50 protein-coding genes and 2 tRNA genes (1 of these 52 running past the window's edge) are annotated in these 57,671 nt (G+C 70.7%); 30 read left to right on the top strand and 22 right to left on the bottom strand.

The annotated features are described in order from the left end of the window. Window positions 1-222: the 5' portion of a GNAT family N-acetyltransferase gene (locus Air01nite_RS11775; protein WP_203702043.1), read on the bottom strand. 435 nt of this gene lie to the left of the window's left edge; the window shows 222 of its 657 coding nt (coding positions 1-222); its start codon is at window positions 220-222; the stop codon falls past the left edge of the window. Window positions 223-492: 270 nt separating this feature from the next. Here Air01nite_RS11775 and Air01nite_RS11770 point away from each other — a divergent pair, with 270 nt between their 5' ends. Together Air01nite_RS11770 and Air01nite_RS11765 are read left to right on the top strand one after the other, a co-directional pair. Beyond that, window positions 493-1,809 (top strand): aminotransferase-like domain-containing protein, encoded by a 1,317-nt coding sequence (locus tag Air01nite_RS11770; RefSeq protein WP_203702042.1) that lies wholly within the window; start codon window positions 493-495, stop codon window positions 1,807-1,809. Between the two features lie 8 nt (window positions 1,810-1,817). Next, the gene (locus Air01nite_RS11765; RefSeq protein WP_203702041.1) at window positions 1,818-2,774 is read left to right on the top strand and encodes a D-alanine--D-alanine ligase family protein; all 957 of its coding nucleotides are present in this window, start codon (window positions 1,818-1,820) and stop codon (window positions 2,772-2,774) included. On the opposite strand, the gene Air01nite_RS11760 is transcribed toward Air01nite_RS11765, so the two are convergent. The 10 genes from Air01nite_RS11760 to rpmH form a co-directional block, all read right to left on the bottom strand. Then, on the bottom strand, window positions 2,767-3,309 hold the full coding sequence (locus tag Air01nite_RS11760) for a GNAT family N-acetyltransferase (RefSeq protein ID WP_203702122.1): 543 nt from the start codon (window positions 3,307-3,309) through the stop codon (window positions 2,767-2,769). The two genes, Air01nite_RS11765 and Air01nite_RS11760, sit on opposite strands and share 8 nt — an antisense overlap. Window positions 3,310-8,289: 4,980 nt before the next feature. Further along, a complete protein-coding gene (locus Air01nite_RS11755; protein WP_203702121.1) occupies window positions 8,290-9,246 on the bottom strand; it encodes a hypothetical protein in 957 nt (318 codons plus the stop codon). Between the two features lie 237 nt (window positions 9,247-9,483). After that, on the bottom strand, window positions 9,484-10,593 hold the full coding sequence (locus Air01nite_RS11750; protein ID WP_203702040.1) for a ParB/RepB/Spo0J family partition protein: 1,110 nt from the start codon (window positions 10,591-10,593) through the stop codon (window positions 9,484-9,486). Then, the gene (locus Air01nite_RS11745) at window positions 10,590-11,642 is read right to left on the bottom strand and encodes a ParA family protein (protein ID WP_275408196.1); all 1,053 of its coding nucleotides are present in this window, start codon (window positions 11,640-11,642) and stop codon (window positions 10,590-10,592) included. Before Air01nite_RS11745 ends, Air01nite_RS11750 begins: the two co-directional genes overlap by 4 nt. 4,578 nt (window positions 11,643-16,220) lie before the next feature. Continuing rightward, window positions 16,221-16,952, bottom strand: coding sequence for a 16S rRNA (guanine(527)-N(7))-methyltransferase RsmG (gene rsmG, locus Air01nite_RS11740; RefSeq protein WP_239090656.1), 732 nt, complete (start codon window positions 16,950-16,952; stop codon window positions 16,221-16,223). A 64-nt stretch (window positions 16,953-17,016) separates the two neighbouring features. Beyond that, entirely contained in the window at window positions 17,017-17,580 is a 564-nt protein-coding gene (locus tag Air01nite_RS11735; protein ID WP_373310383.1) for a Jag family protein, read from the bottom strand. A 223-nt stretch (window positions 17,581-17,803) separates the two neighbouring features. Continuing rightward, window positions 17,804-18,922: a membrane protein insertase YidC gene (gene yidC / locus Air01nite_RS11730; RefSeq protein ID WP_203702113.1), complete on the bottom strand. Its 1,119-nt coding sequence runs from the start codon at window positions 18,920-18,922 to the stop codon at window positions 17,804-17,806. Window positions 18,923-18,940: 18 nt separating this feature from the next. Beyond that, on the bottom strand, window positions 18,941-19,231 hold the full coding sequence (gene yidD / locus Air01nite_RS11725; protein ID WP_203702112.1) for a membrane protein insertion efficiency factor YidD: 291 nt from the start codon (window positions 19,229-19,231) through the stop codon (window positions 18,941-18,943). Window positions 19,232-19,245: 14 nt separating this feature from the next. Next, on the bottom strand, window positions 19,246-19,656 hold the full coding sequence (gene rnpA, locus Air01nite_RS11720; RefSeq protein ID WP_203702037.1) for a ribonuclease P protein component: 411 nt from the start codon (window positions 19,654-19,656) through the stop codon (window positions 19,246-19,248). A gap of 36 nt (window positions 19,657-19,692) precedes the next feature. Then, window positions 19,693-19,830 carry a 50S ribosomal protein L34 gene (gene rpmH / locus Air01nite_RS11715; RefSeq protein WP_203702036.1) on the bottom strand — a complete coding sequence of 46 codons (138 nt, stop codon included), beginning with the start codon at window positions 19,828-19,830 and terminating at the stop codon, window positions 19,693-19,695. A 621-nt stretch (window positions 19,831-20,451) separates the two neighbouring features. On the opposite strand from rpmH, the gene dnaA reads away from it, so the two are divergent. The 5 genes from dnaA to Air01nite_RS11690 all read left to right on the top strand — a co-directional run bounded on the left by dnaA (window position 20,452) and on the right by Air01nite_RS11690 (window position 27,320). Next, window positions 20,452-22,476: a chromosomal replication initiator protein DnaA gene (gene dnaA / locus Air01nite_RS11710; protein WP_203702035.1), complete on the top strand. Its 2,025-nt coding sequence runs from the start codon at window positions 20,452-20,454 to the stop codon at window positions 22,474-22,476. Window positions 22,477-23,300: 824 nt separating this feature from the next. Next, window positions 23,301-24,434, top strand: coding sequence for a DNA polymerase III subunit beta (dnaN, locus tag Air01nite_RS11705; protein ID WP_203702034.1), 1,134 nt, complete (start codon window positions 23,301-23,303; stop codon window positions 24,432-24,434). A 53-nt stretch (window positions 24,435-24,487) separates the two neighbouring features. Continuing rightward, window positions 24,488-25,360, top strand: a complete 873-nt coding sequence (gene gnd, locus Air01nite_RS11700) for a phosphogluconate dehydrogenase (NAD(+)-dependent, decarboxylating) (protein WP_203702033.1) — start codon at window positions 24,488-24,490, stop codon at window positions 25,358-25,360. Window positions 25,361-25,363: 3 nt separating this feature from the next. Next, on the top strand, window positions 25,364-26,494 hold the full coding sequence (gene recF, locus Air01nite_RS11695) for a DNA replication/repair protein RecF (protein WP_203702032.1): 1,131 nt from the start codon (window positions 25,364-25,366) through the stop codon (window positions 26,492-26,494). Between the two features lie 226 nt (window positions 26,495-26,720). Next, window positions 26,721-27,320 (top strand): DciA family protein, encoded by a 600-nt coding sequence (locus Air01nite_RS11690; protein WP_239090655.1) that lies wholly within the window; start codon window positions 26,721-26,723, stop codon window positions 27,318-27,320. Window positions 27,321-28,041: 721 nt separating this feature from the next. Here the strand turns inward: Air01nite_RS11690 and Air01nite_RS11685 are convergent. Beyond that, window positions 28,042-28,596, bottom strand: coding sequence for a hypothetical protein (locus Air01nite_RS11685; protein WP_203702030.1), 555 nt, complete (start codon window positions 28,594-28,596; stop codon window positions 28,042-28,044). A 616-nt stretch (window positions 28,597-29,212) separates the two neighbouring features. Here Air01nite_RS11685 and gyrB point away from each other — a divergent pair. From gyrB to Air01nite_RS11660, 6 genes are all read left to right on the top strand, one after another. Beyond that, window positions 29,213-31,159, top strand: coding sequence for a DNA topoisomerase (ATP-hydrolyzing) subunit B (gyrB, locus tag Air01nite_RS11680; protein WP_203702029.1), 1,947 nt, complete (start codon window positions 29,213-29,215; stop codon window positions 31,157-31,159). 140 nt (window positions 31,160-31,299) lie between these two features. Beyond that, on the top strand, window positions 31,300-33,831 hold the full coding sequence (gyrA, locus tag Air01nite_RS11675; protein WP_203702028.1) for a DNA gyrase subunit A: 2,532 nt from the start codon (window positions 31,300-31,302) through the stop codon (window positions 33,829-33,831). A 3-nt stretch (window positions 33,832-33,834) separates the two neighbouring features. Next, window positions 33,835-34,725 carry a DUF3566 domain-containing protein gene (locus Air01nite_RS11670; protein ID WP_203702027.1) on the top strand — a complete coding sequence of 297 codons (891 nt, stop codon included), beginning with the start codon at window positions 33,835-33,837 and terminating at the stop codon, window positions 34,723-34,725. 94 nt (window positions 34,726-34,819) lie between these two features. Next, a tRNA-Ile gene (locus Air01nite_RS11665) sits at window positions 34,820-34,893 on the top strand. 36 nt (window positions 34,894-34,929) lie between these two features. Continuing rightward, window positions 34,930-35,058: a DLW-39 family protein gene (locus Air01nite_RS41080; RefSeq protein WP_211333954.1), complete on the top strand. Its 129-nt coding sequence runs from the start codon at window positions 34,930-34,932 to the stop codon at window positions 35,056-35,058. Window positions 35,059-35,092: 34 nt separating this feature from the next. Next, window positions 35,093-35,165 (top strand) — tRNA-Ala (locus Air01nite_RS11660). 200 nt (window positions 35,166-35,365) lie between these two features. Here the strand turns inward: Air01nite_RS11660 and Air01nite_RS11655 are convergent. Continuing rightward, window positions 35,366-36,193 (bottom strand): SDR family NAD(P)-dependent oxidoreductase, encoded by an 828-nt coding sequence (locus Air01nite_RS11655; RefSeq protein WP_203702026.1) that lies wholly within the window; start codon window positions 36,191-36,193, stop codon window positions 35,366-35,368. Continuing rightward, window positions 36,190-36,498 carry a nuclear transport factor 2 family protein gene (locus Air01nite_RS11650; RefSeq protein ID WP_203702025.1) on the bottom strand — a complete coding sequence of 103 codons (309 nt, stop codon included), beginning with the start codon at window positions 36,496-36,498 and terminating at the stop codon, window positions 36,190-36,192. Before Air01nite_RS11650 ends, Air01nite_RS11655 begins: the two co-directional genes overlap by 4 nt. A 48-nt stretch (window positions 36,499-36,546) precedes the next feature. Here Air01nite_RS11650 and Air01nite_RS11645 point away from each other — a divergent pair, with 48 nt between their 5' ends. Continuing rightward, window positions 36,547-37,371 (top strand): MerR family transcriptional regulator, encoded by an 825-nt coding sequence (locus Air01nite_RS11645; protein ID WP_203702024.1) that lies wholly within the window; start codon window positions 36,547-36,549, stop codon window positions 37,369-37,371. Here Air01nite_RS11645 and Air01nite_RS11640 read toward each other — a convergent pair. Continuing rightward, window positions 37,340-38,578, bottom strand: a complete 1,239-nt coding sequence (locus Air01nite_RS11640; RefSeq protein ID WP_203702023.1) for a sensor histidine kinase — start codon at window positions 38,576-38,578, stop codon at window positions 37,340-37,342. The two genes, Air01nite_RS11645 and Air01nite_RS11640, sit on opposite strands and share 32 nt — an antisense overlap. Continuing rightward, the gene (locus Air01nite_RS11635) at window positions 38,575-39,231 is read right to left on the bottom strand and encodes a response regulator transcription factor (protein ID WP_203702022.1); all 657 of its coding nucleotides are present in this window, start codon (window positions 39,229-39,231) and stop codon (window positions 38,575-38,577) included. Before Air01nite_RS11635 ends, Air01nite_RS11640 begins: the two co-directional genes overlap by 4 nt. 120 nt (window positions 39,232-39,351) lie before the next feature. On the opposite strand from Air01nite_RS11635, the gene Air01nite_RS11630 reads away from it, so the two are divergent. The 9 genes from Air01nite_RS11630 (at window position 39,352) to Air01nite_RS11590 (ending at window position 45,935) form a co-directional block, all read left to right on the top strand. Further along, entirely contained in the window at window positions 39,352-39,867 is a 516-nt protein-coding gene (locus tag Air01nite_RS11630) for a hypothetical protein (RefSeq protein ID WP_203702021.1), read from the top strand. Continuing rightward, window positions 39,864-40,898, top strand: a complete 1,035-nt coding sequence (locus Air01nite_RS11625) for a peptidoglycan-binding protein (RefSeq protein ID WP_239090654.1) — start codon at window positions 39,864-39,866, stop codon at window positions 40,896-40,898. The genes Air01nite_RS11630 and Air01nite_RS11625 overlap by 4 nt, the downstream gene beginning before the upstream one ends. Before the next feature lie 2 nt (window positions 40,899-40,900). Further along, a complete protein-coding gene (locus tag Air01nite_RS11620; RefSeq protein WP_373310381.1) occupies window positions 40,901-41,569 on the top strand; it encodes an ABC transporter ATP-binding protein in 669 nt (222 codons plus the stop codon). After that, window positions 41,559-42,752 (top strand): ABC transporter permease, encoded by a 1,194-nt coding sequence (locus Air01nite_RS11615; protein WP_203702019.1) that lies wholly within the window; start codon window positions 41,559-41,561, stop codon window positions 42,750-42,752. Before Air01nite_RS11620 ends, Air01nite_RS11615 begins: the two co-directional genes overlap by 11 nt. 41 nt (window positions 42,753-42,793) lie before the next feature. Continuing rightward, window positions 42,794-43,132 carry a PadR family transcriptional regulator gene (locus Air01nite_RS11610; RefSeq protein WP_203702018.1) on the top strand — a complete coding sequence of 113 codons (339 nt, stop codon included), beginning with the start codon at window positions 42,794-42,796 and terminating at the stop codon, window positions 43,130-43,132. After that, the gene (locus Air01nite_RS11605) at window positions 43,129-43,953 is read left to right on the top strand and encodes an ATP-binding cassette domain-containing protein (RefSeq protein ID WP_203702017.1); all 825 of its coding nucleotides are present in this window, start codon (window positions 43,129-43,131) and stop codon (window positions 43,951-43,953) included. The genes Air01nite_RS11610 and Air01nite_RS11605 overlap by 4 nt, the downstream gene beginning before the upstream one ends. Continuing rightward, window positions 43,950-44,633 carry a hypothetical protein gene (locus tag Air01nite_RS11600; RefSeq protein ID WP_203702016.1) on the top strand — a complete coding sequence of 228 codons (684 nt, stop codon included), beginning with the start codon at window positions 43,950-43,952 and terminating at the stop codon, window positions 44,631-44,633. Before Air01nite_RS11605 ends, Air01nite_RS11600 begins: the two co-directional genes overlap by 4 nt. A gap of 91 nt (window positions 44,634-44,724) precedes the next feature. Beyond that, window positions 44,725-45,594, top strand: coding sequence for a mechanosensitive ion channel family protein (locus Air01nite_RS11595; RefSeq protein ID WP_203702015.1), 870 nt, complete (start codon window positions 44,725-44,727; stop codon window positions 45,592-45,594). Continuing rightward, window positions 45,591-45,935: an Rv3103c transmembrane domain-containing protein gene (locus Air01nite_RS11590; protein ID WP_203702014.1), complete on the top strand. Its 345-nt coding sequence runs from the start codon at window positions 45,591-45,593 to the stop codon at window positions 45,933-45,935. Before Air01nite_RS11595 ends, Air01nite_RS11590 begins: the two co-directional genes overlap by 4 nt. Here Air01nite_RS11590 and Air01nite_RS11585 read toward each other — a convergent pair. Then, entirely contained in the window at window positions 45,932-46,375 is a 444-nt protein-coding gene (locus Air01nite_RS11585; protein WP_203702013.1) for a DinB family protein, read from the bottom strand. The two genes, Air01nite_RS11590 and Air01nite_RS11585, sit on opposite strands and share 4 nt — an antisense overlap. Before the next feature lie 64 nt (window positions 46,376-46,439). Between Air01nite_RS11585 and Air01nite_RS11580 the strand changes: the two genes are divergently transcribed. Next, window positions 46,440-47,132, top strand: coding sequence for an ArsR/SmtB family transcription factor (locus Air01nite_RS11580; RefSeq protein ID WP_203702012.1), 693 nt, complete (start codon window positions 46,440-46,442; stop codon window positions 47,130-47,132). On the opposite strand, the gene Air01nite_RS11575 is transcribed toward Air01nite_RS11580, so the two are convergent. Beyond that, on the bottom strand, window positions 47,129-47,575 hold the full coding sequence (locus Air01nite_RS11575; protein ID WP_203702011.1) for a hypothetical protein: 447 nt from the start codon (window positions 47,573-47,575) through the stop codon (window positions 47,129-47,131). The genes Air01nite_RS11580 and Air01nite_RS11575 overlap by 4 nt on opposite strands. A 1,738-nt stretch (window positions 47,576-49,313) precedes the next feature. Here Air01nite_RS11575 and Air01nite_RS11570 point away from each other — a divergent pair. Then, a complete protein-coding gene (locus Air01nite_RS11570; RefSeq protein ID WP_203702010.1) occupies window positions 49,314-49,856 on the top strand; it encodes a YbaK/EbsC family protein in 543 nt (180 codons plus the stop codon). 29 nt (window positions 49,857-49,885) lie between these two features. On the opposite strand, the gene Air01nite_RS11565 is transcribed toward Air01nite_RS11570, so the two are convergent. The 4 genes from Air01nite_RS11565 to Air01nite_RS11550 all read right to left on the bottom strand — a co-directional run bounded on the left by Air01nite_RS11565 (window position 49,886) and on the right by Air01nite_RS11550 (window position 53,628). Then, window positions 49,886-50,521, bottom strand: coding sequence for a DsbA family oxidoreductase (locus tag Air01nite_RS11565; RefSeq protein ID WP_203702009.1), 636 nt, complete (start codon window positions 50,519-50,521; stop codon window positions 49,886-49,888). A 480-nt stretch (window positions 50,522-51,001) separates the two neighbouring features. Next, window positions 51,002-51,421, bottom strand: coding sequence for a SufE family protein (locus Air01nite_RS11560; protein WP_373310376.1), 420 nt, complete (start codon window positions 51,419-51,421; stop codon window positions 51,002-51,004). A 10-nt stretch (window positions 51,422-51,431) separates the two neighbouring features. Beyond that, complete coding sequence (locus Air01nite_RS11555) at window positions 51,432-51,836, bottom strand: CBS domain-containing protein (RefSeq protein ID WP_203702008.1); 405 nt, start codon at window positions 51,834-51,836, stop codon at window positions 51,432-51,434. Window positions 51,837-51,867: 31 nt separating this feature from the next. After that, on the bottom strand, window positions 51,868-53,628 hold the full coding sequence (locus Air01nite_RS11550) for a proline--tRNA ligase (RefSeq protein WP_203702007.1): 1,761 nt from the start codon (window positions 53,626-53,628) through the stop codon (window positions 51,868-51,870). 119 nt (window positions 53,629-53,747) lie between these two features. Here Air01nite_RS11550 and Air01nite_RS11545 point away from each other — a divergent pair, with 119 nt between their 5' ends. From Air01nite_RS11545 to Air01nite_RS41555, 5 genes are all read left to right on the top strand, one after another. Continuing rightward, on the top strand, window positions 53,748-54,536 hold the full coding sequence (locus Air01nite_RS11545) for an SGNH/GDSL hydrolase family protein (RefSeq protein ID WP_203702006.1): 789 nt from the start codon (window positions 53,748-53,750) through the stop codon (window positions 54,534-54,536). Between the two features lie 35 nt (window positions 54,537-54,571). Continuing rightward, window positions 54,572-55,846, top strand: a complete 1,275-nt coding sequence (locus Air01nite_RS11540; protein ID WP_203702005.1) for an aminotransferase class V-fold PLP-dependent enzyme — start codon at window positions 54,572-54,574, stop codon at window positions 55,844-55,846. Window positions 55,847-55,870: 24 nt separating this feature from the next. After that, window positions 55,871-56,779, top strand: a complete 909-nt coding sequence (locus Air01nite_RS11535; RefSeq protein WP_203702004.1) for a sulfurtransferase — start codon at window positions 55,871-55,873, stop codon at window positions 56,777-56,779. Between the two features lie 112 nt (window positions 56,780-56,891). After that, window positions 56,892-57,521 carry a TetR/AcrR family transcriptional regulator gene (locus Air01nite_RS11530; RefSeq protein WP_203702003.1) on the top strand — a complete coding sequence of 210 codons (630 nt, stop codon included), beginning with the start codon at window positions 56,892-56,894 and terminating at the stop codon, window positions 57,519-57,521. Window positions 57,522-57,584: 63 nt separating this feature from the next. Beyond that, window positions 57,585-57,671: biotin carboxylase N-terminal domain-containing protein (locus Air01nite_RS41555; RefSeq protein ID WP_203702109.1), on the top strand; the 87-nt coding region annotated here is incomplete at its 3' end.

Genomic DNA, 57,671 nt, shown 5'->3' with positions numbered 1-57,671 from the left:
GACGAAACCCGCGGGCATGCCGTCGACGTAGATCAGCTTGCCGCACGAACCCCATTCGAGGAGGGTCTGCGAGACCCAGGCCTCCTTTTCCAGGCCCGGGTCACCGGCGGCGCACGCGCGCTCGGCCGAGACCGGGTCGAGTTCCCAGTAGACGCACTGCCTGCACGGGCGCGGCAGATCTTCCAGAGTGTCGAGAGTCAAGCTCACCAGACGACGTGACATCGCGGAACCTCGAAAACCGCTCGTTTGCCGGATCACGGTTATCGGAGCACGGTGGAGGTCGTGTGTGTCGCCCGCCTTGCCCCCAACCAGCGATCGTACGCCGGAACCGCGCAGGAGGGGAGAGGTCGGGCATCGCGCGTCCGGGGTCTGACCTGCCGGGGGACCCCAGGATTCCGCGATATGGACTGCGCTCGGGTAACCCGAAGGTGGTCTTCGACCCCGCGGTCTAACATCAACCAACCAGCGATGCGCCCGAAGGCGAGGTAGGGCATGACCGGGACGACGCTCGACGACTATACCGACCGCTACGCGCGGCGGGTTCGCGGCATGACGGCATCGGAGATTCGCGCTCTGTTCGCCGTCGCCAGCCGTCCCGAGGTCGTCTCGCTCGCCGGTGGTGCACCATACATCGCCGCTCTTCCGCTGGACGCCGTCGGGGAGATGCTCGGCAGCCTGGCCGCTGATCATGGGACGAGCACTCTGCAGTACGGCATCGGGCAGGGCACGCTCGAGCTGCGGGAGCGGATCTGCGAGGTGATGGCGCTCTCCGGCATTGACGCGGCCGCCGGCGCTTCGCCGGACGATGTCGTTGTCACCGTCGGGGGCCAGCAGGCCCTCGATCTCGTGTCCCGGCTCTTTCTCGACCCCGGCGACGTGGTGCTCGCCGAGGGTCCGACCTACGTGGGCGCGCTGGGCGCTTTCCAGTCGGCGCAGGCCCAGGTCGTGCACGTCGCGATGGACGACGACGGGCTGATCCCCGCCGCCCTTGAGGCGGCCATCGCCGAGGTCGCGCGGTCGGGGCGCCGGGCGAAGTTCCTCTACACGATCCCGACATATCAGAACCCGGCCGGCGTGACCATGACCGACGAGCGGCGTGACCAGGTGCTCGACATCTGCGAGCGGGCCGGGCTGCTGGTGGTCGAGGACGACCCGTACGGTCAGCTGTCCTTCGACGGCGAGGCGCCGCTGCCGTTGCGGGCGCGGCGCCGCGAGGGGGTCTTCTACCTCTCGACGTTCTCGAAGACGTTCGCGCCCGGTCTGCGCGTGGGGTGGATCCTCGCGCCGCACGCGGTTCGCGAGAAGCTGGTGATCGCGTCGGAGTCGCAAATTCTCTGCCCGAGCGCGTACGCACAGGCGGCGGTGACCACCTACCTGTCGACTATGCCGTGGCGGGAGCAGATAAAGACCTACCGCGAGGTCTACCGGGAGCGGCGGGATGCCCTGCTGGAGTCGCTCGCCGACCTCATGCCGGCCGGGACGACCTGGACCCGGCCCAGCGGCGGCCTGTTCGTCTGGGCGACGCTGCCGCCCGGGCTCGACTCGAAGGCGATGATGCCGCGGGCGATCGCGGCACGTGTTGCCTATGTGCCGGGGACCGGTTTCTACGCGGACGGCACCGGTGGCGGCAACATGCGGCTCAACTTCTCGTTCCCGTCGCCGGAGCGGATCCGCGAGGGCGTGCGGCGGCTCGCGGGTGTCATGGAGCAGGACCTCGCCATGCGGCAGGTGTTCGGCGCGATCAGCGCGGTCGCCAATCGCCGCCGTGGGCAGGCCGGATCCGACACTCCCGGTCCTGACTTGGCATGATCTGACCTATGAGTACGACCGATCTGCGCGTCCTTGTCCTCGCTGGCGGCCTGTCCTACGAGCGGGACGTGTCGCTCAAATCTGGCCGCCGGGTGATCGACGCGCTGCGTAGCGCCGGCATCGACGCACAACAGCGCGACGCCGACGTGTCGCTGCTGCCGGCGCTGCGGTCTGACCCGCCGGACGCGGTGGTGATCGCGCTGCACGGGGCGACCGGCGAGGACGGGTCGCTGCGGGGCGTGCTTGATCTTTGCGAGGTCCCGTACGTCGGGTGCGACGCGCGTTCCTCGCGGCTGGCCTGGGACAAGCCGTCGGCGAAGGCGGTGTTGCGCGAGCACGGGATTCCGACCCCCGATTGGGTGGCGTTGCCGCACGACCGGTTCTCCGAGCTGGGTGCGGTCGCGGTGCTCGAGCGGATCGCGTCGCGGCTGGGTCTGCCGTTGATGGTCAAGCCGGCGCAGGGCGGGTCCGGGCTCGGCGCCGCGGTGGTCCGGGACGAGAGCGCACTGCCGGCGGCGATGGTGGGTTGCTTCGCGTACGGGTCGACGGCGCTGGTGGAGCGGTACGTCACGGGGATGGACGTCGCGGTCACGGTGATCGACCTGGGCGACGGTCCGCAGGCGCTTCCGGCGGTGGAGATCGTGCCACGCAATGGGGTGTACGACTATGCGGCGCGGTATACGGCCGGTCTGACGACGTGGCACACACCGGCGCGCCTGTCTGATCCGGTGGCGCGGTCCGTCGCCTCGGCGGCCGTGGCGGCGCACAACGCGCTTGGTCTGCGGGACCTGTCGCGGGTCGATCTGATCGTCGACGAGTCTGGGGCGCCGCAGGTGCTGGAGGTCAACGTCGCGCCGGGGATGACCGAGACGTCGCTGATGCCGATGGCTATTCAGGCGGCTGGGTTGGACTTCGGCAAGGTGCTGGCGGAGATGGTCGCGCGGGCCGCAGGGCGGGTCAGCTGATCATCTGGCGGCGCATCGTGACGCGCGGCCAGCGGTCGAGGCCGTGGTCTGCTTCTCGGTTTCGGATCGCCGTGAGGTCTGGCGTCAGCTCGTAGTCGTCGAGCGTTCTGAAGCCGCAGCGTTCGTAGTAGCTGGCGTTCCATGGGACGTCGCGGAACGTGGTGAGCGTCAGGGCTGTGATCTCGTTCGTGCTGGCCGCTGCGGCGGCGTGGTCGATGAGTTGGCGGCCTATTCCTTTGCCCCCGTGGTTCGGGTGGACTGAGACCTGGTCGATGTGGAGGCCGGCGTCTATGTGGTCGGCGATGAGGTAGGCGACGGTCTCGTTGGTCTCGGTCGTGGCGACCCAGGCCGTTCCTTCTTGTTGGTGTCGCTCCAGGTCGGCCAGCGGCGGCGGGTCGTCGTCTGCGATCTCCGGCATGCCGATGGCGCGGAACATCTCGCCGGCTGCGCGCTCGATGTCCTGGAGCGTGGGGAGGTCTTCGGGTTGGGCCGCTCGGATCCGCACTCTGCCAATTCTGAGGGTGCTTCGTTTCACGTGAAACCAAGATTTGAGGGTCCGCGCTTCGTCGGGTTGGAGGCTGGCCGGTTCCACGTGAAACGGCCGCGCGGTCGGCGACGTCGCCGTGCTGCTTGGCTTCGGCCGCTCGTGGTGTTCCTTGACGGGCCGACGACTCGCCTACCGAGTCCTGGGCAGCGTCAGCGGGCCGAGGATGCGGTGCAGGAGAGCTGGTTGCGGCACGCCCGCCGAGGCACCGCTCGGGTCGGGGCACAGGCCGGGTGGAGGGTGCGGTCCTTCTCGAGGCTTGAGCTAGCAGGGACGCGGCCGTCGGTGGCCGGCGCGGGCGGCACCCTCGGTCGTCGCCGCGACGCACGTCCCGCTTCGGAACGGAGTATGAGGTGATCTCGCGACCGGCAGGGGCTCGCCGATCCTCGGGTTGGAACGAGCATGGGGCGCTCACGATCAGCTCGGCGGTCGGGGATGCTCACGGGTGCAACGTCGGGAGCCATGGGTGGGCACGCGGACGCGCGACGCTTCGCGTGCGGCGTCGACGCTGCCAGGGTCAATCGGGCCGGCTTAGCGGCTACGGCGCCATGGCCGCATTGTCCTATCCCGACCGGCGGGTCCGTCGACTTGTCCCAGTCGGGCGATTCCTGATCGATGCTCGGCACGTCGATGCCAGCCGCCATGGTTGCCGTTTCCAACCCGACGACCGCCTCGCTCCCGTGCCGACAGTGCCGGATTGAGGGTGCTGGCTCAGCGCCGGTGTGCCGTCACCGGCACCCGTTTCAGCGTGTCGTACGGACCCGTGACAGGCGGGGATCCAGATCGCTGCTCGGGAAGCTCGACGCGCCGGCGCGGCCGCCGCGGTCGTCCACCGAGTCGTCTACCGCGCACCGCTCCGCACGCAGCCCCACTGGATCTCGCCGCGCGATTCGGGCTCTGTCTGACGCAGAGGCGGCCGAATGCCGAGCCAGTGGAGCGGCCGCTGTGCAGGACACCGGCGGAGCGGACCCTCGCACCCTGTTCCTTAAGGTCGGTGCGGGTTACCGCTGACGCACCATCGATGATGGATCGTCGGCCCCGCGCTGCGACGCGCGCCGCGGCCGCCAGCAGGGGATGGGAAGAAGCAGAGCAGGACATGACCCGGCGTCCGTGCGACCATCAGCCCCCGTCGGACGCAGCGCGCGGCGATATGGCAACGACGAACGCAACGGGAACCACCCACCCTGACTCGACCAGAGTCGCTATCGGGAAGGCGATGGGACCGCCACCGATGCTGGACTTCGACGGCAGCCCGCGCACAGCCGCGGCGGATACGAGCGTCCGAAGGACGGTGACGTGCGTTGCCAGATCCGTCGTTCTGTGGCCGCCCGTCGGCGCGTCGTGGCCGCCAACGCGAGCAGCAAGCAGGCGGGAGGCCGGCAGGCGAGATCCGTTGGCCAAGCGACGACCCCAGCGTGTTGATGACCACCTGGACTAGGCGTTCGCGATTTGAACCCTAGCCCGCGAAGCGGCGGACCGTGGACAGGGACGGACACAGCTTGGCCAGCCAAAGCGCTCGATGTCCCTTCGCCCATCCAACTCGAGTTCGCAGCAGCGCGCGCAGACGACCCGGCGAAATCAACGGGCCGGACCCCTGCTTGACGCAACTGCCCGGCGCCGCCCGAACTGAGCCCCGAACCGTTGAGGCCGGGGCCGGGTTGGGTGCGTGCCGTGTGTTGCCCTCACAAACCAGCGCCGCAACGAGCGACCAACTTTGCGGCGCGAGGTCACGACACAAGCCGCGTGATGACGAGAGTGCCGTTGGCACCGGTGCCCAACGGACCGCCTCTCCAGGCGGACTTGGCCACGCGCCGGCACCATGACCCGCAGCCAGCGAAGCGAGCCAAGGTGTACAGCTCCGGCAACCAGTGGCTGCCGTCTCGAACGGCTCCCAGTCCTGCGCCTGCGACAGTTCCCACAGCCGGCGCCGAGCACGGAAACGGAGTTGCTGGCCCCGAGCCCGAACGAATTCGAGGGCACTGCCCGCAGGCAGATGCATCCGACGGCGGCAGGCGAAGACCGGCGCGCAATGCGCGCCTGCCCGCCATGCGCGCGTAGCCTCGTGATCGCGGGCGATAGGTTCGACTCTTAGGACGGCTCGACCCCCGCTCGCGCGAGCACTACCGACCGCTAGTGAAGGCTGGCCCCGCCTCGAACTCGTCGGCGCCTGCCGATCTGGCCGGCACGAGCCGCGACAAGAGAGGCGATCGGGCATTCCCCGAAGACGCAGCGGCGCGCGCTTCGCTGCCATCTGGCCGCGGACGGCACCCGTCCAGAGTTCGCCTGTCGAGTCTGGCGTTCTCGACCGCAATCCGGCTGTGCGACCGAACTCGACGAGCGCGGGCTGGTGTGGCCGTGGCGCGCGCCGCTGTTTCACGTGAAACATCGCGGATCGGCCCAGTAGCGCTGGGCTCCCAAAGGCCGGAGCGCGGCAACTGCCGCGACGAGCCGCATACGGGCCAGTTGGCGCCCACGTCGTCGGAGGCGCCCAAACGAATACCACCCGCGCCATCGGCGGGTCATCAGCCTGAGCAACGACACGCTCTCGTCGGCGCCGCCGACTGAGGAGGCCGCCCGCGGCCCCCCCATCCGTCGACCGGGACCACGCACGGGCCCGTCGGGCGACGACCAGGAGAGGGCGCCCCAGGCCCCCGTCCGTCGACCGCGACCGCGCACGGGCCCCTCCAGCCACGACCAGAAGACGCCGCCCCTCGGCCCCCGTCCGTCGACCGCGACCGCGCACGGGCCCTCCAGCCACGACCAGCAAAGGGCGCCCCAGGCCCCGTCCGTCGACCGCGCCAGGGCCCCCGTCCGGCCACGACCAGCAGAGGGCGCTCCAGGCCCCCCGTCCGTCGGCCGGGACGGCGCCCGGGCCCGTCCGTCGACCTCGTCGTCGGGACGGTCGTCGAGAGTGAAGAGAGCAACGGTGCGGCACGCGCCGAGTTGTCGTTTGCGGGTTACCCCGGGCCGCCACTTCCTCGGTGCCCGGGAGCCTGGAGGCGGGCCGGCCGCCGATGACCACGGTGCGCCGGCCCACTAGTTACGCGCTTCGGCTTTAGCCGGTCGAGCCACGGGCACCGCCGTGCGTCGTGGTCCACCGCATGCGTTGCTCACGTCGTGTCCGTGCGGTGGGCCGCCGACGAGCGCTTGCGGACTCGCGCCGCCAACCCATCTCCCCGCCGGCGACGGGTCGCCAGACAGTGGCGGCGGTCCGGTTAGCCACACGCACCGATAGGTCCGGCTAGCCGAACGACCCGCTGCCGGGCTCGGGCCGGTTCGACCGCGCTGCGCGATGTTTCACGTGAAACCACGTCGTTGGCGCCCACTGCGGCAGAGACCAATCCAGCGCGTTGGCGGCGGCGTGACTTTGGCGCCTTCCCGAGCGTCGACGGTTGCCTCGGCGTAGGCACGCCGCAGAAAGGCCAATGACCCGTCGACGCCCCCGGACACACGAACCACCAACGTCAACCACCCGGGCTGGGACCCGCCACGCAGTCGCCGCTGACGGTCCCACCCGACGTCCATTTCGTCGCCGACCACCCGCTCCTGCCGCAGGGGCAGACCTATTGACTCGATGGGTTGCAACGCGCCCGTGCCTCGGCAACGTTGCCCGGAAGACGTCGCTGCCGAGAGCCTGATGCACGGCGGGACCGGCCCATGCAGCAAAGCATCGCGCGCCGACATAGTCGGAGTAGTGAACTGACCCAACTTGCTCGATCTGGCCCAAGACGGCGACCGCAAGCCGATGGATCACCATTGGTCCACATAGGACAAACGCCGTCATGCGTGCGGATGAACGATGACATCGAGCCGAACGCTACGTTCAAGGCAAAGGCTGGGTTAGTTCGTGTCACGGGCGAGAAGGTCGGGCACAGCCGAGATCCGTCGTTCAGGATGGGCCGAGTCGGTGTCGTTCTCGGCGACGGTGCCCGGTATCGCGATCACGGGTCGCCCAGCCGCCAAGTGCTTGCCACGACCGGCGGGTTGCCACATCTCGTCGCTCGCGTCGCATGGACACCTCGTTTAGGGAGGAGCCTCACCAGACTTTGGTCGAGCCTCTCCGTTGTGACGCGCTGGCGCCGGGCTCTCACAACGCGGGCCTCGGGCGACGCTCCGGCCGCGGGATGATCTGCCGCACGGGCTCTCTGCTTGGCCACGGCTGGGTCGCGGTTCTTTCGTCGAGCTCCTAGCGGCCGGGACTGTTGGCCTGGCGGGCGTCGGGACGCAAGAGCGCGCCTCTCATCCCGCGCGGCGAATCTGCCCGCACGACACTCGACGAGTCCTGGCGATGGTCCAGTTTCCACTCGGTCAGCCAACCCGGCCGTCCCAGCCAGCAGCCGACACACGCGTCCTCCACAGGGTTCGTCGCGACGGCAGCACAGGTGGGCAGGGACCTGCCCGGCACCTCCCGCAACGTCTCGGGAGCCTCCGACCGGGCGGCAGCGTTTGGCCGATCGCGCTTGTGCTCGCCGGCCCTCTCGCAACCACCACTCGGAGCCCGGACGGAGGCGCCCACGGCGAATGCCTCTGGAATGCCAGCCTCCGCCCTCTGGACGCGCCGTCGCGGTGGGCGATTGCAAAGTCCGTAAGGCCTTCCGTCGGCGGCAGGGCAACCATCCACCCGGCACAAAACTCGCCAGTCGCCTGAGACGCCTCCGGTTTGAATCCTCGCCGCCACACCGAATACGGAATCGAGAGCCCCGACCTCATTGCGGAGCGTCGGCAGCCACCTCTACGGTCCGGGGCTGGACCGCGCCGAAACCTCAAGGGCAAGCCATCCATAGGGCCCGCGCCGGACAACAGGACGCTCGCCAACGACGCCGATGAGATCGAGAGCCGGCTGCAAACCTCGAGCCCTCGCGCAGCCCCGCCTGTCGAAGCGGCCGACCCGACCCCCCGCCCGACGATGTTTCACGGGAAACCAAAAGCGCACCGGGCCAAGGCCCAGTGCGCTTCGACGACCGAGAACCGCTACGACTTCGTGGGCTTCGACGAGCCCGCCACAACCGCCGGCGCCGGTCCGGGCTCAGCCGCGGGCGCCTCGATCACCGCGACCTTCTCCCCAGCGCCACCAGCCGCACCTTCGGCCCGCCCGCCAGCCGCCGCGGGCGCACCCGCGGCGGCCGCGCGAGCCTCGCTCTTCGCCCCGTTGACCGGCGCCACCCCAACAGCAACCGGTGCAGCCGCCACCTCAGCCTTGCCCACGGGCTTAGCCGGGCCAGCCGACGACACGGCATCCGGCACACCCTCCGGCGCCTCCGCGATCGCGACCGACAACGGCTCCGCGGAAGTTGCCGCAGCCGCCGCGGCAACCGTCGGTGTCGACTGTGGCGTCAGGCTCGACGGCGCCTGCCACTCGATGTGCGGCGGCTCGGCCAACGGCGTGCCGCCGAACTCCGCGAGCCACGCCGCCACCAACGCCAGGTTCTCGCGCCACACCGACTCGGCGATGGGCGGCAGGATGTCGTCCCACAGCGACAGGAACGTCCCGCGGAGCTGAAGCTGCCCGTACGGCCGCGCCAGGAACCACATGTGCAGGTGTGCCGAGCTGTCGCCCCACCGGTTCACGTGCACCCGGGCCACCCCGTCGAGCGACCGCACCGCGCGCTCCAGGCGGACGGTCATCACCCCGAGCTCGGCGGCCAGCAGGTTCGGGAGGTCGCCCAGGTCCAGATGCGACCGGGCTTCCAGGATGAGCACCATCGGCAGGCCGGTCGGCCGCTCCATAGCGCGTACGCGCCACCGCTCGCTCACCCAGATGTAGGCGTCGTCCGGGGTGTTGCAGGCGACGCAGTCCGCTGCGTCTTCGCCCTTTCGCCGGGGCTCGGCGTCGACGGGGTCGGCAAGCTTCTTGACGCGCAGATCGCCCTCGAACGGGAAGGAGGGCCACTTGGTGTATGCGGGGACCGAGTCGGCGGAGTGAGGCACGAGGGTGACCCTATCGGAGGATGCGGGCCTCCGTCCTTCCCCATTTCGGGCGGTCGAGGCCCCCTCTCCACTCGTTCATCCACAGGCCCACAACGCCTCCGACACGGGGTTTCGCTCTTTCAGAGGGGTGCCTGTGGACAACGCCTGTGTAAAACTTCTGGCCCTCAGTGGATCCGCGTTTCACGTGAAACGGCCGCGAACCCGAATGGGGCTCGCGGCCGTTCGACGTACGAGGGGTCATTCCGTAGGCGGCTCGTCACCCATCCCGATGATGCCGACGATCCGCTCGAGGTCGTCGACCGTCGCGAACTCGATCGAGATCTTGCCCTTGTTGCGGCCGAGCTCCACCTTGACCCGCGTGTCGAAGCGGTCCGACAGCCGGTCCGCCAGATCCGACAGCGCCGGCGCCACGGCCTTGACCCGACGCTTGGCCGGCGTCGCCGGCTTCGCCGGACCGTCAGCGAGCGCGAGCGTCACCAGCTCCTCGGTCGCCCGCACCGACAGACCCTCCGCGACAACCCGGTGCGCAAGCTCCTCCTGGGTCTGCGCGTCATCGAGCCCGAGCAGCGCACGCGCGTGCCCAGCCGACAACACCCCAGCAGCAACCCGCCGTTGTACGACCGCCGGCAGGTTGAGCAACCGAATCGTGTTGGAGATCTGCGGGCGGCTCCGCCCGATCCGACGCGCCAGTTCCTCGTGCGTCGCGCCGAACTCCTCCAACAGCTGCTGGTACGCGGCCGCCTCTTCCAGCGGGTTCAGGTTGGCCCGATGGATGTTCTCCAGCAGCGCATCCCGCAACATCGCGTCGTCCCGCGTGTCGCGGACGATCGCCGGGATCGTCGACCGCCCAACCGCCTGCGCGGCCCGCCACCGCCGCTCGCCCATGACGAGCTCGTAGCGCCCGGCCTCCTCGGTCTCGCGCACCACGATCGGCTGCAGGAAGCCGACCTCCTGGATGGAGATCTTGAGTTCGTCGAGCGCCTCGTCGTCGAAGACCGACCGCGGCTGGCGCGCGTTGGGCACGATCGCGTCGACGGGCAGCTCGGCGAACCGCGCGCCGGGGACGGGCGCCAGGTCCGGATCCGGGTCGCTCGCCGCCGGCTGAGGAGCCGCCTTCGCCGCTGGTTGAGCCTCATCCTGGGGTACGGGTGGCGGCGTCGGCGCCTCCGCCGGGGGAGCGGACACCTGCGCGGGCGGCGCGCTGGCAACGGGCGGCGCCTCCGGCTCCGTCTCGGTCTCCACCGGCGGCGGCGCGACGGCGACGGACGACGCCGGAGCCTGAGCCGGAGCGGTGGGGATCAGCGCACCCAGCCCGCGTCCAAGACCGCCCCTCGGACGGTTCTTCATGCCTTGCCTCCCTTGACGCCACGCTCAGCGATCTCCTGGGCCGCCTCGAAGTAGCTGGTGGCGCCACGCGACCCTGGATCGTAGGTCATGACCGACTGGCCATAACTCGGCGCCTCGGAGACCCGGACGTTGCGGGGGATGACCGCGCGCAGCACCTTGTCGCCGAAGTGGTTGCGCACGTCCTGTTCGACGGCGTCGGCGAGGCGGGTGCGGCGGTCGTACATGGTCAGCAAGATCGTCGAGACGTCGAGCGTCGGGTTGAGGTGCTGCCGTACCAGATTGATGTTGTTGATCAGCTGGTTGAGACCCTCCAGGGCGTAGTACTCGCACTGGATCGGGATCAGCACCTCCTGCGCCGCGACGAGCGCGTTGACGGTCAGGAGGCCGAGCGACGGTGGGCAGTCGATGAAGACGTAGTCGAAGGTGCCCGGATGCGCGGCGATCGCCCTTGACAGGCGGGACTCACGGGCGACCACGGACACAAGCTCGATCTCCGCACCAGCAAGATCAATTGTCGCGGGTACGCACCAGAGGTTCGGGATGCCCTCGACCGCCTGGGCGACGTCCGAGAGCGGCACGTTGTCGATCAGGCAGTCGTACACGTCCGGAATGCCAGCGTGATGGGGCACGTTCAGACCGGTCGACGCGTTGCCCTGCGGGTCGAGGTCGACCACCAGGACGCGGTTGCCGTGCAGAGCCAGGCCCACCGCCAGGTTGACGGTGGTCGTGGTCTTGCCCACACCGCCCTTCTGGTTGGCGACGCACATGATCCGAGTGTGGTCCGGGCGCGGCATGGTGATCTCGCCGCTCGGATTCAGGATCTGGACGGCGCGTAGAGCTTCCATCGCCAACGGCGGGTCGTCGTCTTCACGTGTAGGGGTTTCACGTGAAACGTACGCGTCGGTCACCGCTTCCTCCGGGGTCGCCTCGGGCGCAACGGTAGGCGTAGCGGACCGAGTTGGTGCGGGCCGGGGCGGAGCGACATCGACCCGATCCGTGGTAGGGGCTGGTTGCGGACGTGGGGCCGGCGCGGGAGAGCGCTCGGCCACATCGGGCCGACCCTGATAGCCGGCGCCGCCGCCGTTGTCTGGGCTAGAGAATGGTACGGCGAGGGGTACACGCGGCGCTGTCCCGGACCCGTCTGACGCGGTAGCTACCGGCTCTGTCTGTCCACTCGCGACGCGGGGGTGGGGCAGACCAGTGTCGGGGACCGCCGCGCGCCTACCGACCGCCCAACCATCGGGCCCGGTTTCACGTGAAACATGAGGCGCTGTCGCGCCGGGGTCCTGGTCGTCGTTGTCATGCACGGTGTCGTCCCTGTCCGCTCGGGGTGTATCGGCTTCGCCGAAGCTCGAGGTGATCGCGTGTGGCGGCGACGTCGCTCCGGCCGGCCCAGCCGAGGCGGTGCGCTGCTGGTCGGCCGCTGCGGGCGGGTGCGTCCCGGCCGCGTCTTCCGCACTGGTGCCGCGCGGCCAGCCTACGGCCGTTCTCCGTTCAAGGCCACGGCTGTTCGGGTCGTCGGTGCTTTCGGTACCCGAGTGTGGAGGGACAAACACCAGGAACCCGTCAACGAGCCGCAGGTAACCACCCCGCCGCGGCGTCGCGACCGGCGGCCAACCCGTCCCACCCACCGGTACGCGACGGGAACCTGACACGTTGCCACGCCGACTAGCGGCCTTGGCGCTCTGCTCCGATGCCTCCTCCGGGTCCGGCTCGGTACGTGGCGTCTTGTTGCTCGGCCTCACCGGCCGGACGCCGGCCTCGCCGGGCCCCTGATTCCCGGCCTTTCGCTTCATGTCCGACGAAGCGGACTGCCCTTCACGGCTTGCCCGCTGTTGCGCCGGTGTGGACCGTGCCGCCGCGGACCGGCGGGCCGAGTCCTCCTGATGAGTTTCGTTAGTCCGTTCCACGTAATTAGCAGCCTTACGACCAGCCCCGCCCGTTGTGTTCCGGCGATCGGACCCCGCCGGCTCACCGCCCCGCATAACCGAACCAGACACCGCAGAACCTCGACTCGAATCGCGCGATCCTCTGCCATTACTTGATCCACCCGATTCGCCCTTGGAGCAAGTCGGGCCGTCATCAGCGCCAGGCCGCTGACGCCGAACAACGCGGCGCTTCCCACTCACCGACGGTGGGGCCTCTGAACCAGACCCCGACGCGTCGCGCCCGGCGACCTCCCGGTCGTCGGCGTCTTGGGCGTCTGCCGCCAGGACAGCCGCACTCCGGCCGACCGCGTCCGCCTCGCTCGCGTCCCGCCGACGCACATCGCTCTCGACCGCGTCCCGACTGTCCACGCCGCGAACGGCTGCAGTCCGCGCGTCCTTGTCCTGCCCAGCCGTCTTCCGGCGACCGACGCTTCGCCTGGCTGCGTTCCGCGGGGCCTCGCCTTCACCAGCGTCGTCCTGGCTAGCCTTGTCCCGCCTGACCGCGTCCGGGCCGACCGCATCGAGCTCGACCTCCTCCTGGCTGCCGGCGTCTCGCAAGACAACATCCTTGGCGCCCGCATCTCGACTAGCTGCATTCCGCGGCGCCTTGGGCTGCCTAGCCGAATTCCGCCTGACCGAATCCCGCCCGCCGGCATCCCGCCCGACCGCGTCCCGCCCGCCGGCATCCCGCTCGACCGCGTCCCGACCGCCGGCGTCTCGTGCGATCACATCGCTCTCGCTCAAGTCTCGGCCGGCTGCATGCCGCAGGGCCGTGTGCTGCCGGGCCGTGTCACGCCCAGCCGCCTCGCTGCCGGACCCATTTCGACTGGCTGCACGCCGCGGCGCCTTGTGCTGGCCAGCCGGATCATGCTCAGGGTCCCTCCCGGCCGAGGAACCGTCGCGGTCGCGAGCCGAAGGCCTGCCTGTCTGGGGAGCGTCGACGAGCGCATCTGACACGAAGTCAGGTGCATCGTCCAGCGGACCAGCTACAGCTGCCACGACGCCCCGTCGGGTGCCAGGACGTGCGGGCTTGCTCTGGGCCGCGAGTTCGGTGGCCTGCCGTGCACGTGGCGAGCGCCCTCGCGGCGCGCCCGACGCCGTGGTTGGTTCTTCGATGCTCGGGGACCCGGGAGACCGGGACCGTAGGGGAGCGGCGATATCTGATTCGTCGGGGACAAGTCGAGGCTCGGAATGCCGAACAGCGGGCCGAACGCTTGAGCGGCTGGAGCCGGATCGCCCTGCTTCACTCTGATTTCCCACCGCGGACCTTTGGCGTGCAACGGTGGCGTTGGTATCGGCGTCCGCACCCAAGGCGCTCCGATTCGCGCGCTTGTCGTGGAGCCCTGAGCCCTCGACAGCGATCGGTTCCTGCGCCGAAGTCCGCCGTGCTGCGCGAGCCCGCTTCGCCGCGCCGGCCGCGGGGCTCGCATCGGAACCCAAATCGTGGACTACCGCTGAGCCGAGCGAGGACGGCGCGTTCGGTTCCACCTCGCCTACGGAATCGCGACGACGTCGCGAGGTCGCGACCGATGACCGGCCCTGGCTCTTGCTGGCCTTCGACAATGGTGGCGCGGCCGCCGGTGAAGCGGCATCACGGCCGCTGGGTTCGAGCGGTGCCGAATCGTCGGAGACTCCGGGCGGCCCTAGGCCACCGGCGGCGTCCCGGGCACCACGGCCGCGGGACGCAGACGACGCTGGCGTGGTCGGCGTCTTCGCCACGACGGCCTTCTTCGTCGCGGCTGAGGAGGCGGCCTTTGCCGCACGCCGGTGAGCCCCTTCCGAGGCGGACGATGCGGCAACTTCCTCGCCTGGGGTTGCGGCAACCTCGGTCCGACGCCGCGTTGCGGCAACTCCAGTCCTGCGCGGGGTCGCGGCAACGTCGGTCTCAGCCGTTGCCGCAACCCCCGTCGCGCGTGGGGTTGCCGCAACCTCGGTAAGACGCCGCGTTGCGGCAACTCCAGTCCTGCGCGGGGCTGCGGCAACGTCGGTCTCAAGCGTTGCCGCAACCCCCTTCGTGCGTCGGGTCGCCGCAACCTCGGTCCGAGGCCGCGTTGCGGCAACTGCGGTCCTGCGCGGGGTTGCGGCAACGTCGGCCTCAGGCGTTGCCGCAACCCCGGTCGTGCGTGGGGTTGCCGCAACCTTCGTCCGACGAGGGGTTGCCGCCACCTTGGTCTTTCGCGCTGACGTCGGCGTTGCGGCAACGCCGCGACCACTCCGCGGCGGCGACGCCTCTTTGCCGCTCGCGCCGTCCGTCACCGCGCCAGCACGAACTCGGCCTGGTGGCCGCTGCGGGGCAAGGTTTGACCCCGACTCGGAGGTCGTCCGCGGCCGAGCGACTCCGGCAGCCGCGCCATCCGACCCCGAGCTGGCAATGGCACGGCGAGGGGCCCGCTTCGAGGCGACGTTGGACTCCGACTCGCCGGTCGACCGCAGCCGAACTGCTCCCGCAGCCGCGCCCTCCAACCCCGAACCGGCAGTGGCACGGCGAGGAGCCCTCTTCGAGGCAGCGTCGGGCCGCGCGCCGACAGCCGACCGCACCCCGCTCGCCGCGGGTACACCATCGGAAATCGTGCCGCCACGACCTGCGCGGGGCGACCCCTTCGAGACGGCATCGGATTTTGCTCCGGAAGCCGACACGGCCGCCCGCGCAGACCCACCGTCCGAACCCGCGCCGCCACGGGATGCCGGCGTCGAATCGGCACCGAGCTTCGCGCCCGCAGCCGACGGCGCGTGAGCGCCTCCCGCGGGCGCGCCGCCCGAACGCCCGACACCACGACCAGTTCCGGCCGACTTCGAGGCGCTGTCCGGCGACGTCGCGGATACCAACCGGGCCCCGCGCGCTGTTGCAGGCGCGCTGTCCGCCTTCGCACCAACACGAGCACCGCGAGGCGACCTCTTCGAGACGCTGTCCGGCGACGTCGCCGAAACCGACAGGGCCCCACCCCCTGCCGCAGGCGCGCCGTCCGACTTCGCACCAACACGAGCACCGCGAGGCGACCTCTTCGAGACGCCGCCTCCCGCTGGCACGCCACCCGAAACCGCGACCCCACGACCAGCGCGAGGAGTGCTCTTCGAGGCGCCGTCCGGCGCCGCCGCAGAAACCGACCGCGGCACAGCAGCAGCCGCGCCGTCCGACTTCGCGTCACCGCGACCAGCGCGAGGCACCCGCTTCGAGACGCCCTTCGCGGACGCCACGGAAGCCGACCGCGCCACGGACGCAGGTGCAGCGTCCGAGGACTTGGCGCCACCACGACGCGCCCGGGGAGCGTCCAGGTCCGCAGTGGCAACCGGCCCTACGCGCGTGGCCCCCGCGACCGCGGCGCTCGAACCCGCGCCACCACGGCCAGCGCGAGGCGTCCGCTTCGTGACCCCGTCGCGGGAAGCCACGGAAACCGACTCCGCTCCGGACGCAGCCGCACTGTCAGAAGGCCGGGCGGCACCACGAGGTGACGGTTTCGCGGAAGCATCCCGGTCCGCGCCGCCGCTGCCAGAGCGAGGCGCTCGCTTCGAGACACCCTCCGGCGACTCCGCGGAGCCCGGCCCCTCGGCAGTCGGGCCGTCCGACGACTCGGCGTCAACACGACCACGGCGAGCCCCCCGCTCCGGGGAAGCGTCCGCATCGGCGCGATCACCCGGTGGATCAGCCAAAGACGGCGGGGAAGTGGATTCGAACCCAGGTGCTGGTCCCCGCCGACCCATCTAACCCCTCCGCGTTGTCCCGCGCCCTCCGCCGCTCTCCGATGAGGAGCGGCGCCGACCCCGGCCGGCCGGCCGGGGTGATGCCGGCTCGACTACGCGCTCGCGGACGATTTCCACGACGGTCGTCGGCGGGTCGACGAGGCCGACCCCGCACTGCCGGACGACCGGCGTGGCACCACCCAGTCGACCGATCGCGGTCTGGTGTTCCGCGATCTCGTCGGAGGCCGACGCGCCCTTCAGGGCGAGCAGCCGTCCGCCGGGTGCGGTGAGGGGGAGACACCAGCCGGCGAGTCGGTCGAGCGGCGCGACCGCCCGAGCGGTGACCACGTCGGCCGGGTCAACTGCGGCCCGTACCTCCTCCGCTCGGCCGCGGACGACTGTCACGACAGCGTCCAGGCCCAGCGCGGTCACCACTTCCGCCAGGAAGGCGGTCCGTCGTGCCAGTGGCTCGACCAGAACGACGGAAAGATCCGGTCGCGCCACCGCAAGCACGATACCGGGCAAACCGGCCCCAGACCCTACGTCAATCACCGAAGCGCCGGAAGGGATCAAATCGGTCATCACGGCACAGTTCAGAAGGTGCCGGTCCCAGAGACGCGGGGCCTCGCGGGGGCCGATCAGGCCGCGAACCACACCGTCCGTGGCCAGGAGGGAGGCATATCGAGCAGCCAGCGGCAGGCGGTCACCGAAGACCACCGAAGCTACGGCCGGAGGGACAGGGAGGTCGGTCACGAACGAACTCCAGACATGCAACGGCCCGGGCGGCGAACCACCCGGGCCGACAAGCTCAACAGCATCAGGGAGCCGGGCGCACGATGATCCGGCGGTGCGGCTCGACGCCCTCGGACTCGCTTTCGACACCCGCAAGAGCGTTGACCACATCGTGTACGCACTTGCGCTCGAACGCCGACATCGGCTCCAGGCGCACGGGCTCGCCGTACTCCTTGACCTTCTCGACCGCGTTCTTGGCCACCGCGGCCAGCTCCTTGCGGCGGTTGGCCCGGTAGCCACCGACGTCGAGCAGCAGGCGGCTCGGCGAGCCGGTCTCGCGGAAGACCGCCAGCCGGGTCAGCTCCTGCAGCGCCTCCAGCGTCGCGCCGCGCTGGCCGACCAGCGGCTGCAGCCGGCCGCCGACGACCTCGACCACCGGCCGGCCGCCGGACACCAACTCGTCGATGTCGCCGTCGTAGTCGAGGATGTCCAGCAGGCCTTCGACGTAGTCCGCGGCGATCTCGCTCTGCCGGAACAGGTCGTTGTCGCTGGTCTCCTTGGCCTCACCGGCGTCCGCGCCGTCGCCCGACGCCTCGTCGCCCTCGTCCGCCTCGTCAGCCTCATCCGCTTCGTCCGCTTCTTCGGCCAGCTCAGCGGCCTCGTCCGCACGCGCAGCAGCCTCGTCGTTCTCCTCGTCGAACGGCTTATCGGTGCGGGGGATGCTGGTGTCGGTCACGGTGTCATCTCCGTATGTCTGCTTGCCGGACCATCAGGTCCGCTGGTCAGCCCGGGCGGGTGAGCGGGTCACCCCGGCGCCGGGCACGTTTGTCGTCGCGAGGCGCGGCCGGCGGAGGAGGCGCCGGCCGCAGCGCTCACTTACGTTTCGCCGGTCTGCGGCCGCCGGCCTTCTTCGGGTTGACCGGTTTCGCGCCGGGCTTGGGCGCGAGGGCCTTGCCGTCGACCGCGCCCTTCGCCTCGGGTTGCTTGCCGTTGGACTTGGCCGCGTCACGAGACGAGGACTTGCCGACGGCCTTGGGCGCCGCGCCGGCCTGCGGGGCGGCGGCCGACTTGGCGGCCTCGGTGATGCGGCTGAGCAGTCCACCTGACTTCTGTTGCGGCTGGGACTCGCGCGCGGCCGCGGCGGCCCGCGCCTTCTCGCCGGCCTCCGAGTAGCGGTTGACCGTGGCGGCGGTGCTGACCTTCGGCGGCGGGAACTTGCGCAGCACCCACTGCTGCTGGCCGAGGGTGAACAGGTTGTTCGTGACCCAGTAGATGATCACACCGATCGGGAAGATGGCACCGGAGATCAGCAGCGAGGCCGGGATGCCGTAGAGCATGAGCCGCTGGAGCATCCGCTGCTGCGGGTCCTCGGCCCAGCCCGTCTTGAGGATCATCTGGCGGCTGGTCAGATATGTCGTGGCAATCATGACGACTACGAGGAGGGCCGCGATGATCTTGACGGTCGTGACGCTGGCGTCAAGGGCGGCGAGCTCGGTCGCGCTCGAGCCGAACCGGCCGGAGATGGGCGCGGTGAACAGGGTCGCGTGCGACGCGCTGTCGAACTGCTGCGCCGTCCAGCCGTACAACTCCTTGGCCTGGTTGTTGGGGTTGAGGCGTTTGAGGACGTGGAAGAGGCCGAGGAAGACCGGAATCTGCAGGAACATGGGCAGACAGCCCATGAGCGGGTTGGCCTTCTCGGTCCGGTACAGCTCCATGATCTCTTTTTGGAGCGTTTCCCGGTCGCCCTTGTGTTTCTCCTGCAACTCCTTGACCTTGGGTTGCAGGGACTGCATCGCGCGTTGCGACTTGATCTGTTTGACGAAGATGGGGAACAGAACCACGCGGACCGTGACGACCAGGAAGAAGATCGACAGGATCCAGGACCAGTTGGTGCCCAGCACCGCCTTGTCCGGCACGCCGATGGCATCCCACACCCCGTGCCAGCGCAGCAGGATCCACGAGATCGCCCAGTAGATCCAGTCAAGACTGATGTGCACCAAGGGCTCCCGTCACTCGGTCAGGGGGTCCGCCGCGCTGGCGGGGCGACGACGGCCCGGTTCCGGCACCGGGTCGTAGCCACCGGGGTGGAAGGGGTGGCAGCGCAGCAGCCGCCAGATCGCCAGACCGGTTCCACGGATCGCGCCGTGCCGCGACACCGCCTCGAGGGCGTATGCGCTGCACGACGGGTAGAACCGACAGCGGGCCGGCAGTGCCGGGCTTATCCAACGACGGTACGCGATGATGCAAAAAGCCAGTACGCGGGCGGGGATGCTGGGGCGTTTGGGTGTCGCGTTGCTGATGGTTTCCTGAGAACTCACGGCCCCTCCCGACCCTTCCGTGGGCTCCGCGCCGCCGAGATCGCCTTGTCGAGATCAAGACCGAGCCGCTGGTACGAGCTGTCGGCGGCCGCGGGCAGCGCCCTTACTACCAGCGTGGCGCCCTCCGGCAACGCCGCCAAGCGTTCCCGTGTGAGATGCCGCAACCGGCGCTTGACCTGGTTGCGCACCACGGCGCCACCGACGGCCTTCGACACGACGAAGCCGGCGCGCGCCGGTGGTGTGGCGTTGGCCGCACCAGTGGCGGACGCCGGCTGGTCGAGATCGTGCGGGAACGGGGACGGAAGCGTCAGATGGACGACCACCGCACCGCGACCGGCCCTGCGGCCGCCACGAAGAGCGGTGGTGAACTCGTCGCGGCGCCGAAGGCGCTGCGCGGGGGCCAGCATCGCTGCCCTACTTCCATCCTGGTGCCGGACTGACGATCAGGCCGACAGTTCCTTGCGACCCTTGGCCCGGCGGGCGGAGAGGATGGCACGGCCGGCGCGGGTGCGCATGCGCAGCCGGAAGCCGTGGGTCTTGGCACGCCGACGGTTGTTCGGCTGGAAGGTGCGCTTGCTCACGTCAGGCTCTCCGTCGTCGGGCGGCCCGAACAGGCGGGCCGGTCTTGGTTGATGCGCGGCGCGCCGCACGAGGCGTGCCTCGGCGCGTCGGCCGGCGTGCTCGAGATGCGAGACGCACCTACCCAGCAAACATCCGTCACCCTACCAGAGGGCGACGGAGCGGCCGCTCTAGCCTACGCACCGCCGCAATGACCGTCAAACACCGGCAAACGGCGCGTCGTCGCAGGCCGCGGCGGGTACGGCGCAGCCCAATCGTGCCCCCTTTTGCGTATACCGAGAAGGCAGTTCTGTGGACAACGGTTGTAGGGGTGTGGACAACGCTGTTAGCGTGCCGGGTTGCTGGTCGGCGATCTGGGGGGCTCACGGCTGCCATACGGGGCAAAACCGGGCGAGGTGGTCAATCGTTCGGCACGGTGAAGCCACACCACTGCCGAATCGGTCGAGTCCGGTTCGTCAGTTCGTATGGGTAAAGGGCCACGATCGGCCAGCACACAGGCTGTGGACAACTTGTGGACAGCGGTCAGGCCAGCCGCCCGTACGCGGGGGACTGTGCCCAGGTGGCAGCGGGTCTGAGCAGGCCCGTCGCGGCCGAGCACATGGATCGAGGGGGGTGGCGACAGGGTGTCCGAGACGATCGATCTCGCCGGCGTGTGGCTGGCGGCGACCGACGAGCTCGCGGACGAGATCGTCTCCGCCCAGCAGCGCGCCTACCTCCGGTTGACCCGGCTCCGCGCGATCGTCGAAGACACCGCCCTGCTGTCCGTGCCCGACGCGTTCACCCGGGACGTCATCGAGTCCCGGCTGCGGCCGGCGATCACCGAGGCGCTCTCCCGGCGGATGGGTCGCGCGATCCAGGTCGCGGTCACCGTCCGCCCCCCTGAGGACGGTCAACCACGGCCGGCCGGCTTTCCGCTCGGGCCCCCGGCACCCCCCACGCCGGACGAGGCCGGCGGGTTCGCCGCCAGCGCCTACCCGCCGCACCAGCGCACCACCCCGCCGGACACCACCGGCCAGGCCGAACCGCCCAAGCCGGCCGCCGCGCCGCCGCCGTCACCACCGGCTCCCGCCCCCCGCCAACCCGGCACGCCGCCGCAGCCCACCGCGCGCCCGAGCGCGGCAGCCACGAGCCCGGCACCCGCCGGGGAGCCGCGGCCGGCCGCCAAGCCGGACCAGATCAACGCCCTCAACGCCCCGACCGCGCTGCACAGCGTCATCCAGCCGAAGCCCAACCCACCGGTCGACCCGGCACCGACCAGCCCGGCCGCGCCGGCCCAGGGCGCCCGCCCGACCGGCACCGGAGCCGTCGGCAAGGCCCGCCCGCCGGTGCCAGCCGCGAACCCCACCCCGCGGGGCGCCGAACGCGACCGCCAGGACGCGCTGTTCAGCACCCCGTACCCGGCGTCGCCGCCCCAGGCCGTCCCCGGCTACTCCAGCGGCGGCACCACGTACGGCACGCCGTACCAGCCGCGCGAGGAACAGCGACCGGCCGCGCAGCAGGACCAGCCCGACAACCGCAGGCTGCCCTACGACGAGCCGCCCACGCAGGCGATGCGGCGCGAGGGTGGCGACAGCGGTCCGGGTCGCCGCGACGAACGGCGCGCGGGTGCCGACGGTGGCGGCAACCGCCTCAACCCGAAGTACATGTTCGAGACGTTCGTCATCGGCTCGTCCAACCGGTTCGCCCACGCGGCGTCCGTCGCGGTGGCCGAGTCGCCGGCGAAGGCGTACAACCCGCTGTTCATCTACGGCAGCTCCGGGTTGGGCAAGACGCACCTGCTGCACGCGATCGGCCACTACGCCACGACGCTGGGCAACGCACGGTCGGTGCGCTACGTCTCGACCGAAGAGTTCACCAACGACTTCATCAACTCGCTGCGCGACGACAAGACCAGCGCGTTCCAGCGCCGCTACCGCGACGTCGACATCCTGCTGATCGACGACATCCAGTTCCTGGAGAACCGCGAGCGCACGCAGGAAGAGTTCTTCCACACGTTCAATACCCTGCACAACGCCAACAAGCAGATCGTCATCACCTCCGACCGGTCGCCGAAGCAGTTGGCCACATTGGAGGATCGGCTGCGCACCCGGTTCGAGTGGGGGCTGCTGGCCGACATCCAGCCGCCGGACCTCGAGACGCGGATCGCGATCCTGCAGAAGAAGGCGGCGCAGGAGCGGTTGTACGCGCCGCCGGACGTGCTGGAGTTCATCGCGTCGCGGATCGCCAACTCGATCCGCGAGCTCGAGGGCGCGCTGATCCGGGTCACGGCGTTCGCCTCGCTGACCCGGTCGCCGGTCGAGCTCGCGATCGCCGAAGAGGTGCTGCGCGACTTCATCCCGGACGGGTCGGGCCCGGAGATCACCGCCGATCAGATCATGGTGTCGACGGCTGACTACTTCGGCGTCTCGCTCGAGGACCTCCGCGGCCATTCCCGTTCGCGGGTGCTCGTCAACGCCCGCCAGGTGGCCATGTATCTCTGCCGCGAGCTGACCGACCTGTCGCTGCCCCGGATCGGGCAGGCGTTCGGCGGCCGCGACCACACCACGGTGATGCACGCGGACCGGAAGATCCGCCAGCAGATGGCGGAACGGCGGTCGCTCTACAACCAGATCGCCGAGCTGACGAACCGGATCAAGCAGAGCTCGTAGCGTTGCGCTGAGCGCACGCGGTTATCCACACCGCTACACGCGTATCCACAGCCCGACATCAATCCACAGGATGTCGGGCTTTTCCACACCTGGTCCACACCCGTACCCCCAGAGGTATCCACACGTGGAAAAACCGTCGCTGCCAGCGTTTCCAGTATTGTCCGGATTAGGTTGTTTACTACGATCAGTCTGGATCAGTCTGCGTCCCCAGGTTTGTGCACACGTAAGGAGCGGTTATCCGCAGAACACACAGGTGACTCGCGTTCATCCACAGTTCCCACAGGCAATCCACAGCCGCTGTCCACCGTCGTGGACGGCGTCGCGGTCGTGCCCGTCGATGTCCACACAGGCTGTGGACGAAGGCTGGGGACAGTGCTGTGGACGCGGGTCCGGACGTCCACAGCTGCGCGCACCATGTGCGGAGTGTGTTGAAGGTTCTGGGGAAAGGCCGAAGATGATCTCTAACGGGGTGTGGAGAAACCGTGGGTAAACCCGGTGGACAACCGGTGGACAACTTGGCGTGGCTGTGTGCGAGCGGTCGGCTGTGGATCGGGGGCCGAGTTACACGCAGGCTCATCCACACGTTCGACACCGGTGGATAACATATCTGAGCAGCCAAAACAGCGACGATCCACAGTTCGCACAGGACCGATGAAGACGACTAGATATCTCTTTAGAGAGAAGAAAACCAATCATCACGTCTGGGGATTTGTGCATGCGCTCGTAACCTCGCCGAGAAGAGCGGGGTCGGGCGCACGTCACGGCACGCCTCGTCTTAAAGTTCGGTGGGGCACTACGCACCCGAGACGACCCGGAGGCATCGCATGAAGTTCCGTGTGGAGCGCGACGCGCTCGCCGACGCCGTGGCGTGGACGGCCAAGAGTCTGCCGAGTCGTCCGTCCGTCCCGGTGCTCGCCGGCGTGATGCTGCGGGTCTCCGACGGCAGCCTCGAGGTCTCCGGCTTCGACTACGAGGTCTCCAGCCAGGTGACCGTCGACATCCAGGGTGACGCCGACGGCGCCGCACTGGTCTCCGGCCGCCTGCTCGCCGAGATCACCAAGGCGCTGCCCGGCAAGCCGGTCGACATCGCCGCCGTCGGCGCCCACCTCGAGCTCGTCTGCGGCAGCGCCCGGTTCACCCTGCCGACCATGCCGGTCGAGGACTACCCGAGCCTGCCGGCGATGCCCGCCAGCGCCGGCACGATCGACGCCGCGACCTTCGCCACAGCGGTCGCCCAGGTCGCGATCGCCGCGGGCCGCGACGAGACGCTGCCGATGATGACCGGCGTGCGGCTCGAGCTCTCCGGCGGCAACATCGCTCTCCTGGCCACCGACCGCTACCGGCTCGCCATGCGCGAGCTGGAGTGGCGCCCGGAGGACCCGGAGATCAGCCTCAACGCGCTCGTGCCGGCCCGCACGCTCAACGACACGGCCAAGACCCTCGGCCCGCTCGGCGGCGACGTGACGATGGCGCTGGCACACGGCGGCGCCGGCGAGGGCATGATCGGCTTCTCGGCGGGCACCCGGCGCACCACCAGCCGGCTGCTCGACGGTGCCAACTACCCGCCGGTGCGGTCGCTCTTCCCGGCCAGCCACAACGCCGAGGCGCGGGTCTCCGTGCCGGCGCTGGTCGAGGTCGTCCGCCGCGTGGCCCTGGTGGCCGAGCGCACCACCCCGGTGCTGCTCAGCTTCGGCCCCGACGGCCTGGTCGTCGAGGCGGGCGGCAGCGAGGAGGCGCGGGCGAGCGAGGCGATGGAGGCCACCTTCACCGGTGAGCCGCTGACCATCGGCTTCAACCCGCAGTACCTCATCGACGGTCTGCAGAACCTCCTGGCACCGACGGCACTCCTCTCCTTCGTCGACGCCTTCAAGCCTGCCGTGATCTCGCCTGCCGGCGACGACGGCGAGATCGTCCCCGGCTACCGCTACCTGATCATGCCGATCCGGGTAACCCGCTGAGCCGCGGGTAACGCAGGGGCAACAGAGCACGTCACACGGGAGAGGAACCCGCTATGCAGCTGGGGCTCATCGGCCTGGGCCGGATGGGCGGCAACATGCGCGAACGTCTGCGCGCCGCCGGTCACGAGGTCGTCGGATTCGACCACAACCTAGAGATCTCCGACGCCAAGAGCCTGACGGAACTGGCCGCCAAGCTCACCGCGCCCCGCGCGGTCTGGGTGATGGTCCCGGCCGGTGTCACCGACAGCACGATCGACGAACTGGCCGCCGTGCTCAGCCCCGGCGACATCATCATCGACGGTGGCAACTCGCGGTTCAGCGCCGACGCACCGCGCGCGGAGCGGCTCGACGTCAAGAGCATCGGGTACGTCGACGTTGGCGTCTCTGGGGGCATCTGGGGCCGGGAGAACGGCTATGCGCTGATGGCCGGCGGCTCCGAGGAGCACATCAACCGGCTCATGCCGATCTTCGAGGCGCTCAAGCCCGCCGGTGAGTTCGGCTTCGTGCACGCCGGGCCGGTCGGCGCCGGGCACTACGCCAAGATGGTCCACAACGGCATCGAATACGGCCTGATGCACGCGTACGCGGAGGGTTACGAGCTGCTCGGCGCCTCCGAGCTCGTGCACAACGTGCCCGGCGTGATCAAGTCGTGGCGCGAGGGCACCGTGATCAAGTCGTGGCTGCTCGACCTGCTCGACCGGGCGCTCGAGCAGGACCCGGGGCTCGACGAGATCAAGGGCTACGCCGACGACACCGGCGAGGGCCGCTGGACCGTCGAGGAGGCGATCCGCCTGGCGGTGCCGATGCACGTCATCGCCGCCTCGCTGTTCGCTCGCTTCGAGTCCCGCGAGGAGGACTCGCCGGCGATGAAGGCGGTGGCCGCGCTGCGCAACCAGTTCGGTGGGCATCCGGTCAAAAAGAGCTGATTCGTGTACGTCCAGCGGCTCGAACTGGTCGACTTCCGCTCGTACGAGCGGGTGGCGGTCGACCTGTCCGCTGGGGCGAGCGTGCTGGTCGGCCCCAACGGGGTCGGCAAGACGAACCTGCTCGAAGCGCTCGGCTACGTGGCGACCCTGGACAGTCACCGGGTCGCCACGGACGCCCCTCTCGTCCGGGCCGGTGCCGCGGCGGCGGTGATCCGCTGCCTGGTCGTCCACGATGGACGCGAGCTGCAGGTCGAGCTGGAGATCGTGCCGGGCAAGGCCAACCGGGCGCGCCTGGGCCGGTCACCGGTCCGCCGCGCCCGGGACGTCCTCGGTGCGCTGCGGATGGTGCTGTTCGCGCCGGAGGACCTGGAGCTGGTCCGCGGCGACCCGGCCGAACGCCGGCGCTACCTGGACGACCTGTTGGTGGCGCGGCAACCCCGCTACGCCGGTGTCCGCGCCGACTACGACCGGGTGGTCAAGCAACGCAACGCGCTGCTCCGCACGTCCTACCTGGCCCGCAAGACCGGCGGCACCCGCGGCGGGGATCTGTCCACCCTGGACGTCTGGGACGCGCACCTGGCCCAGCACGGCGCGGAGCTGCTGGCCGGCCGGCTGGAGCTGGTGACGGCGCTGGCGCCCTTCGTGGCCAAGGCCTACGACGCGGTGGCGGCCGGGCGGACAGCCGCGGGCATCGCCTACCGGGCGTCGATCGAGGTGCCGCCGTCGCCCGATCGCGCCGCCCTCCAGGAGGCGCTGCTGGCCGCGCTGGCCGCGGGCCGTTCGTCCGAAGTGGAACGCGGCGTCACGCTGACGGGTCCGCACCGCGACGACCTGGTGCTGACGCTGGGCGAGCTGCCGGCGAAGGGTTACGCGAGCCACGGCGAGTCGTGGTCCTACGCGCTGGCCTTGCGCCTCGCGGCCTACGACCTGCTGCGGGCCGACGGGATCGAGCCGGTGCTGGCCCTGGACGACGTGTTCGCGGAACTGGACGCGGGCCGCCGCGAGCGGTTGGCCGAGCTGGTCGGCGGCGCCACCCAACTGCTGGTGACGTGCGCGGTGGCCGAGGACGTGCCAGCCTCGTTGCAGGGAGCACGGTTCGAGATCGCGGAAGGTGTGGTGCGTCGTGTCGAGTGACGAGCCGGCCGGTGGCGGATCGCCGCGCACGGGCAGCGGCCGGTCGACGGGCAGGTCCGCCCGCCGCGAGTTCGACCTGGGCTCGGACGGCCCGGACGGCCGAGATTCATCGCGGCTTGGGGAGCCGCCGCCCGGCCGAGGTTCGGCTCGGGCTACGGGGCCGGCGTCCGGCGGAGGCTCAGCTCGGGCTACCGGGCCGGCGTCCGGCGGAGGCTCGGACCAAGGCGTGGGTGGCTCGGCTGCGGCGGGTTCTGATCCCGGGGCGGCGGGGCGTGGCTCCAGTGCCGGCGGGTCCAAACCTGACCGGGCCGGGTCGACCGAAGGGTTGGCAGGTCCGGAGCTGGCGCGGGCAGCGCTGGACGCGGCGCTGGCCAAGCGGGGCGCGGCCGCCCAACGCCGCCGGCCGGCGGTCGGCTCCGGCGGCAGCCAGCGAGGGCGGTTGCGCGGCTATTCGGGGCCGGGCCCCGACCCGCGCGACCCACAACTCTTTGGCGCGGTGCTGGAGCGCCTGGTCAAGGCCCGCGGTTGGCAGAAGCCGGCCGCGGAGGCGACGGTCTTCGGCGCCTGGGAGAAGGTCGTCGGCCCGGACATCGCCGCGCACTGCCGCCCGATCAAGCTGGCCGACGGCGAGCTCACCGTCGAGGCCGAGTCGACGGCCTGGGCCACCCAACTCCGCCTGCTGGCCGCGAACCTGCTCAAACGCATCGCCGGCGAGGTGGGCCACAACGTCGTCAAGAAGCTGCACATCCACGGCCCAGCCGCACCGTCGTGGAACCGCGGCCCGCGCCGGGTGCAGGGCCGCGGCCCTCGCGACACCTACGGCTGACCGCCGCCGATCCATTCAGCCACCGCGCGCCGCGAGTGCGCGCCGGGGACGCACGCGCGCCGCGAGTGCGCGCCGGGGACGCACGCGCGACGCGAGGGCGCGCCAGGGGACGCCCCGCGCGATGATGATGTGCGGCTTGGCCGTCGCAGGTTTCGGTGGCGGCGCTACTTCATGATCGCGTGCGTTAGGTCCGCTTTGCGAGCGGCCCGTGTCGTGATCAGGTGCGCATGCGCTGTCAGATATGGCGCGGGTATTACAGGCGTGCCACACGTGATCATGGCGATGCGCCGCTGGTTCGTCGATTGGCTGCACTGGATCATGAGGTTGCGCGGAGCCCGACTGGACAAGCCGGGTTGCTCCGGTTCCGCAGGGATCAGGACCCCGACGCCCAAGCTGATGAGCCTTGCCGGTGGGAGCCAGGAGCGGCTGGCAGACCGCGTAGCGCTCGTGGAGATGTGGGTAATCGGTTGCTGCGCCGAGGACAACGAACTACCAACATCCGCGGATCGGCGCGGCTCCTGCTTCCGGCGACGGTCGCAAGAAGCCGCGGTCCCGGCTCGCGCCAAGGCGGCTGGGTCCCCGAAACGCAAGGTGCGGTGTCCGTAGGCGGCGGCGGCAGTTGGTCGCGGCGCGCGAACCTACCGAACCAGGCGGAGGCCCGCCGCGTCGCGCTGATCGGCCACCCAACCGATCGAGGCAGGCGCGGCCGGCCCCGGAACGACTAGTAGTCCGCGTAGACGGCGAAGCCGCGGTCCGCGCAGCGGCGGTAGAAGCGGGCCAGGACCGCGAGCTCGCTGCGGGCGAAGCTCCACTGCGGCGCGTCGCCCGACTCGTCCCGCAGGGCGTCCAGCCGCCCGTCGAGCCAGCGCAACTGCTGCTCCGCCAGCCGGCCGCCCGCCAGCGCGGTCCGCAGCACGGCACCGACCGTGTCGAAGGTGACCGTCTCGCCGTGCGACCGGTGCCCGTCGACGAAGCGCTCCAGACCGCCGGCGATCCAGGCGCAGCCGTCCGGGTCGATCACCGGGTCCTCGTCCTCCGCCGCCGCCTCTGTGGCGTAGAGCACACCCTGCAGACCGAGCAGCAGGTCGACCAGCTCCGTGTAGGCCGTTGCCCGGACCGTCCCGGTTTTCGCGATGTGGCCGGCGAGGGCCGCGGTGGGCGCGGCGACGTCGGGGGCGTCCGCCAGGTCGGCGAAGTCGACGAACTCGGCCGGTGCGACCGGGTCGTAGAAACGACCGGTGCGCGGCCACTGGACGGCGACGTTGTCCAGCCCCATCGGGCCACCCTTTCTCGGACAGCTGAGCAGCTTCCCGACACCGGTGAGGTAGGTGCGCGAGCGTATCCCACCGCCGGGTGCTTGCCCCGATCGGATCGCGGGGCAGAAACTACGGCACGGCGGCGGTTTCGCGCGACCCCCGGACGGTCACCTTTGAGATGGGGATCATGGACCTGATTTCCGATTTGCCCGGACCACTGATCCCGGCCGCCACACCGGCCACCGAAAGCGACTCATGATCGAGGGCCAAAACCGGCCGGCGCGCGGCTGGCTCGCGCCGGAGGGCCACACGCGTGGGGGGAGTCGCGGCTAGAGGGGTTCGGGCGCCTGTGGCGCTTCTAGCGCCGTTTTCGGGCCGCGCCGGATGGGTGTTCGAGGCTCCCGCCCGGTAAGATTGGTGGCAGACGAAGGACGACGCGCGGACGACCATATCGGGTCCTCCCCGGCCCGGGGCCGCCCGCGTGTCATGTCCAGCCGATCGTGACCGCGGGAAGGCGCGGCGAGCGGCGCGCCCACACCCCGGTCGCGCCGGTCGTTGGTGGCCGTCCCGCCATACCCGCGCCCGCGGGCCGAGCGTCTCCCGGACGCGCCGGAGCGGCGCGAGAAAGTGGCCAAGGTGGCAACGCAGAAAAAGCAGGAGTACGGCGCCGATTCGATCCAGGTGCTCGAAGGGCTCGAGGCTGTCCGCAAGCGCCCTGGCATGTACATCGGGTCGACCGGTGAACGTGGCCTGCATCACCTGGTCTGGGAGGTCGTCGACAACGCGGTCGACGAGGCACTCGCCGGCTACTGCGACACGATCGACGTCGTGCTGCTCGCCGACGGTGGCGTGCGGGTCGTCGACAACGGTCGTGGTTTCCCCGTCGACCTCCACCCGAAGCTGAAGAAGCCGGGCGTCGAGGTCGCCCTCACGGTCCTGCACGCCGGCGGCAAGTTCGACGGCAAAGCCTACGCAGTGTCCGGCGGTCTGCACGGCGTCGGTGTCTCCGTGGTCAACGCCCTGTCCACCCGGATGGAGGTGGTGATCGACAAGTCCGGCTACGTCTACCGGCAGAGCTACACCAACTCCAAGCCGGGGCCGCTGCAGAAGGGCGAGACCACCAACAAGACGGGCTCCTCGGTTTCCTTCTGGCCCGACCCGAAGATCTTCGAGACCACCGAGTTCGCCTTCGAGACGATCTACCGGCGGCTCCAGGAGTACGCGTTCCTCAACCGCGGTCTGACGATCCACTTCCGTGACGAGCGGCCGACCAGCGAAGAGGACGGCAAGCCGCGCGAGGTCACCTTCCTCTACAAGGGCGGCATCGCCGACTTCGTCCGGCACCTCAACAACACCAAGTCGCCGATCCACAAGTCCGTGGTCGAGTTCGGCGGCGAGGAGGAGGGCATGGCGGTCGAGATCGCCATGCAGTGGAACGAGTCGTACGGCGAGTCGGTCTACACGTTCGCCAACACGATCAACACCCACGAGGGCGGCACCCACGAGGAGGGCTTCCGCGCGGCGCTGACCGGTGTGGTCAACAAGTACGGCACCGAGAAGAAGATCCTCAAGGGTGACGAGAAGCTGACCGGTGAGGACATCCGCGAGGGTCTCGCGGCGATCGTCTCCGTCAAGCTGGCCAACCCGCAGTTCGAGGGCCAGACCAAGACCAAGCTGGGCAACACCCCGGTCAAGAGCTTCGTGCAGCGCGTCTGCAACGAGTGGCTCGCCGACTGGCTGGAGCGCAACCCCAGCGAGGCCAAGACGATCATCACGAAGGCGACCCAGGCCTCCCGGGCCCGGATCGCCGCGCAGCAGGCCCGCAAGCTGGCCCGCCGCAAGTCGCTGCTGGAGTCCGGCTCGATGCCGGGCAAGCTGGCCGACTGCCAGTCGACGGACCCGCGCGAGTCCGAGGTGTTCATCGTCGAGGGCGACTCCGCCGGCGGCTCGGCCAAGCAGGGCCGCGACCCGCGGGTGCAGGCGATCCTGCCGATCCGCGGCAAGATCCTCAACGTGGAGAAGGCACGGATCGACCGGGTGCTGAAGAACAACGAGGTCCAGGCGCTGATCACGGCGCTGGGCACCGGCATCCACGACGACTTCGACATCGAGAAGCTGCGCTACCACAAGATCGTGCTGATGGCCGACGCCGACGTCGACGGTCAGCACATCCAGACGCTGCTGCTGACCCTGCTGTTCCGGTTCATGCGGCCGCTGGTCGAGCTCGGCCACGTCTACCTGGCGTCGCCGCCGCTCTACAAGATCAAGTGGAACAAGAAGGGCGACGACGCGCAGTACGCGTACTCCGACCGCGAGCGTGACGGGCTGATCCGGCTCCGCCAGGAGACCAAGCCCAACGCCAAGCCGGACGACATCCAGCGGTTCAAGGGTCTGGGCGAGATGAACTACCCGGAGCTGTGGGAGACCACGATGAACCCGGCGACCCGCACCCTGCGCCAGGTGACGCTCGACGACGCGGCCACCGCGGACGAGCTGTTCAGCGTGCTGATGGGTGAGGACGTCGAGGCCCGGCGCTCGTTCATCCAGCGCAACGCCAAGGATGTGCGTTTCCTCGACATCTGACGCAACGTTTCGGGGGCCGGCGTGCGTCTTGCATGTCGGCCCCGACGGAAGCGAGCGCTGAAGTTATCCACAGACAGGTCGGTTTCCACAGCCGTTATCCACAGGACGAAAACGGCATTTAGGGCGAAAAAGGATTAATTGTGACGGATAACCCCGAGGCCTACGAGGGCGGCGAGCCGGATCTGGAGGCCGCGGCGGCCGCGGTCGGCCATCGCGACCGGATCGAACCGGTCGGGCTCGAGGTCGAGATGCAGCGCTCCTACCTCGACTACGCGATGAGCGTCATCGTCGGGCGTGCGCTGCCGGACGTCCGCGACGGTCTCAAGCCGGTTCACCGCAAGATCCTTTACGCGATGTACGACTCGGGCTACCGGCCCGACCGTGGCTACGTGAAGTGCTCCCGGGTCGTCGGCGACGTGATGGGTCAGTTCCACCCGCACGGCGACTCCGCGATCTACGACGCGCTCGTCCGGATGGCGCAGACCTGGTCGCTGCGCTACCCGCTGGTCGACGGCAACGGCAACTTCGGTTCGCCGGGCAACGACCCCGCGGCGGCCATGCGATACACCGAGTGCAAGCTCGACCCGCTGGCCATGGAGATGCTCCGGGACATCGACGAGGACACCGTCGACTTCCAGGACAACTACGACGGCCGGGCCAAGGAGCCGGTGATCCTGCCGTCGCGGATCCCCAACCTGCTGGTCAACGGCGCCGAGGGCATCGCGGTCGGCATGGCCACCAAGATCCCGCCGCACAACCTGCGCGAGATCGCCGACGCGGTCAAGTGGTGCCTGGACAACCCCGACGCCGACGAGCCCACCACGCTCGAGGCGCTGCTCGGCATCGTCAAGGGCCCCGACTTCCCGACGTACGGCCTGATCGTCGGCACCCAGGCGATCCAGGACGCGTACCGCACCGGCCGTGGCTCCATCCGCATGCGCGCCGTCGTGGAGGTCGAGGAGGACAAGAAGGGCCGCGCCTGCCTCGTCGTCAGCGAGCTGCCCTACCAGGTCAACCCCGACAACCTGGCCGAGCGCATCGCCGAGCTGATCCGCGAGGGCAAGATCGCCGGCATCGCCGACATCCGGGACGAGTCGTCCGGGCGCACGGGCATGCGGATCGTGATCGTGCTCCGCCGCGACGCGGTCGCCAAGGTCGTGCTGAACAACCTCTACAAGCACACCCAGCTCCAGGAGACCTTCGGCGCCAACATGCTGGCGCTGGTCGACGGCGTGCCGCGCACGCTCAACCTGGCGCAGTTCATCCGCTACTACGTCGAACACCAGATCGACGTCATCCAGCGCCGCACCGCGTACCGGTTGCGCAAGGCCGAGGAGCGCGCGCACATCCTGCGCGGTCTGGTCAAGGCGCTGGACGCGCTCGACGAGGTGATCGCCCTGATCCGGCGCTCGCCGACCGTCGAGGACGCCCGCGCGGGCCTGCGGGACCTGCTGGACATCGACGACATCCAGGCGACCGCGATCCTGGACATGCAGCTCCGCCGCCTGGCGGCCTTGGAGCGGCAGAAGATCATCGACGAGTTGGCGAAGATCGAGATCGACATCGCCGACCTCAAGGACATCCTCGCCAAGCCCGAGCGGCAGCGGAAGATCGTCTCCGACGAGCTCAGCACGATCGTGGAGAAGTGGGGCGACGACCGTCGCACCAAGATCATCCCGTTCGACGGCGAGGTCTCCATGGAGGACCTCATCGCGCGCGAGGACGTGGTGGTCACGATCACCCGCACCGGGTACGCGAAGCGCACCAAGGTCGACCTCTACCGCTCGCAGCGGCGGGGCGGCAAGGGCGTCAGTGGCGCCGGCCTGCGGCAGGACGACATCGTCAGCCACTTCTTCGTGTGCTCCACACACGACTGGATCCTGTTCTTCACGAACAAGGGCCGGGTCTACCGCGCCAAGGCGTACGAGCTGCCGGAGGCCAGCCGCACCGCCCGCGGCCAGCACGTGGCCAACCTGCTGGCGTTCCAGCCCGACGAGCACATCGCACAGGTGATCGAGATCGCCAACTACGGTGTGGCTCCCTACCTCGTGCTGGCCACCCGCAACGGCCTGGTCAAGAAGACCAAGCTGGAGGAGTTCGACTCCAACCGGTCGGGCGGCATCATCGCGGTCAACCTGCGCGACGAGGACGAGCTGGTCGGTGCGGCGCTCGCCGGCCCCGACGACGACCTGCTGCTGGTCTCGCGGATGGCGCAGGCGATCCGGTTCAACGCCACCGACGAGGCGCTGCGGCCGATGGGCCGGGCCACGTCCGGCGTGATCGGCATGCGCTTCACCGGCGCCGACGAGCTGCTGTCCATGGAGGTCGTCCGGGAGGGAATGGACGAACTGGACGTGCTCGTGGCCACGAACGGCGGCTACGCGAAGCGCACGCCGATCGGCGAGTACCCCGTCCAGGGGCGCGGCGGCAAGGGTGTGCTCACAGCTAAGCTCACCGAGCGTCGGGGCGGGCTCGTAGGGGCGGTGGTGATCAGTCCCGACGATGAGCTGTTTGCTATAACGAGCAATGGTGGTGTTATCCGGACTCCGGTGAAGCCTGTACGCCGAACGCGCGATCGGAACACAATGGGGGTCAAGCTCATGGACCTTCCGGACGGCGTAACCATCGTGGCCATCGCTCGCAATGCCGACGAGCCCGACGAACAGGACTAGTTGATGACGGAGACACAGGCGAAGTCGGGGGCTGCGGGGGCCTCGACCACCCCGGACGCGAACGACGCCGCTGCTGGTGGCGCCTCCGCGGCCGGCCGCGCGGCGGTAGGCCGGGCGGTAGTCCCCGCCGACGCACCGTCGCCAAAGTTCACCCGGGCACCGGGCATGCCACCGCCGCCGGACAAGCCCGGCGAGAGTGGCAACTCGTCCGAGGATCGCTCCGACTCGCCGAGCGCCGGCGCTAGCTCCGCCGGCGCGGCGCCCTCCGGCAAGCCGTCGGTCTCGGTGGGGGCATCGCTGGGTGGCGGCCTGTCCTCCTCCTCTCCCAACGGCCCGTCCGGCGCGCCGCCGACGATCACGCGTCCGGGCGCGGCGCGTCCGGACGCGGGCCCCCGTCCGGCCGCCACCGGCCCGGTGGCCGCGGCTCCCGTCAGCGGCGCGGCAGGCTCCGCGTCCGCGGTGGGTGCGGCCCGGGTCACCGAGGCGGTACGCACGGCCCGCACGGCGGTCTCGGGCGGTGCCCGCGGCCCGCGGCGGGCCCGGCTCAACGTCAAGCGGATCGACCCGTGGTCGGTCTTCAAGTTCTCGTTCGCCGTGTCGCTGGTCCTCTTCATCGTGGTCATCGTGGCGACGGCGGTGCTCTACCTCGCCCTCGACGCGATGGGCGTGTTCGAGAAGGTCAACACCAGCCTGGGCGACCTGATCAGCGCCAGCGGCGGCAGCGAGGGCAGCACGTTCAAGATCACGGCCAAGGGCGTGATCGGCACGTCGGCCCTGATCGGCGTGGTCAACGTCGTCCTGTTTACGGCGCTGGCCACCCTCGGCGCATTCATCTACAACGTCTGCGCCGACCTGGTCGGCGGCGTCGAACTCACCCTGGCCGAGCGCGACTGACCCCTTCGTGGTGATACCGGTGCGGCGCCCTGCGCCGTGCCGGTATCCAAGTTGGGGGAAGGGGAGCGGGTACGGTAACCTTGCCCGGTCGCACGGGGCTATAGCTCAGTCGGTTAGAGCGCAGAGCTGATAACTCTGAGGTCGCTGGTTCGATTCCAGCTAGCCCCACTTCAGACGGTCGAAGAGCGTGAGGGGTCTACCCCAATGTTGAAGAAGCTCCTGATCATCGTCGGAGTCGTGGGCGTCGCAGCCCTGGTGGTCAAAAAGGTCAAGGAGTCCAGCGACGAGCGGGCCCTGTGGCACGAGGCGACCACCGCGCCCGACCTCCGATAACTTACTTCCGACACCGGCGGCTCCACCCGCCGTCGGGGCCGTAGCTCAACTGGCAGAGCACTGCCTTTGCAAGGCAGGGGTTAGGGGTTCAAGTCCCCTCGGCTCCACCGAGCCTCTGCGCCTTCGGCGCGGCGGGGGGTTCCCACCCCGCACCCCCCATGGCCGCGCTGCGGCCACTTGCCGCGCCGTGGCGGCCGAGTCGACAGGCGCACGTCGCTGGCTCGAACCGGATCGGTCGACCGGTTAGTCTGCGCCCCGACCCCATAACCAGGTCTCGCCCTCCTGCGCCGGCTCAGCCGGCCTGCGGCTAGAAGTCGGCGCTGCGGCTCAAGGGTTCTGATCCGGCGATGTCGGCCAGCGCGTCCTCGAAGGTCCTGGTCACCGTGTCGAAGGCTGCGCTGCCCAGGACCAGGCGGTGGGGTGGTGGGTCCTGGGCCAGCGCGGCCAGGACCGCGCGGGCACCCCGCGCCGGGTCGCCGGGTTGGTTGCCGTTCTGGGCGACCATCGACGTCCGGATCCCGTCCAGGAGTGGCCGGTAGTCCTCGGGCTCGTCCACCGGCTCCTCGGCGAAGCCGGCATAGGCCCGCGTGCGGAACGCTCCCGGCTCCACCGCCAGCACCTTGATCCCGAACGGTGCCACCTCGGCGCGGAGCACCTCGGTGACCGCCTCCAGGGCGTGCTTCGCCGCCGAGTAGTAGCCGAACCCCGTCACACCGCGCAGCCCGGCCACCGACGACATGTTGACGATCCAGCCGCGGCGCCGGGCCCGCATGCCGGGCAGTACCTCCCGCAGCACCGTGAGCACCGAGAAGAAGTTCAGCTCCAACTGCCGCCGGACCGCGTCGTCGGAGGAGCCTTCCACCGAGCCGTACCAACCGCGCCCGGCGTTGTTGACCAGCACGTCGATCCCGCCGAAGCGCTCCTGCGCTGCTCGCACCGCCGCCGCCACCTGCGCTGGGTCGGTGACGTCCAGTGGCACGACCAGCGCCCGGCCCGCCTGCGCCCGTTCCCACTCCCGCAGCGGCGCGACCCGGCGCGCGGTCAGCACGACCTGGTCACCAGCCTCCAGCGCCGCCGAGGCGTACGCCATGCCGAACCCGCCCGTGCCACCACCCGTGATGAACCACGTCCTCATGGCTCGATCACCAACTCGCTCACCAGGTCACCACGGAGAGTGAACCGGTAGCGGAGATCCACGACCCCACCGGGGAAGTCGCCTTCGAGGTGTTGCCGCACCTCGTACCGCAAATCATCTAGCTTGATCGAACCGGTCGGCGTGGCCGTCCACGTGTACTCGCCGGACACCCGGCCCAGCCAGTCCCGGATCTCCTCCGTACCCCGATAGGTGTGCCCGTCGTCACGCACGACGGCGTCGGCGGTGAAGAATCTGGCGTCGGCCCCTGAGAGATAGCCCGCGATCGCGGGCGGCAGCGTGTTCATGTGTCCAACCGTGGCGTCTCCCCCCGGGAGAGGGTCCAGACTGGGCCGATGCACCCGGGATTGACCATCGGGGAGTTCGCCGCGCTCACCCACCTCAGCGTGCGGACCCTGCGCCGCTACCACGAGGCGGGCCTGCTCGAGCCGGCCCGCGTCGACCAGTTCACCGGCTACCGCTACTACACGGCCGAGCAGATCCCGCCCGCGCAGGTCATCCACCGCCTCCGCGAGCTGGACGTACCCCTCGCCGAGGTCAAGGCGATCCTCGCCACCGACGACACCCAGCGGCGCACCGAGCTGATCGCCGGGCACCTCCAGCGCCTGGAGAAGGAGCTGGACCGCACCCGGGCCGCGGTCGTCTCGCTGCGCCAACTGCTCCGGCCCGACCCGGCCGACCTCGATGTGGAGCTCCGCTCGGCTCCGGCCCGGACGGTCGCCGCCATCACCGACCGGGTCACCCTCCCGGACGTCATCACCTGGTACGCGGACGCGATGGCCGACCTCGACGCCGCCTACCCGGACCGCACGGGACCGCCGGGCGGCCGCTACGCCAACGAGCTGTTCACCGACGGCGCCGGCGTCGTCTCGGTGTGGCACCAGGTCGACGACCCCCAGGCGCGAGGCCGGATCGAGGCACTCGAACTGCCTCCGCGAGACCTGGCCGTCACCGTCCACCGGGGACCGCACGACGACATCGACGTCACCTACGGCCGCCTGGGCGCGTGGGTGGTCGACCACGCCCTGGCCGTCGACGGCCCGATCTACGAGACGTACCTGGTCGGCCCGCGCGACACCGCCGACTCGAACCGTTGGCGCACCGAGATCGGCTGGCCGGTCTTCCGCCTCACCCCGGACGAAGCGGCAGGGCGACGCTGACGACCAGCCCGCCGCCGTGCCGGGGGTGGGCGGTCACCTCGCCGCCGTGTGCGCGGGCGACCGAGCGGACGATCGACAGCCCGAGGCCGGTGCCGCGCGCCGAGCCCACGCGATCCGTCAGGCGGCGGAAGGGTTCGAACAGCCCGGGCACCTCGTACGCCGGAATGACAGGTCCGGTGTTGGCCACCGTCAGCACCGCCTGGTCGGCCGACGCCGCGGTGGTCACGGTCACCTCTCCACCGGACGCGACGTTGTGCCGGATCGCGTTCTCCACGAGGTTCTGCGCGAGCCGTTCGAGCAGCACCGGGTCGCCGGCCGTGGGTGCCGGAGCGCCGGCGCGGTCGAAGGACAACCCCACGCCGCGGGCCTCGCCGGCGAACTGTTCGTGCACCCGCTCCGCCACCGCGGCCAGGTCGACCGGCACCGGGTCCGACACCGCCTGCTCCGAACGCGCCAGCGTCAGCAGCCCGTCGATCAGCCGCTCGTGCCGGGCGTTGACCTCCAGCAGCGTCTCGCCGAGCCGCACCAGCTCCGGCGGCGCGCCCGGGCGGCCCATCGCCACCTCCAACACCGTGCGGTTCACGGCCAGCGGCGTACGCAGCTCGTGCGAGGCATTGGCCACGAACCGACGCTGGCCGTCGAACGACGCGTCCAGCCGGGCCAGCATGTCGTCGAACGTGTCGGCCAGTTCGCGCAGCTCGTCGCGCGGCCCCGACAGGCCGATCCGCTCGTGCAGGTTGCGGTCGGCGACGCGGCGGGCGGTCGCGGTGATCTGGGTGAGCGGGCGCAGCGTGCGGCCGGCCATCAACCAGCCCAGCCACAGCCCGACGACCGTGACGATCCCGACCGCGATGCCGCCGCGGGTCAGCAGCGAGTTGAGCGTGCGCTGGTTGAGATCGTCCTGCAGACGCTCGGCCAGCTCCAGGCTGCGCCTGATCTGGTCGCGCTGCTCAGAGGTCAACGGCCGGGCGTTGACCGCCCTGTTGATCACGTCCTTGTCGATCGCGAGGCCCGACAGGACCTCCTTGGCCGCCGCCGGCAACTGGGCTCCGGTCTTGCCGTCGAAGACCACCGAAGCGCTGATCTTCTGGCGGTCCAGCGTCGCGTCCATCAGCACGTAGGTCACCGCGAGCAGCGCGACACCCGCGACCAGGAAGACCAGCCCGTACGTCATGGTCAGCTTCGCGCGTACGGTCAACCGGCTCATCGGATCTGGTACCCCACTCCCGGCACGGTCAGCACCACCTGCGGCTCGCCCAGCTTCCGCCGCAGCGTCATGACGGTCACCCGCAGCACGTTGGTGAACGGGTCGATGTGCTCGTCCCAGGCTCGCTCGAGCAACTGCTCGGCGCTGACCACGGCACCGTCGGCGCGCAGCAACTCCTCCAGCACCGCGAACTCCTTGCGGGACAGACCCAGCGCGCGGCCGTCCCGGGTCACCGACCGGCGGCCGGGGTCGAGCACCAGCCCGGCCCGGGCCAGCAGCGGCGGCGCGGCCGGACGCGCCCGCCGGCCCAGCGCGCGCACCCGGGCCACCAGCTCGGCGAACGCGAACGGCTTCGGCAGGTAGTCGTCGGCACCCAACCCGAGGCCGGCGACCCGGTCGGCGACGTCGACCGCCGCGGTCAGCATCAGCACCCGGGTGTCCGCGCCTGAGGCCACCACCGCCCGGCACACGTCGTCGCCGTGCACGATCGGCAGGTCGCGGTCGAGGACCAGCACGTCGTAGTCGTTGACGCCGAGCCGTTCCAGCGCCGCGTCACCGTCGTACACGACGTCGACCGCCAGCGCCTCGCGGCGCAGCCCCTCGCCGACCGCGTCGGCCAGCAACCGTTCGTCCTCCACCACCAGCACGCGCACCCCGCCATGGTCGCCGAACAGGGAATAAGGCCGCCATAAGCGATCCGCGCCGCTTGATGCCGGCCTTATCCGCCGCGCGCTGGACTCCTCGGACGAGTCCGACTTAGGGAGGAGAAACCGATGCGACGGTCATTGGTCGTACCCCTGCTGGTGCTGGGTCTTGGCCTGGCCGCTTGTGACAGCGCCGGCGCGACACCCGGCGTGGCCACCGCCGGCGGCGGCACCCCGGCTGCCAGCGCGAGCGCCGCCGACGAAGACGACGGCCGGGAGTTCGCGGCCTGCATGCGCGAGCACGGCGTCGATATGCCCGACCCGCAGCCCGGCGGCGGCCTCGGCGTCGAGCTGGACAAGCTCGACAAGACCAAGGTGCTAGACGCGGTCGACGCCTGCCGGGACGTGATGCCGGGCGGCGGCAAGGACGTGAAGCTCAACCCTGACCAGCTCGAACGGCAGCGGGCGCTGGCGGAGTGCATGCGGGCCAACGGGGTGCCGGACTTCCCGGACCCGGATCCGGACGGTGGCGGAGCCGTCCGCGAGTACATCCTCGACAAGCACGACGACGACGTGCTCGCCGCGCTGGACAAGTGCCGCGACATCGTGCCCACGCCGAGCAGCCGGCCGGGGGTGGGCAAGTGAGGCGGGTCGTCCTCGCGGCCGGCATCGCGGTGGTCGCGGCCGGTGCCGCGGCCACCGCCGCGGTCGGTTTCGGCGGCGGCGACGGGGGTACGGCGCACGCCGGCGACCTGCCGCCCAAGAGCACGCCGGTGACCCGGCAGACCCTGGTCGCCACCGACACGGTCGACGGGCGATTGGGCTACGGCGCACCGGTCGCGTTGCGCGGCGCCGGCGGGATGGTCACCTGGCTGGCCGCCGAGGGCGCCACGGTGACCCGCGGCAAGCCGGTCTATCGGGCAGACGGCGATCCGGTGGTGCTGCTCTACGGTCCGCTGCCGGTCTACCGGCCGCTCGCACCGGGTGTCGGCGGCGCCGACGTGCGGCAGTTCGAGCAGAACCTGGCGGCGCTCGGGTACGACGGCTTCACCGTGGACGACGACTACACGGACGCGACGGCAGCGGCGGTACGGCACTGGCAGGACGATCTCGGCGTCGCCGCGACCGGCACGGTCACCGCGGCCCTCGTCGCCTACGCGCCCGGCCCGATCCGGATCGCCGGGCACAGCGCGGTGGTCGGCGCGCCGGCCGGCGGCCCGGTGCTCGACTACACGGGCACCCGGCGGTTGGTCACGATCGACCTGCCCGTGCCGGACCGCGACCTGGCCGTGGTCGGTGCGGCGGCCACGATCGAACTGCCCGACGGGAACACGGCGCAGGGCAAGGTGGCCACCGTCGGTGCGGTCGCGACCGCCGCTCAACCCGACGCCGAGCCCACCGTCGAGGTGACCGTCACGGTCGCCGACGTGAAGGCGCTCGGCGACCTGCGGGAGGCGCCGGTCGACGTCTCTCTGACCGCGGAGAGCCGGGAAGGGGTGTTGACCGTTCCGGTCGCCGCGCTGGTGGCGCTGGCCGAGGGCGGCTACGGCCTGCAGGTGATCGACGGTGCGAGCAGCCACTTCGTCGCGGTCGAGACCGGGTTGTTCGCCGACGGCCGGGTCGAGGTCAGCGGCGCCGGCGTGGCCGAGGGGATGACGGTGGGGATGCCGTCATGACGCTGGTTTCGCTGCGCGACGTGCGCAAGGAGTACGCGGGCGGGGTCGTCGCGGTCGACGGCATCTCGCTCTCCGTCGACGAGGGTGAGCTGGTCGCTGTCGTCGGACCGTCCGGGTCCGGCAAGTCGACCGTGCTGCACCTGGTCGGCACGCTCGACCGGCCGACGTCCGGGACCGTCGAGATCGCCGGCCACGACGTGGCCCGGCTGACGGACCGCCGGCTCAGCGCGCTGCGGGCGAGCCGGATCGGGTTCGTCTTCCAGCAGTTCCATCTCGCTGCGGGCGTGCCCGCGCTGGACGCGGTCGCGGACGGGCTGCTCTATGCGGGCGTACGCCGGTCGGCGCGGCTCGAACGGGCCGAGGAGGCGCTGACCACGGTCGGGCTCGCGCACCGGCTCCGGCACCGGCCCCACGAGCTGTCCGGTGGCGAGCGGCAGCGGGTCGCGATCGCGCGGGCCGTGGTCGGTGAGCCGGCGTTGTTGCTGGCCGACGAGCCGACCGGCAACCTCGACTCGGCGTCGGGGGCGGCGGTGCTCGACTTGTTGCGCGGGCTGAACGCGGCCGGCACCACGATCATCGTGATCACCCACGACCGGGAGATCGCCGCTCGGCTGCCGCGGCGGGTGGAGATCCGCGACGGCCGGATCGCGGAGGCTGCTCATGCGGCCTGAACTGACCAGCGCCCGGCTGCGCCTCGGTGACCTGGCCCGGCTCGGCGCCGCCGGGCTGCGCTCGCGACCGTCGCGGGCGGTGCTCGCCGCGCTGGGCATCGCGATCGGGATCGCGGCCATGACCGCGGTCGTCGGCGTCTCGGCCTCGTCGCAGGCCGAGTTCCAGCGCACTCTCGACCGGCTCGGCACCAACCTGCTCACCGTCGGCCCCGGCAGCAAGCTGTTCGCGGCCGAGCCCGCGACGTTGCCGGACGAGGCGGTCTCGATGGTCAGCCGGATCGGACCGGTGACCTCGGTCAGCGCGACCGGCCGGGTCGACGCGAAGGTGTACCGCACCGACCGGATCCCCGCCGCGGAGAGCGGGAGCATCTCGGTGGTCGCCAGCCATCTCGACCTGCCGGGGACGGTGGGTGCCACGATCTCGCGCGGCGTCTGGCTCAACGCGGCGACCGCGACGTATCCGGCGGTCGTGTTGGGCGGGGTGGCGGCGGACCGGCTGGGTGCGTCGACCGGGCAGCCGGTGTGGCTGGGCGGCGCCTGGTTCACCGTGGTCGGCGTGCTCGCCCCGGTGCCGCTCGCGCCCGAGTTGGACACGTCGGCGCTCGTCGGCTGGGCGGCCGCGGTGTCGTACCTCGGGTTCGACGGTCACCCGACGACCATCTACACCCGGGCCGAGGAGGCGTCGGTCGAGGCGGTGGCCGGCGTGCTGGCGAACACGGCCAACCCGGAGTCGCCGGCCGAGGTGGAGGTGTCGCGGCCGTCCGACGCGCTGGCCGCCGGGCGCGCGGCCGACGACGCCTTCACCGGGCTGCTGCTCGGCCTCGGCGCCGTGGCACTGCTCGTCGGCGGCGTCGGGGTGGCCAACACGATGGTCATCTCGGTGCTCGAGCGGCGGGGCGAGATCGGGCTGCGGCGGTCGCTCGGCGCCACCCGCGGGCAGGTCAGGGTCCAGTTCCTCGCCGAGTCGTTGCTGCTCTGCGCGCTCGGCGGGCTCGGCGGTGTGCTGCTCGGCATCGGCGTGACCACCGCGTACGCGATGACACAGGGTTGGCCCGCGGTGGTGCCGGCGTGGGCCTCGCTCGGTGCGGTCGCGGCAACACTGCTGATCGGCGCCGTCGCCGGGCTCTATCCGGCCGTCCGGGCGGCGCGGCTCGCACCGACCGAAGCGCTCGCCGCCAACTAGATGGTTCCGCTATCTAGATAGCCGTGCTAGCGTCCTCAACCGTGGATCAGGATCGCCGGGCGCAGTGGCTACGCGGCGTGCTCGACCTGTGCGTGCTCGGGCTGCTCGCCCGCGGCGATTCCTACGGCTATGAGCTGGCCCAGTCATTGCAGTCCGCCGGGCTCGGCGTGATCCAGGGCGGCACGCTCTATCCGGTGCTGTTGCGGCTGCAGCGCTCCGGCCTGGTGACCGTCTACTGGCGCGAGGGCGGCGGCGGTCCGGCCCGCAAGTACTACCAGGTCAGCCCCGCTGGCCGGACCGTGCTGGCCGAGGCGTCCGGGCAGTGGTCGGCGTTCGCCGGCGGGGTCGGCGCGATACTCCAGGAAAGGACGGCGCCGTGAGATACGAGATCTGGCTGGCCGCACTCACCGACGAGCTCCGGCGGCACGGTGTCGGGCCCGACCTGGCGGGGCACGTGGTCGCCGAGGCGGCCGCGCACCTGCGGGACAGCGGCGAGCCGCCGCTGCGGGCGTTCGGTCCGCCGTCGGCGTATGCCGCCGCGGTGGCCGACAGCATCGGCGGCCCGGCCCAACGGGCGCGCGGCGTCGTCGGCCCGGTGCGGTTGCGGGCGGTCGACATCACCAAGGGGTACGGGCGGCGCACGGTGCTCTCCGGCGTCTCGCTGACCGTGCACGCGGGCCAGGTCGCGGCGATCGTGGGCGCCAACGGCTCCGGCAAGTCGACCTTCCTGCGGATCTGCGCCGGGCTGACCGGTGCCGACGGCGGGCAGGTCGAGCTGCACGGCACGGTCGGCTACTGCCCGCAGGCCGGCGGCACCGCCGACTTCCTGCGGGCCGACGAGCACTTCGCGCTCGTGGGCGCCGGGCGGGGCATGCCGCGCGGAGCGGCCGTCCGGGCCGGCGGGCGGCAGGCGTCCGCGCTCGACTGGACGCCGGGCGGCGAGCAGGCCCGGCAGTTGTCCGGCGGCACACGGCAGAAGCTCAACCTGGTGCTCGCCGGGCTCGGCGACCCCGACATCCTGCTGCTCGACGAGCCCTACCAGGGCTTCGACCGGGGCACGTACCTCGACTTCTGGCACGAGGTGTGGCAGTGGCGCGATCGTGGCCGGGCGGTCGTGGTGGTCACCCACCTGCTCAACCAGCTCGACCGGGTCGACGTCGTGCTCGATCTGTCGGCCGGCGGCGCGGGGGTGGCGGCGTGACGCGCACCCTGACCGTCGCGGAGATGACGTTGCGCGAGACGGCGCGGCGGCGCGGCGTACTCGTGATGCTTCTCGTGCTGCCGCTGGCCTTCTATCTCGCCCGGCGCGGCGACCACCTGGGCCAGTCGATCCGGTTCGTCTGCCTGGGTTTGAGCTGGGCGCTGAGCACGGCGGCGCTGTTCGTGGGCTCGGCGGCGCGGTCGCTCGAACCCCGGCTGCGGCTGTCGGGCTATCGGACGCACCAGTTGTTCCTCGGCCGGCTGGTCGCGCTGTGGGGGCTCGGTGTCGCGCTGTCGGCGCCGTACTTCGTGTTGATCAGATTCGACCAGCACGACGTCCGGTACGGCGCGATCGCGGTGATCATGCTGCTCGGTGTGCTGGTGGCGCCGCTGTTCGGGCTCGCCGTCAGTGCGCTGCTGCCCCGCGACCTGGAAGGCATGCTGGTGCTGCTCACGGTCGTCGGGCTGCAGATGATCCTGGACCCGGCGGGCAACGCGGCCCGGGTGCTGCCGTTCTGGTACAGCCGGGAGATCGGCACCTATGCGATAGACCACACGTCGGTCGGCTATCTCGACCGCGGTCTGCTGCACGGTGCGGTGACCGCAGTGCTGCTGCTCATCGTGGTCGCGGTCGCGTTCGGCATCCGGTTGCGCCGGCGTCCACACGTACGAATGGTGTGATTCTTCCCGCGTCGGGATCTCGCTGACCGGTCCGCTCGGCTGGTGCGACGGCCGGGAGGCCGTGTCAGGATGGGTTGCCATGGTGGTGGCGATGGCTCCTCTCAACGACGTGACCGATTGGCTGCGCAGCAGCGGGTTGGAGATCGTCCTCTTCGTCACCGGCGCGATCCTGCTGTCCCGGTTGGCGCGCTGGGTCAGCGGCCGCATCTACCAGCGCATCGACGCGCGCCCGGTCGGCAACGAGCAGATAGCCGACGAGGCGGCCAAGCACCGCCACGTGGTTACGCAGGGCCTGACCTGGGTCGTCATCGTGGTGATCTACTCGATCGCCGCGGTGCTGGTGATCGCCCGCCTCGGTGTGCCGATCACCGGCCTGGTCGCCCCGGCCGCGGTGGTCGGTGTCGCGCTCGGCTTCGGCGCGCAGCGGATCGTGCAGGACATCCTGGCCGGGACGTTCATCATCTTCGAGCGGCAGTACGGGTTCGGCGACGTGATCCGGATCGGCACGCTGGGCTCGGAGGCCGGCGTGACGGGGACGGTCGAGGAGGTCACTCTGCGGATCACGCGCCTGCGTACGCTGCAGGGCGAGGTCGTGATGATCCCCAACGGCCAGATCGTCCAGGTCATCAACATGTCGCGGGACTGGGCCCGGGCCGTGATCGACGTGCCGGTGCCGGCGACGGTGGACCTGACCCGGGCGCGCGAGATCCTGCAGGAGGTCACCGCGGCCGCCGTCGAAGACCCGGGTCTGGGGCAAATGCTGCTGGACGCGCCGACGGTGCTCGGGGTGCAGAGCCTCGAGGTCGACTCGGTGCACCTGCGGATCGTGGCCCGGACGCTGCCGGGCAAGCAGTTCGACGTGGGGCGTGAGCTGCGGTCGCGGGTGGCGATCGCGTTCCAGCACGAGGGCATCCGGGTCGCCGCCGCGGTGGACACGGCCGAACCCATGGCGGCGTCGTGAGCCGGCTCCGGCTGGGCAAGGTCCGGCTGTCGACTCTCGTGCTCGTGGTGGTGTTTCTGGTCGCTTTCGTCAGCTACCTGCTCGTGCGACCTGGCCCGGCGGAGTCGACGGAGCGGCCGCCGGCTGCTGAGCAGGTCGACTCTCCGACCTCGTCTCCGACGACCTCGCCTCGGACATCGCACACCTCGCCGGCGCGCCCGACGCCGACTGTGACCAGGCCGCCGTCGCCGACGCCGCAGGTGACGACCACGCCGCCGGCGGTCGAGACCACGCCGCCGCCGTCGTCGTCGTCCGCTCCGCCGTCCCCGTCGCCGAGCGTTTCGGAGACACCTGGCGGCTAGCCGGCTTTCTCGAGCATGCGGGCGTAGTAAGTGACGTTCGCGACGTGCTCGACCACCTCGCGGAGCGACCAGGCGCCGTCGGCCGGCTTGTCGTCGAGGGCCTGCTCGTCGATGTGCTGGAGCCGGGCCCGATAGCAGGCCGCCAGCCGGGTGAGCCGGCTGCGCGCCTCGTCGAGGTCGATCTCGGTGAACCGGGCGAAGTCGGCGTGGGTGGTGACCGTGCGCCCGTGCCACTCGTCCGGGATGGTCGGCAGGCCGGCCAGCCGGCAGTCGATCTCGGCGAGATGGTCGAGCAGGTGATCGGCGACGCGGCGGATGGCCTTGTGCGGGGTCCAGACGTTGCCATCCCGGTTGACTGGAGCGCCGTCCCACCCGAGCCAGTCGGCGGCGGCCCGGTTCAACACGTCGTCGACCGCTCTTGGAATCAGCTCAGTGATCATCTCGCGACCGTAGGCGCGGGACGCTTCGGTGCGGCCCGAACTGTCGCGGGCCTACGGTTGTCGGATGACCACCGACGTAGACCTGGCGGCGGTCGCCCGGCTGATCGCGGAGCCGGCCCGGGCGGCGATGCTCGACGCGCTCCTCTCGGGTACGGCCTTGGCGGCGGGCGAGTTGGCGCGTTCCGCGCGGGTCCGGCCCTCGACGGCGAGCGGGCACCTGGCTCAGCTCGTCGATGGTGGTTTGGTCGAGGTCGCGGACAGCGGCCGCCACCGGTATTTCCGGCTGGCGTCGCCGGACGTCGCGCATGCGCTGGAAGCGTTGGGTGCGATCAGCCCGCCGCGCCCGGTCCGCTCGCTGCGCCAGTCCCGCACGGACGAGGCCATGACGTATGCCCGCACGTGCTACGACCACCTGGCCGGCGTGGTGGCGGTTGCCCTGGTCGACGCGTTCGTGTCCGACTCGGTGCTGACCGCGGGCGGCGACGGCTTCGTGCTGACCCCGTCGGGAGCCGAGGCCCTGGCGGATGCGGGGGTTGACGTGGCGGGCGCGCGGTCGAGCCGCCGGGCCTTCGCCCGGTCGTGCCTGGACTTCACGGAACGTCGACCACACCTGGCCGGGGCGCTGGGTGCGGCGGTGTGCGCGCACGCGCTGGCGGAGGGCTGGTTCGTGCGGCGGGCGCCGGGCCACCGCGCGCTCCGAATCACCGACGAGGGCCGACGCCAACTGGCCAAACGCTGGCGGATCGAGGCGCCTTAGCTGGGCTTGCTCAGCAGGCGGGCGACGGTCTCGAAGGAGGCCGCACCGAGATCGAGATCGGCGGCCGCCTCGCGGAGGGGTTGGCCAAGCTGCGGGTCGTAGCCCTCGAGACCGGTCTCCTCCTCGACAACCTGCCCAAGCAGAAACATCGTCCGGAGTACGGCGGTCGCACCCTCACCGGTGGCGCCGTATGGCACGTTCATCTCGGCGGAGTCGGCGTAGAGGAAGAGTTGAATGCCGGTGCGCTCGTGGCTGACCTCGCCACCGTCGTCGGTGAGCCGGGTAAAAGCGTCGCCGAGCAGCAGTTTCGCCCGCGCCACGACCCGCTGCCAGACCTGCTCGTCGGGCCCGGCCCCGAAGTCCTGGTAGTCCTCGGCGGCCTCGAGCGCCTCGCCCCAACTCTGCCCAGGCTGCCGCCGCATGAACATAAGGTCATAGCTCACGCGCGCAGCGTACCGGCGCAGCACATGGACATGGATGAGCGTGAAGAGCCGGGGATAGCTACCGTGCGGCCCGACCCGCCGCCCTTTAGACCGACCCACACTCAGCCACGCGGTCCATGCACCCCCGTTTCGGCCGACGAAGTGAGGGGCCGGGCTCCAGCCCAGGAGAAAGTTGGTCGCCCTGCAACCGACAAAGCAGGCTCTTGGTGAAGACCGCGCCGCCGCCGGAGCTCGGTGTGGTTTGTGCCTGGCCACAGGCGCACGTCGAGGACGATCCGATCGGGGTGCCAACGCCCGCCCGCGGCTCGTCTGCCCGTCGTTCCTCTCGATCAGCCAGGTCATCGGCCCCACCGGCCCCGACCGCGTTGCGCCAACCTGCCGCGCGTTGCCGCAACCGCAGACTGGCCGCGCTGCGGCTAGTGCCCAGCCCAGAACGTCGTTGCCGCAACCGAACTCCGCCGAAGACCGCCGGGTGTGCGCCCTTGTTGCAGCCCACACCTGCCGCGCGTTGCGGCAACGAGGGACTCGCCGCGTTGCGGTTTGCGCGGGGCCGGGTGTGCGCCGTTGTTGTAGCCCGCACCTGCCGCGTGTTGCGGCAACGAGGGACTCGCCGCGTTGCGGCTTGCGCGGGGCCGGGTGTGCGCTGTTGTTGTATCCCGCATCTGCCGCGTGTTGCGGCAACAAGGGACTCGCCGCGTTGCGGCTAGCGCCCCAGCCCACAAACGTTGTTGCGGCAACCGGACTCCGGCGGCGACGCACCGAGTATGGGGCGTCGCGGCATGCCTCACCTGCCGCTCGTTGCCGCGACAAGGGACTCGCCGCGTCGCGGCTGGCGCCCCAAGCCCGGACCGTTTTGCGGCAACCGCACTCCCTGCGACCCGCTGGTTGTGATCCCCGCACCTGTCGTGTTGCCGCAACTGCGGACTCGGCCGAGCGGCGTTGCGGCAACCGCACCGTCGGCTACCGCCCAGCCATGTGTGCGGCCTTGTGGCTGCGGTGCATTGCCGGGAGTGCGGACTCGCCGCGCGGCGCCCCGGCCCGGACCATGTTGCGGCAATCGGAACGCCGCGGGGCATTGCGGCAACCGCACCTGGCGATGACCAACAGGCTGTGAAACTGGCACCTGCCGTGCGTTGCCGCAACTGCGGATTCGCCGCGCCGCGGCTAGTGCCTGCAGCCCAGGACCGTCTGCGGCAACTGCGCGGCGGGAACCCGTTGCGGCAACGCGCTCACCACCGCGGGCCAACGCGGAAACGGGCGGCAAAGGTCGGCGCCAACTACAAAGCAACACGTCGCACGGCGGTCGAGTTGGCGCTTGCGCAGCATCCGCATGCGCACCTCGGGCCGGGTTGCGGCAACGGCGGGCTGGGTTGCGGCAACGGCGGCGGGCCGGGTTGCGGCAACGGCGGCGGGCCGGGTTGCGGCAACGGCAGTAGGCCGCGTTGCGGCGACGGCGGCGGGCCGGGTTGCGGCGGCGCCGGGCCGGGTTGCGGCGACGGCGCCGGGCCGGGTTGCGGCGACGGCACCAGGTCGGGTTGCGGCGACGGCACCAGGCCGGGTTGCGGCGACGGCACCAGGCCGGGTTGCGGCAACGGCACGTCTTGCAGCCGAGTGGGTAGAGATGCGCAGGGCAGCTGCCTGAAAGCGGACGGTTTCGCTCAATAGAGCGCCCACGGCGGTCGCCCCCGGAAGGATGGGGACGGCAAGAGCGCGGCAGCGTGGCAGGATCGCGTTTGTGATGGGAACGCTGAAGACTGAGCCGGCTGTTGGCCGGGCCGACCTGTTGGCGAAGCCGGTTGTCGAGGCGCTGGAGCAGTGGCCCAGCGACGCCGCCGTGCCTGTTGACGAGGTCCTGGTCGCGCCGATCGATGCGGAACTCGCGGATACCGCAGCTTTTTGCGAGGCCTATGACGTTGGGCTCAACGTCTCCGCCAACTGCGTCATCGTGGCCGGGAAGCGGGGCGGCGAGGTTCGCTACGCCGCTTGCATGGTGTTGGCGACCACTCGAGCCGACGTCAATGGGGTCGTGCGGAAGATGCTCGACGTCCGGAAGGCCAGCTTCGCGCCGATGGATGAGGCCGTCGCCTTGACGGGGATGGAGTACGGCGGGATCACGCCGATCGGGTTGCCGGCCGACTGGCCGATCTTGGTTGACTCCCGCGTCGCCGGCACGGCGCGGGTGATCATCGGGTCGGGGGTGCGGCACAGCAAGATCGAGCTGCCGGGGGCCGCTTTGGGGTTGCTACCCAATGCTCAGGTCGTGGAGGACCTCGCGCGGTGATCGCTCATGTTCCACGTGGAACATGAAGATCAACTAGCCTCCGCCTCGCGCTGCGACACCTCGTTCAGGACCTGGAGCAGCGTCGATGGTTCCTGGGCGCCGCTCACCCCGTATTTCCCGGCGAACACGAACATCGGCACCGCGGTGATGCCGAGGTCGCGCGCCTCGGCCAACCCCGCGCGTACCTCGTCGGCGCCCGAGTCCGACGCCAGATACGAGGCCGTCTCGGTCGGCGAAAGGCCGATCGTGCCGGCCAACCGCGCCAGCTCCGCGTGCGAGCCCACGTCCACACCGTCGGTGAAGTGCGCCTGATAGAGCGCCTCGACCATCTCACCCGACTTGCCGACCTGGTCGGCGAGCCGAACCACGCGGTGCGCGTCGAACGTGTTCGCCGTCAGCGACTTGGCGAAGTTGATCTCCAGGCCATCACGGGCGGCGGTCGCGGCCGTCTGCTCCGTGATCTGCCGGGCCCGGGCCGGACCCCCGAACTTGCGCGCCAGCGCCTCGATGGTCGGCTCCGGATGGGGTACGGGGGAGGGGTCGAGCTGGAACGGCCGGTACCGAACGGTCACGTCACCGCCATAAGACGCGAGCGCCTTCTCGAACCGGTGCTTGCCGATGTAGCACCAGGGGCACACGACATCGGCGTAGATTTCGATTTCCACGCCAACGGCAACCCCCGATTCAAGAAGTCTGTTCCCGGACGCTCCCCGCGAAGACCGCGCCGCATGCCTCATTCAGAGCGGGCGCTGACCACCCGCGAGGGTCGTGGACCGAGCCAAGTCCCGGATGCCGCCGATTTCTAGCCAACGGCAACACTTGCGCCGCGGGACGGTCGCGCCGCTGGCCTCCCATTCGTGTGGGCTGATCGTCGGCGCCTGGCCTTACGCTGAAGCACAGCGACGGACAGCACGTCGTCACACGTCGGCCCCAAGGCCGAATTGCCGAATCCGATGGGCCGACGACAACCCCACGGTTCGAAGAAAGGCTCTTCCCGCACTTGCCGCTTGAGCCGTGCCGAGATCGCGCGGCCCGCCTCGTGCCCGCAGGGGGATCGTGCGCAGTGGGCTCCGAGCGTCACGGTCGGCAGCAGGTCGTCGCCGACCGGCCGAATGGCCAAGGATCTTGGGGTCAGCAGCAGCGGTTCAAGAAATCTGTTCCCGGACCTGTCGCTTCAGGCGCGCCAGGATCGCGCCGCCGCCGCGGACCCGCAGCGGGCTGATCGCCTGCGCCAGCCCCATCTGCTGGTAGAGATCGTCCGGCACCGACAGCACCTCGTCAGCAGTCGCCCCCGACAACCCGGAAGCCAAGATCCCCGCGAACGCCCGCGTGGTCGGCGCCTCAGGCGGGCAGTCGAACCACGCCGTCACGATCTTGTCCGCGGCCACCTCGGCCTTGAGGAAGAACGGCGTCTGGCACTCGGGCACCGGCTCCATGCCGGCATGCCCGGCCATCGACGGCGGCAGCGGCGGCACGGCGTCCGAGTACTCGAGCAGCATCTCCAGCACCACGTCGCGCGGTGCGGAGCGGAAGTCTTCGACGATCTCGGCCAACTTGGGTGGCATGACTCCCAGGTTAGTTCCGCTGCGCCGTCACTGCCGTCTCGTGGACCAGGGCCAGGTCGCCGAGCGCGATGATCCCGACCAGCTGGCGCTCGGCGTCGGCGACCAGGACCCGGCGCACCGAGCGCGCCCGCATCAGGTCGGCCGCTTCCTTGAGCGTCGACGACTGCTCGATGATCACGATCTCCCGCACCGCGACCTCGCCCAGCGTCACGCTCGACGGCTTGCGGTTCGTTGCCACCGACCGGGTGACGATGTCGCGGTCGGTGACCATCCCCGCCAGGTTGGCGCCCTCGGTCACCACCACGTCCCCGATGTCGGCTTCGGCCATCGCCCGGGCGGCCTCGTCGAGCGCCGTCTCCGCCGGCAAGTACACGATCCTCTTGGTCATCACGTCCGCGACTCGCACAGTGGCCACGACGCCTCCCCCGCTCCCAGCTCCCGCCCAGCTAAGCCGACGGTACGCCGGAAACGGCGGCGCGCGTCGCAATCGCGTCAGCAACCTCCGAGACGGACATCTCGACCCGCGAACCCGCCGCCCGGTCACGCAGTTCGACCACGCCCTCACCGAAACGGCGCCCGACCACCACCACAGCCGGGATCCCGATCAGTTCGGCGTCGGTGAACTTGACCCCGGGCGACACCGGCCGGTCGTCGACCAGCACCCGCAGCCCGCGGGCCTCCAGCGACGCGCCGAGGGCCAACGCACCCGAGGCCAAGGCCTTCCCCGCGGCGACCACGTGCACGTCGACCGGCGCCACCGACGCCGGCCAAACCAGGCCGCGCTCGTCGTGGTGCTGCTCGGCGATGGCGGCGACCGCCCGCGAGATCCCGATCCCGTAGCAACCCATGACGGGCCGCACCGGCTTGCCCGAGGGCCCAAGGGCGTCGACCCCGAACGCGTCCGTGAACCGCCGACCGAGTTGGAAGATATGCCCGATCTCGATGCCTCGCCGCATGGACAGCGAGCCCGACGAGCAGACCGGGCAAGGGTCGCCCACGTGCACCGAAGCCGCCTCGATCGTGCCGTCGGCGACGAAGTCCCGCCCGTGCGTCACGTCGACCGCGTGCTGACCAGGCGAGTTGGCACCGGTCAGCCAAGCCGTCCCGACCGCGACCCGCGGGTCGACGAGATACCGGATGCCCAACCCGGCCAGCACCTGCGGACCGATATAACCCCGGACCAGGGACGGGTACGCGGCCCAGTCGTCGAACAGCTCCACCGTCGCCGGCTCGACCGCCGCCGCCAGCCGCTTGAGGTCGACCTCCCGATCACCGGGCACACCGATCACCAGCGGCGCACCCTTGCCACCGGGCGGCGTGACGGTGACGACGACGTTCTTCAGGGTGTCGCGCGCAGTCCAGTCGGAGCGCCCACCCAGCCGGCGCGCGTTGGCCAGCGCCACCAGCGACTCGATCGTCGGCGTGTCAGGCGTGTCGTGTGTCGACGCCGCGGGCCGCTGACCCGGATCGCTCACGGCACCGGGCGGCGTCACCACAGCCTCGGTGTTGGCCGCGTACCCGCACGCCGCGCACGCCACAAAGGTGTCCTCCCCGACGGAAGTCGTGGCCAGGAACTCCTCGGACGCGGACCCACCCATCAACCCCGACGACGCCTTCACGACCGCATAGCGAAGACCAAGACCATCGAAGATCCGCTGGTACGCGGCCCGCATGGTCGCATAAGACGCGGACAACCCGGCATCGTCGAGATCGAACGAGTAGGCGTCCTTCATCAGGAACTCGCGCCCGCGCAGCAACCCGCCCCGCGGCCGCGCCTCGTCACGGAACTTCGTCTGCACCTGGTAGAGCAGCACCGGATAGTCCCGGTAGGAGCTGAACAGGTCCCGCACCAGCAGCGCGAACATCTCCTCGTGCGTCGGCGCCAGCAGGAACTCCGCGCCGCGCCGGTCGGTCAGCCGGAAGATCCCGTCGCCGTACTCGGTCCAACGTCCGCTCTTCTCGTAGGGCTCCCGCGGCAGCAGCGCCGGGAACTGCACCTCCTGCGCGCCGACCGCCGCCAGCTCGGCGCGGACCAGATCGGTGACCCGGTCGACCAGCAGCTTGCCGAGCGGCAGCCAGGTGAACCCGCCCGGCGCGGCCCGCCGGACGTATCCGGCCCGCAACAGCAGGCGATGGCTCGCGACCTCGGCATCCGCGGGATCCTCGCGCAAGGTGCGGAGGAACAGCGTGCTCATCCGGAGCAACATCCGGGAAGCGTAGGCCGGTCACCGCGACACCGTCGAACGGGTTTGTTACCTGCATGATGCAGTGATATTCCTGACACGGACGGGTGTCGGTCACCGTCCCCAATGTCACAATGCGGCACGTGCGTTGGGGCAGTTATGTAGCGGTCGGTGACAGCTTCACCGAGGGAATGGACGATCCGTACCCGGACGGCACGTACCGCGGCTGGGCCGATCTGGTCGCGGCCCGCCTGGCCGCAGACCGGCCCGACTTCCGCTACGCCAACCTCGCCATCCGCGGCCGGCTGTTCCCGAACGTCGTCGACGAGCAGGTGCCGACCGCGCTGGCGATGCGGCCCGACCTGGTCAGCTTCGCCGCCGGCGGCAACGACGTGCTGCGCCGCTCGTTCGACCCGGTCGCGCTGATGGCCCGCTTCGACGACGTGATCGGTGCGCTGCGGGCGACCGGCGCCGACGTCGTGGTGTTCCGGTTCGCCGACGTCACCGCCCGGCTGCCCGGCCAGCGGATCATCGGCCCGCGCGCGGCGGTGCTCAACCGCGCCGTCGGCGAGACCGCGGAGCGGCACGGTGCCCACCTCATCGACCTCTTCGCCGACGACGAGTTCCGCAACCCACTGATGTGGGGCCCCGACCGCCTGCACCTCTCCGCCGCCGGGCACCGCCGGGTCGCCGGGCACGTGCTCAACGCCCTCGGTGTGCAGTCGGATCCGCTGTGGATGGTCCCGCCGGAGTGGCTGCCGGCCGGGCGATGGCTGGCCGCCCGTGCGGCCGACGCCCGCTGGGCCGGGCGGCACCTGGCGCCGTGGATCAGGCGCCGGCTGACCGGCCGCTCGTCCGGCGACCTGGTCACCGCGAAGCGCCCGGACCTGACCCCGTACACGCAAGGCCAGGCACAGACGCAGGCCGAGTGACCCGCGTGTGACCTCGACGGTGTTCACTGTGTCGCATGGCACAGCTGAGCCGCCGAGGTCTGCTGGGTGCCACCGCCGCGGTCGGTCTGCTGGGCGTCGCGGCCTGTGAAGGTGGCGACGCCGGCGCACCGCCCTTCGACCCGCGCGACTGGGCGAGCGTCCGGGCCCAGTTCGACCTCGACCCCGCCGTCGCGCACCTGTCCACGTTCGTCTTCGCACCGCACCCCGCACCCGTACGCGCGGCGATCGAATTGCACCGGGCCGGTTTCGACCGTGACCCGATCGGCTACCTGCACGCCAACGAGGCCACGGCCGAAGGCCGCGTGTCCGGCGCGGCGATGCGTTACCTCGGCGAGGGCGCCGACCGGATGGCGTTCACCGACTCGACCACCCTCGGCCTCGGCCTGCTCTACGGCGGGCTGCGCCTGGCGAAAGGCGACGAGGTCCTCACCACGACCCACGACTTCTACGCGACACACGAGGCGTTGCGACTGCGCGCCGAGCGGGACGGTGTCACGGTGCGCCAGGTCGAGTTGTACGCCGACGCGGCCGCCGCCACGGCAGACGAGATCGTCGGGAAGCTGATCGCCGCAGTCAACCCCCGGACCAGGGTCGTCGCCCTGACCTGGGTGCACTCCAGCACGGGCGCGAGGATGCCGATCCGCGCGATCGCCGACGCGCTCGCCGGTCGCGACGTCCTTCTCTGCGTCGACGGCGTGCACGGCTTCGGCGCGGTTGACGCCACACCCGCGAGCCTGGGCTGCGACTTCCTCGTCTCGGGCACGCACAAGTGGCTGCACGGCCCGCGCGGCACGGGCCTGATCTGGGGTTCGACCCGCGGCTGGGCCCGCTACACGCCGAGCATCCCGTCGTTCGACCCGCGCGCCCTCACCGGCTGGATCACCGCCGGCCGGGTGCCCGTCCCGCCGGGCCCGGCCGCCACGCCGGGCGGCTACCACAGCTTCGAGCACCGCTGGGCCCTCGCGGAGGCGTTCCAGCTCCACGACAGCATCGGCCGCGACCGCGTCGCCGGCCGGATCCGCGACCTGGCCACCCGGCTCAAGGACGGCCTGGCCGGGATCGGCGGGGTCACGCTGGTCACGCCGCGCGACCCCGAGCTGTCGGCGGGCCTGGTCTGCTGCGCGGTCGCCAACCTGCAGGTCGACGAGGCCGTCGGCCGGCTCGCCGCCGCCAAGGTGGTGGCCACCGCGACGCCCTACCGCACCACGTACCTGCGATTCGGTCCGAGCATCGCCAACAGCGAGGAGCACGTGGACGCGGCGGTCCGTGCCGTTCACGGCCTTGTTTGACACTTGCGGGGTAGCGTTGCGCTTATGCCCGTTTCGAACGACCCGGACCCGACGCTGCAGGCGTACGCGCACCCGCAGTCGCTGGTCACGACGGAGTGGCTGGCGGAAAACCTGGGCCGCGACGGCCTCGTGATCGTCGAGTCCGACGAGGACGTGCTCCTCTACGAGTCCGGCCACATCCCGGGCGCCGTCAAGGTCGACTGGCACACCGAGCTCAACGACGAGGTGACCCGCGACTACGTCGACCCGGAGAGCTTCGCGGCGCTGTGCGCGGCCAAGGGCATCAGCCGGGACGACACCGTCGTGTTCTACGGCGACAACTTCAACTGGTGGGCGGCGTACGCCCTCTGGGTGTTCTCGTTGTTCGGTCATCCGGACGTGCGGCTGCTCGACGGCGGCCGGCAGAAGTGGGTGGCCGAGGGGCGCGACCTCACGCGCGACAAGACCCAGCGCCCGCCGACGCCGTACCCGGTGCCGCGCCGTGACGACGCCCGGATCCGCGCGTTCCGCGAGCAGGTCCTGGCGCACGTGCAGGCCGACCGGCCGCTGGTCGACGTGCGTTCGCCGGACGAATACACGGGCAAGCTGCTGGCCATGCCCGACTACCCGCAGGAGGGCGCGCTGCGCGGTGGGCACATCCCGGGCGCGGTGAGCAAGCCGTGGAAGTCGGCGGCCAACGACGACGGCACCTTCAAGTCGGCCGACGAGCTGCGCACCATCTACGAGGACCAGCTCGGTCTGTCCGAAGGGGACGACGTCATCGCGTACTGCCGGATCGGGGAGCGGTCCAGCCACACGTGGTTCGTGCTCCAGCACCTGCTCGGCTTCACCCACGTCCGCAACTACGACGGGTCGTGGACCGAGTGGGGCAACCTCGTGCGGTCACCGATCGCCAAGGGCACCGAGCCCGGTGGCGCGAAGCGCGGAAAGTGACGTCCAGCACGCCGCAGTGCCGGGACATATCACCACCAAAACCCCCAAAACACCAGGACAAATTCAAGATCACGACACCTTGTTGGTCTTGACAGGTGGCTAGGCTGGCGACGTGACGCTGGAACAACAAGCGGACCCCGCCACCCCGAGCGCCGCGTCCACACCGCCCAAGCGCCGGTCCCGGCGCGACGAGATCCTCGAGATCGCGGTCGGCCTCTTCGCCGCCCGCGGCTACCACGGCGTGTCGATGGACGACATCGGGTCGGCGGCCGGGGTCACCGGCCCGGCGCTCTACCACCACTTCGCGGGCAAAGAGGCGATGCTGGTGGCCGCCCTGATCCCGGTCAGCGAGGGCCTGCTCGCCGGCGGCCGCGAGCGGGTCGCGCGGCACCCGGGCGAGACCGCCCTGCCGTCACTGGTCGAGTTCCACGTCGACTTCGCCCTGGCCAACCCCGCCGTGATCGCGCTGCACCTGCACGAGCTCGACCGGCTGCCGGAGGAGCCCCGGCGGCAGATCCGGCGGCTGCAGCGGCTCTACGTGGAAGAGTGGGTGAAGGTGCTGCTCTCCATCCGCCCCGAGCTGACCGCGCCCGAGGCCCGCGCCCTCGCCCACGCGGCGTTCGGCCTGATGAACTCCACCCCGTTCCTGGGCGAGGAGGTCCACCGGGACCGGCTCGCGGAGCTCCTCCGCGCCGCCACGATGGCCGCGCTCCGGCCCACGCCGGCCAGCCCCAACGCCTGAACGAGCACCCCAGGACGCATATTCTCCAGCCGGGCAGTGTCGCCCGCCGAAAGGGGAGTCCTGATGATCGAGTCTCTGCTGGTCGCCAACCGCGGTGAGATCGCCCGCCGGGTGATCCGCACCGCGCGCCGGCTCGGCGTTCGCACGATC

Origin of the sequence: Asanoa iriomotensis, assembly GCF_016862515.1 — a bacterium.
GTDB classification, from domain to species: domain Bacteria; phylum Actinomycetota; class Actinomycetes; order Mycobacteriales; family Micromonosporaceae; genus Asanoa; species Asanoa iriomotensis.
The sequence above is the reverse complement of the archived record's forward strand: the minus strand, read 5'-3'. Positions and strand labels throughout refer to the sequence as shown.

Coding starts and splice junctions, on each gene's coding strand:
- Air01nite_RS11770 (WP_203702042.1), top strand. CDS start 493: ATGACCGGGACGACGCTCGACGACTATACCGACCGCTACGCGCGGCGG.
- Air01nite_RS11765 (WP_203702041.1), top strand. CDS start 1,818: ATGAGTACGACCGATCTGCGCGTCCTTGTCCTCGCTGGCGGCCTGTCC.
- Air01nite_RS11750 (WP_203702040.1), bottom strand. CDS start 10,593: ATGAAGAACCGTCCGAGGGGCGGTCTTGGACGCGGGCTGGGTGCGCTG.
- rnpA (WP_203702037.1), bottom strand. CDS start 19,656: ATGCTGGCCCCCGCGCAGCGCCTTCGGCGCCGCGACGAGTTCACCACC.
- dnaN (WP_203702034.1), top strand. CDS start 23,301: ATGAAGTTCCGTGTGGAGCGCGACGCGCTCGCCGACGCCGTGGCGTGG.
- gnd (WP_203702033.1), top strand. CDS start 24,488: ATGCAGCTGGGGCTCATCGGCCTGGGCCGGATGGGCGGCAACATGCGC.
- Air01nite_RS11685 (WP_203702030.1), bottom strand. CDS start 28,596: ATGGGGCTGGACAACGTCGCCGTCCAGTGGCCGCGCACCGGTCGTTTC.
- Air01nite_RS11670 (WP_203702027.1), top strand. CDS start 33,835: ATGACGGAGACACAGGCGAAGTCGGGGGCTGCGGGGGCCTCGACCACC.
- Air01nite_RS41080 (WP_211333954.1), top strand. CDS start 34,930: ATGTTGAAGAAGCTCCTGATCATCGTCGGAGTCGTGGGCGTCGCAGCC.
- Air01nite_RS11655 (WP_203702026.1), bottom strand. CDS start 36,193: ATGAGGACGTGGTTCATCACGGGTGGTGGCACGGGCGGGTTCGGCATG.
- Air01nite_RS11650 (WP_203702025.1), bottom strand. CDS start 36,498: ATGAACACGCTGCCGCCCGCGATCGCGGGCTATCTCTCAGGGGCCGAC.
- Air01nite_RS11645 (WP_203702024.1), top strand. CDS start 36,547: ATGCACCCGGGATTGACCATCGGGGAGTTCGCCGCGCTCACCCACCTC.
- Air01nite_RS11640 (WP_203702023.1), bottom strand. CDS start 38,578: ATGAGCCGGTTGACCGTACGCGCGAAGCTGACCATGACGTACGGGCTG.
- Air01nite_RS11630 (WP_203702021.1), top strand. CDS start 39,352: ATGCGACGGTCATTGGTCGTACCCCTGCTGGTGCTGGGTCTTGGCCTG.
- Air01nite_RS11615 (WP_203702019.1), top strand. CDS start 41,559: ATGCGGCCTGAACTGACCAGCGCCCGGCTGCGCCTCGGTGACCTGGCC.
- Air01nite_RS11595 (WP_203702015.1), top strand. CDS start 44,725: ATGGCTCCTCTCAACGACGTGACCGATTGGCTGCGCAGCAGCGGGTTG.
- Air01nite_RS11585 (WP_203702013.1), bottom strand. CDS start 46,375: ATGATCACTGAGCTGATTCCAAGAGCGGTCGACGACGTGTTGAACCGG.
- Air01nite_RS11580 (WP_203702012.1), top strand. CDS start 46,440: ATGACCACCGACGTAGACCTGGCGGCGGTCGCCCGGCTGATCGCGGAG.
- Air01nite_RS11570 (WP_203702010.1), top strand. CDS start 49,314: ATGGGAACGCTGAAGACTGAGCCGGCTGTTGGCCGGGCCGACCTGTTG.
- Air01nite_RS11560 (WP_373310376.1), bottom strand. CDS start 51,421: ATGCCACCCAAGTTGGCCGAGATCGTCGAAGACTTCCGCTCCGCACCG.
- Air01nite_RS11550 (WP_203702007.1), bottom strand. CDS start 53,628: ATGTTGCTCCGGATGAGCACGCTGTTCCTCCGCACCTTGCGCGAGGAT.
- Air01nite_RS11540 (WP_203702005.1), top strand. CDS start 54,572: ATGGCACAGCTGAGCCGCCGAGGTCTGCTGGGTGCCACCGCCGCGGTC.
- Air01nite_RS11535 (WP_203702004.1), top strand. CDS start 55,871: ATGCCCGTTTCGAACGACCCGGACCCGACGCTGCAGGCGTACGCGCAC.